Here is a 57,373-nt window from a genome sequence, read left to right as displayed (position 1 = left end):
CTGACATTCAGCAGCGTGCGCGATACGCATGTTATTAAACATTAGTAGCGTTATGAATAAACTGAAGACTTTTTTAATAGCGACATTTTCCTTGTGCATGTTTTTTTTCTGTACGGTGACAGACGCTCAGAACACTTTAGCGCTTACTGAAAAGCAAAAGGCAATAGTCCTTATCTCATCATTCACCGCTAAAGGTGATTTAGTGAAACTCAAGCAAGCACTCAACACAGGTCTCGATGCCGGGCTTACCATCAATGAGTGTAAAGAAGTACTGGTTCACTTATACGCGTACTGCGGGTTTCCCAGAAGCATTCAAGGCCTCAATACATTAATGACTGTGCTTGACGAGCGAAAAGCAAAAGGCATACAAGACAATATCGGCAGAGAAGCCACTGCCGTAAATGACACGAATAAGTATGAAACCGGCTGGAAGAATCTTGCCAAACTGGGTGGTCGCTCGACAGATGGTCCGATAGAGAAACCCACCAGTGGCTATGGTGCATTCAGTCCGGAGATAGATCGGTTTTTAAAAGAGCATTTGTTTGCGGATCTATTTTCAAGAGATGTGCTCACATTTGCCGAGCGCGAGCTTATTACGGTATCCGTGCTCATCGCATTAGGTAGTGGCGTGGAGCCAATGCTGGCCTCGCATCTGGGATTAACCATGCGACAAGGAATCACCAAAAATCAAATTGAAGAGGTCTTCGCAGTGGTTGAAAAATCAGTAAGTAAGGCAGATGCGGACGCTGCACGAAAAGTATTCGCTGAAATGTCATCCCGAAACTAACATTCAAATGAAAAAGATATCTGTTGTAATTGCGTTTCTCCTCTTCGCATGGAATTCACATGCACAGCAACCTTCAGGCCCAGTAGTGAAAACTGCTTCAGGCGATGTACGCGGCACAGTCAAAGAAGGTGTCGCGTCTTTTAAAGGCATTCCTTATGCTGCACCACCGGTAGGTGAATTTCGCTGGCGACCACCGCAGCCGGTAACGCCATGGAAAGATGTTCGTGATGCAACCAAAGACTGTGCTGATTGCCCACAGCGAGCCTGGCCCGGTTCGACTGCTATTCAATCCGAAGATTGTCTTTTTCTGAATGTGTGGACACCGGCTACCGCTACGAAGAAATCAAAATTGCCAGTGATGGTTTGGATCCACGGAGGCGGTTTCACCGGAGGTAGCGGCTCTGGCCCTGGTTCGGCAGGAGATGCATTTGCCAAACATGGTGTCATACTGGTAACGATCAATTACCGGCTTGGTCGCCTCGGTCATTTTGCGCACCCCGCATTGAGCAAAGAACATCCGGAAGAATTTAAAGGCAGTTACGCTTACATGGATCAGATTGCCGCGCTTAAGTGGATCAAGGAAAACATTGCTGTCTTTGGGGGTGATCCGAACAACGTAACGATTTTTGGTTTTTCTGCCGGTGGAGTTTCCGTTCATTCGCTTTTAACGATCCCGGCCGCCAAAGGTCTTTTTCATAAGGCGATCAGTCACTCAGGTGGTGGCCGTGATGGAGTTCTTACAGGCAGACCGATTAATAAAGAAAATGCTGATCCATTATATACTGTTTCTGCGGAGATAATCGGGGTAAACTTTGCGCGTAAACATAGAATCGCGAGCACGGATGATGATGCACTCGCAAAACTTCGTTCCCTAAGTGCAGAAGAAATTGTAGATGGTGGCCAGGAAACCGATAGCACAGGTGCCCGAACCTACTCAGGCCCGATCCTCGATGGCAACCTGGTAGTGGAAACAGCAGAGAGCGCCTACAAAGCAGGCAGGCAGGCGCGTGTTCCACTCATTATCGGAAATTGCAGTGCGGAAATAGGAGGAGCCTTTGTTAGTACGGCCACTTCAAAAGAACAACTCTTTTCACTTTTTGGTGAACTTGAAAGTGAAGCTAAAACTGCCTTCGATCCGGATGGGAACAAAGAATTTGCTGAGGTACTCACAAAGTTTAACACCGACTGGGTATGGGGTGAGCCGGCACGGATGACAGCAAGAGCTTTTGTAGCCAACCGTGCACCCGCTTACATGTATCAATTCGGCTACGTCCCTGCCGCAATGCGGGAACGGGCGCGCTATGGTGCCGGTCATGGCTCCGACATTTCGTTTGTATTCAACACCCTCCATGCCCGATGGGGAGTATCCGCTGAAGCAACACCTGACGAAATAGAGTTAGCGCGGATCATGAATACCTATTGGACAAACTTTGCTAAAACAGGTAACCCGAATGGAAAGGGTGTGCCGGTTTGGCCTGCTTATACTATTCAAAAAGAAGAAATCCTGGATGTTGATTTAGATGGGAAAGTGGCCGGTAAGCCCGATCCACGCAAAGCAAGACTGGATGTGATCGAAAAAGCATTTAAGCACAGGGAACATATTCAAACACGAGGTGGTATTTAAGTAATATCTTTAAATGCAAGACAATTAAAACTTACACCATCTTAATATTATGAAAATCAAACTATCTCTAATGTTGGCTTGCCTGTTTAGCTTAACCTACGGTTATGCGCAGCGCGACAGTACTTTCTTTTTCAGGGCCGATCTGAGTGTAACCAACAATGGATTTTCCATCATTCCGGCTTTTACGCTGGGCGATCCTGCGGTCTTTCTGGATATGCGCATGGGCAACAAACGCCTGAGCTTTGAGCCTCAGTTTCGTTATGCATTGGAAGGTCGCCCTTGGTCATTTATTTTTATCTATCGCTACAAAGCGATCATAAAACCCAAATTTCAGTTGTCATTTGGTGGGCACTTGCCTGGCTTGAATTATGTGACACGAACCGTTATGATAAACGGTATACAAGAGGAACTGTCGGTGGCCAGGCGCTTTCTTGCCTTGGAAGTTATTCCAACCTATAAGATTTCAGATCACGTTAATGTAGGTATATATTATTTGCGCGGTCATGGCTTTCAAAAACACGGGCCACAGAATTCTAATTTTCTCTCGCTGCAAGGAAACTTTACCAAAATCAAGTTGGCGGATAAAACATATGTTAGCTTCAGTCCACAACTATTTTATCTTAAGGTTGACGCGGACGATGGTTTTTATGCAAACGCAACTACCATGTTTGGTATCCGTGACTTCCCAATAACCATTTCGGGCATCGTAAATAAAGCAATGAAGTCAGATATACCGGCACAGGATTTTGACTGGAGCATCAATATGATTTATACATTAGATAAGCAATTTACGTTGAGGTAACATACTTACTTCCATTAACAGGAACCGTTTGTTGCTACTTCTTCACCAACACCGCCTCCTCAAGAATAAAATTCACATGCTCAATGTCGGAAGCATTGAGTTTGAGTTTACCCTTGATGGTAATAAGGTCATCTACCTGGAATTTAGGTACCGTCCCTTTAAAAGAGACTTCAGCAATAGACTCCGGACCTCCGCCACCACAAAAGAAGCACTGGCTCATGGGGTATTTTGAAAGAATGATGTAGTTGCCTTCTTCCGGTGCAAAGGGAACATAAAAACCCTCAACAGTAATTTCCTTTCCTTCAAGTGCTTTTAAGGTTTCTGGGAAGCTGGGGTAGAACAAATATTCGCCAAGCTTTTCATAGTACTTGGGCTCAAATTTGGTTTTGGCAAACTCATTCCACGCATCAAACTTGGGCTGCGCCAATGAAACTAATGCTACAAGCAAAAAAAGAGTTGTGTTAATATATTTTTTCATCATTTCTATTATTCAAAATTCAACGTTCAAGATTCAAAAATGCTTTCTAAATTTTGAATTTAGAATCTTGAATTAATTACCTGCCAATACTTTTGAAATATCTGTACGATAAGCCTGCCATGCCGGTATTAGCGCGCACAACACCCCTAACAACAAACTTCCCGCCAAAATTATCCATTCTTCATGGTAGAAAACAATACCGCTTATCCCGGCTTTCTGGGTTTCGGCCACAAAGGCCGTCATGATCATTAACACCCCATGCCCCAGCAACAACCCGATTATGCTGCCCAGCAAAGTAAGCAATACGCCTTCCGACAAAATAGTTACCACAAGCTTTAACCGCGTGGCGCCCATGGAGCGCATAATGGCCAAATCGTAACGCCTCTCTTTTAATGAATTGTAAAGCGCAATAAAGATGCTCAACGCAGAGATAAAAATTAATACATAGGCAAACGCCATCAGAATATCCACGCCTACCCCTAAAATGGAAAACAACCGTGCAGTTTCAAAAGCCGGTGAAGCGGCCTGTAAGCTGCTTTGTCCATTGACGAACCGTGGTAATTGAATAGCGCCCATGGCGGAACGATACTGTATCAATAACGATGTTATTTCCTTTGTGGAATCGCCAGCCGCGATAGAAGGCACCAACGGTGAAGCAACAAAAGAAGTATCCCGCTCGTGGTGCTGATGATCTTCTTCGGTATGAAGATCGTGCACATGCCAAACACTTTCTACGGAAGTAAGGATAAGATTATCCAACACCGTATTGGATCGCTTCAATATTCCTTTTACTACAAAATTGTGTTCATCGTGGGCATGACCACCGACCGTGAGCCCGTGCGCACTGGCGAATTCATCGTTTAATTTGAATTTGGTCATGGCTGCTACATTGGCGCCAAGCACAACTTCCAGTTCTTCCGTAAACCACTCGCCTTGTTCAACTTCCGCTTTATACAACTCTGCATAACGCTTGTCGGTACCGATAATACGATAGGCTTCATAACTATCACCCAACGCTAACGGAATGGCATTTTTCACCAACCGGTTTTTAGCAATGCGTTCCGCTTCCTTCAAGTTAATGTTACCTGTAGGAAAATCAATATGAAAAATATTGCACAGGATTAGTTGCAACGGACTACCCTTTGCCCCTACTACCAGGTCGATACCGCGGGCATTCTCAGAAATTTTTTCTTCCAATTGCTTATTAAACAACAACAGCACAACAATTACCGCAATGCCAAGCGAAAGCAAAACAATGTTCAACACCGTGTTCAGTGGTTTTGCTTTTAAATAATTCCAGACAAGTAGTACGATGTTCATCCGTGTAGGCTAATCTGTTTCTCGATTTTATCTTGCAAGCGCTGATCGTGTGTGGCAACCAGTAAGGTGGCCTGATGTTCATTAGCTACATGAATCAACAAATCAATTACCTGCGCACAGCTTTTGTCATCGAGCGCTGAGGTGGGTTCATCGGCCAAAATAACGGGAGGGTTATTAAACACCGCCCGTGCAATGGCCACGCGCTGCGCCTGCCCCTGGCTCAGTTCAGTTACTTTGCTGTGTTTCTTTTCCGCTATTCCCAGGCTTCCTAAAACGGCATCTACCTGCTGGTGTTGGATGGGAAGTTCAGCGAGATAGGGCGCCAGGATTAAATTCTTTTCCACCGTGAGTGCGCTGATCAGGTGATTTCGTTGAAACACAAAGCCCATATGCTTGCCGCGAAAATGATCGAGAGCTGTTTCTGAAAGAGAAGATAATTCCGTTCCTGCCACTTTAACTGATCCTGAATACCCACGCAACAAGCCGCCTAAGATGTGGAGCAATGTAGTTTTACCACTACCGGATTCACCCAACAACAAACAATGTTCTCCTTTATTAATGCTGAAATCCGGAAAGGCAATTCTCTTCTGATTCCCGTAGGCAAATGACAAATTCTTAGTGGTTACCATAATGCGGCTCAAAAATAAAAGTCTGGGGGATTAAACCCGCCAGACTAATATTTATTTATTGTTAAAGGTTAACGTTCAACGACAATGCGAGGAACTTCTATAATTATATTCAATTTCAAAAATCTTTATGTTCGCTCAAACGCTTTTCCTTAGAGCTCCCACCGTGGCCAGCAGGCGAGATGACACGAATTGATTTAATTTTTAAGTGGTTCGTAATCTTTAAACGGTGAAAGGGTTACTTTCTCCATCAATTCACGGTATTGCTTCCAGGTAGTGTCGTAAAAGTGATTTACCCTTTTCGTCAACTCGGCAATTTTATCTTCTGCATGTTTATACACGCGCCTGTCGGTTTCGCTTATCGGATCGCGTGACCGGCCAATATAACCTTGGGCCGTTTGAATATACGATACCGGAGTTGGGTCGGGTGACCGTACAATACCCTGGCGCGTATCAACCTTACCTAAAATAAAATCAAACAAGGCATTCACAGAATCTTTAACCGCTTTTGTTTTATCAGCAGCTTCTTTCAAATCGGTGCGTTTCGAATCTTTAATCTTTTTCTCATACTCCTCCACAATTTCCTTTGATTCGCGTAGCCTATCCGTAGCCGTAGTCGCTACAGCCCTCAGTTTCTGCAAGTCTTTAATCATGGCATAACGCTGCTCATACACCGAAGCCGGAACGTCCATACGGGGATCGGCTTTTACCAGTATTGATGTTGAATCTTTCTGATCACCGTAGGTCAGGCGCAACTTGTAGGTACCCGGAAGAACAGAAGTTCCGCCAAAGCCACCAAAACCTCCTCCACCACCCATACCACCACGGGGGCGTTCGCGCGATGGCTGACGGTCACTCTTTTCATTCAACATCCAACTCATTCTGTACACGCCATTGGTTTCAGGAGCTTTTTGACGCAACGTATTAATCAATTCACCCTTCGCATTATAGATTTCCAGCTTCACTGAGTCATACTTCACGTTCGACTTAGGCGCAGGTGCAGCAGGTTTAACTTCTTCCTTGCCCTTTTTAGCCTTCGGGTCGGCAACTGGTTGAGGTGTTGAGGGCGCAGATGGTTTATTTACTGAATAGGAAATCATTGCTCCTGCAGGACGGTTTTGCCCGTTAAAAACTGCATTCGCATCGAAGCGTGGGCCTGATGGTTGCTGTATGGATACCAAATAAGCATCCGGAGGTGTAAATATATGTGCTGCCTTTGTCGCCACTGTGGATGACTTAGCCATCTCGCGCAGCGGACGGATATCATCCAACACGTAAATGGCGCGGCCAAATGTACCAATAACCAAATCATGTTCGCGCGGATGGATTACCATATCAATGGTTGGTGTACCAGCCGGGTATTCGTTAGTCCATCGGGTCCAGTTCTTTGCGCCATCAATGCTTACAAACAATCCATTTTCCGTTCCCAGAAACATCAGTTTAGGCTCAACCGGGTCCTGTACAACCGACAGGGTGAAGTTGCTTTCACCAACCTGGGCCGGGGTAACCAGGGTTTCCCAGGTTGCACCAAAATCTTTCGTGCGGAACAGGTAGGGTTTGTAATCGAACATCCTGTAATTATTCACTACTACAAGGGCCTCACCTTCAGCATACGTTGAAGCTTGTATTTGTGCCACCCATGAATTTTTTGGCATGCCTGTAATACGCGAAGTAGTATTCGTCCAGGTTTTACCACCATCGCGTGTTACCTGCACTTGTCCATCATCGGTACCCACCCAAATCACACCTTGTTTAACCGGACTTGGTGCTATAGCAAGGATAGTACAGTGATTCTCCGCACCGGTTGCGTCCATGGTAAGTCCGCCACTTTCATGTTGCTTTTGTTTTGACGGATCGTTAGTGGTTAAATCCGGGGAGACAATTTCCCAGGTATCACCTTTATTGGTCGACTTATGCAAAAACTGGCTGCCATAATAAATGGTTGAATTGTTCAAGGGATCTTGTGCCAATGCTGCATTCCAGTTAAAACGCAATTTCATGCTTGCATCCGGATGTGTTGGCCTTAGGTTTTTAGTGAAGCCAGTTTTTAAATCATACCGTGCCAGGTTGCCGCCCTGAGACATCGCATAACCATAACGGTTGTCGTCCGGATCGGGAGATACATCGAAGCCATCACCAAAGTACATTTCCTGCCAATAGCTGTTGCGGATACCTGCGTTGCGCCATACATAGGCCGGACCAACCCACGAGCCATTGTCTTGCATACCGCCATATACATTATAAGGATGATCCATATCTACATTAATATGGTAGAATTGGCCCACCGGAATATTATCGGCAAACACCCAGGTTTTGCCCATGTCGCGGGAAATGTTCAATCCACCATCATTACCATCAATTATGAAACTTGGGTTTTCAGGATGGATCCACCAGGCGTGGTGATCGGGGTGAACCCCGTAATAAGGCAACAATTCTTTGAATGATTTTCCACCATCTTCACTCACACTAACCCTTGAGTAAATGGAGTATAAGCGGTTTTCATTTTTCGGGTCTACATAAATCTCGAAGTAATAGAACGGACGGTCACCAATTTCATTTTTATCATTTACCATAGTCCATTTCTCACCGCCATCATCCGAACGGTACAAAGCATTTTTCTTCGATTCAACGAGGGCATACACTACGTTTGGCTTGCTTCGGGCAATGGCCAATCCCATCCTTCCTAAATCTCCTTCGGGTAAGCCCTCTTTGCTGGTTAGTTTTTTCCAGGTTTTACCACCATCGTACGTTACGTGCAAACCCGATCCCGGGCCACCGGAGTTGAACGTCCACGGCATCCTTCGGTGCTCCCACATGTTAGCGAAAAGCTTGTTGGGGTTTGAAGGATCCATCACCAGTTCGGCACAACCGGTTTTATTATCAACAAAAAGGATTTTCTCCCACGTTGTGCCACCATCCGTAGTTTTGTAAACACCCCGCTCGGGATGCTCGCCCCACGGTGAACCGATGGCGCCCACATAAACGGTATTGGGGTTTTTCGGATCGATGATGATACGGTGTATGTGGCGGGTTTTTTCCAACCCAACCTTTTTCCAGGTTTTGCCTCCATCCAACGTTTTATACAAACCATCACCACCATTTAAACTGTTACGTGGGTTGCCCTCACCGGTACCCACCCAAACCACTGCTGGGTTATCTTGCTGAATGGCAATAGCTCCAATGGAGAGTGTTGTTTCCTTGTCGAAGATGGGCTCCCAGGTTACGCCTCCACTGGTAGAGAGCCATACCCCGCCCGATGCGGCACCGGCATAAATTACATCCGGGTTGTTAACGACCGCATCAATGGCTGTAATACGTCCACTCATACCGGCCGGGCCAATGGCCCGTGGGGTAAGGCCCTTAAGTTTGTCCATGTCAAGCTTTTGCGACCAGGCCGGCAGGGTCAGCATCGCACAAATGATTATCCGTAGAAATCGCATAGGTTGTATAATTTTTAGCTGGGCGAATATACCACTACACTTTATCTGGCTCTCAATTATTTAGGACAGATCGCCCAAGGGTTATGTAAACGGCTGCTAAGCTTTGCACAATTTAAGAATTGACATAGGGGTAACATGCCAATGGATTGTCTTACTACCAAAAACCGCCTAAAACCTTAACTTGCGATGAAACCACTTAGGGTAGTGCATTCATCAGGCATAGAAAGTTTTAGTGCGGTCCGATCGGGCGATAAAAATGCTTTTGAGATGATGTTCAAATCCTACTACCAACCGCTGTGCCGCTATGCCAACACCTTTGTAAACGATCCGGAGGAAGCGGAAGAAATTGTGCAGGGGTCGTTTATCAATATTTGGGAAAAACGCCTGGCCATTGACATCAACACATCTGTTAAAGCTTACCTCTATCGCGCCATCCGAAATGCTTGCCTGAATGCCCTCAAACACCAAAAGGTTAAACACTTGTATGCGCAAAATGAAGTACACACTGGCGAGCGCTATTTCGAAGCCTCTGATGAAAGTACACTGCGCGATGAGTTGGAGACCAGAATCCGAAAGGCTATACAGGTTTTACCCGAACAATGCAGGGTTATTTTCCAGCTTAGCCGTTTTGAAGAATTAAAGTACCAGGAAATAGCCGATCAGCTAAACCTTTCGGTGAAGACAGTAGAGAACCAAATGGGCAAAGCCCTCAAAATAATGCGCGAGCAGCTTCGCGATTACTTGCCGCTGATTGCCCTAATGATGAACGGACTGTTAGATCAATGAACCGCGCGGAATACGATATGGAGGATTTAGTCGGTAAATACATTACCGGTGAAGCAACAACTGAGGAAATGCAGTTGGTACTGGAGTGGTGTGCCCGCTCGACCGATAACCAAAAATATTTCGATCACGCCAAACTGATTTATGAAAAAGCGCAGGCCGATGATGGCTATCACTACAACACAAACGCAGCCTGGGAAAAAGTAAAATACAAAATCGGATCAGTAAAGGTTCGAAAATTACCGGCCGCTAACCTTTGGCGGATTGCCGCCAGCCTTTTCCTCATCAGTATGCTCTCCTATTTTTTATACTGGCAGTACTTCTCTACCGGGCAACTTTACCTGGCCACACATGCTGAAGTAATTACCCAGGCCCTAGCCGATAATACCGAGCTTTCGTTGAACAAGAACAGTGAAGTTCAGGTAGAATACAACGAACGTAAACGTAAAGGGGTAATTAAGCTTACTGGTGAAGCCACCGTTACCATAAAACCCGATAAAAAAGTGGATTGGGTGGTACAGACCGATGACCTGTTTATCCGCGATATTGGAACAACCTTTAACGTGAAAGCATACCCTAACGACCCGGTGGTGGAAGTTTCCGTTATTGAAGGCGAAGTCCAGTTCTACACCATCCAGGACAGCGGCATCCTGATCAAAGCCGGTGAGATGGGAGCGTATGATAAATCCGCCAAACAATTTTCAAAAGCTGAAGCCGACCCTAATGTAATCGCCTATAAAACCCTGTTGTTCATTTTCAATGATGTTGATTTAAAATCGGCAGTTGAACAATTAAGTGCAGTGTACAACCGAAGGATTATAGTTTCAGGAAATATTGAGAATTGCAGGCTTACCGTAAACTTTACCCATGAAGATCTTGACACGATTATATCAATCATTTCCGAAACACTTAACCTCACGGTTACTGACAACGGAAACGAAATTTTACTTAGCGGTGGGGGTTGTCCGTAAGAAACTTTATTCCTTATGCTTCGTTAGCCTGAGCACGCCCTGTTTTGTATGAGGTATTTACCAGCGCTATTTATTGTTTTAAGCATTTTTCATGCCTCGGCCCAGCATGTACCGGTATTGGAACGATCCGTAACACTTACTGCACAAAATGAACGGCTTGACTCATTTTTAAAACGGTTATCGCATGAAGCCGGCTGTGTGTTTTCATACAGTGCTTCTTCGTTGGATGTTAACCGGGATGTTAACAACCAATTCAACAACCAAACAACCCGCGAAATCCTGGAAATTGTTTTTGAAGGCCAGGTGAAAATGAAACAAAAAGGTGTTTACATTATTTTAACACCATTGCCAAAATCATCGAAGGAAGTAACTATCAGCGGGTATGTAGTAGATGAGGCTTCAGGTGAGAAAGTAGAATCAGCCACGGTATATAACCCGGTAACCCTTCGGTCAGTAACTACCGACCAGTATGGCTACTTTGAATACAGTGTTAAAAAACCCACACCCGATGATTACAAACTCATCATTAAAAAACTTGACTACACGAATACCGTAGTGGTTGCGCCACAAAAGCGTTCATCGTTTCAAAAGGTTTCCATAAGTATTGATAAAGATAAGTTGAATAATGTAGGCGAAAGTATTTCCAAGCCTGCAGTAAAAGTGTGGACATGGACAAAAAATTCGATAGCCAGCATTAACCTGGGCAACGTGCAGGATACCATCCATCGCACCTGGCAGATGTCCTTCGTTCCTTTTGTGGGTACCAATCGAAAGTTAAGCGGCAGCGTTACCAACGATTGGTCATTCAACATTATCGGTGGCTATTCAGCAGGCACAAACAAAGCCGAGTTTGGCGGGGTATTTAACATCAACACCGGTAATGTAAAATCATTTCAGGCTGCAGGCATGTTTAATCTGAATGGCGGTGAAACAAAAGGTGTTCAACTGGCCGGAACATTAAACCTCAACCCACAAGCCACGCAAGGTGTTCAGGCTTCAGGTTTTGCCAACCTTGCTTTGCAGAATATGCATGGGGCCCAACTGGCAGGTTTCCTAAACCTGACCGCTAAGCATACTGAGGGCGCACAGGTTTCTGGTTTCGCCAACTTCAGTAAAACCATTAACGGAACACAGGTAGCTGGTTTTGCAAACGTGGCACAGCATGTCAACGGATCGCAAATCGGTTTCATTAACCTAGCAGATAGCATACGCGGTGTTCCGGTAGGCTTCTTAAGCTTTGTTGCAAAAGGGTATCACACCCTTGAACTTGGGGCAGATGATGTAATGCCTGTTAATGTTTCGTTCCGCACCGGTGTGCGTGCATTCTATAATATCATCTCCGTTGGCATGCGCCCTGAACAGGCTGATTCCGTTACCTGGTCCTTCGGTTATGGTGTGGGCACTTCACCCCGAATCGTTAAAAAAATGTACCTGAATATTGAAGCAACTGCAAACCAGGTTAATAAAGGAAATGTAGAGGCACTGAACCTTGTAAACAGGATTTACACTGGCCTGGATCTTCAAGTAGCTCGTAAGTTTGGTATTTATGCAGGGCCAACCGTTTCCATCAGGGTTTACGATACAACGTTCAACCGACATCCTGAACTATTTACTTACTACACACCTTCCGTCCAATATGAACGTACCTACCCCCGACATGACCTGGCTATGCAGATATGGTGGGGTTTCAGGGCAGGTATACGATTCTTCTGAAAAAAAATAACGCGGCATAGGGGTTAACCGCTATTCGGTTGTCATGGATCAAACTGAATTACAAATCCATGAAAACCCTGCAAATCATTATTGTGGCTTTCATTATCAGCACAACTGCTTTAGCCGCCCAAAGCTTAACCCAAACCCTTCGGGGCAAAATCATCGACCAGGTAAGTCAAACCCCGCTGCCCGGGGCTACCATTATGGTGTTGAATACTGATCCGTTGGTTGGTGCCACTACCGATGTTGATGGTGAATTCAAGATTCAGAAATTACCCATCGGCACATACACCATCCGGGTAAGTTTTATCGGTTATAAAGATTTTATCCTCCCCAATGTGGTTGTCAATTCCGGTAAAGAGGTGGTGTTGAACATTCCTATTGAAGAGGATATCATTCAGATGCAGGAAATTGTAGTTACTGCTGTTGAAAAGGACCGCACCATGAACGACATGGTGCTGGTAAGCGGAAGGACTTTTTCCGTTGAAGAAACAAGAAAATTTGCCGCAGCCATAAACGACCCTGCCCGAATGGCGGCATCATTTTCCGGGGTGGTAAGCACAGATGACGGAAACAACAACATTTCCGTTCGGGGAAATAACCCCAACGGGTTATTGTGGCGCATGGAGGGTATTGACATACCTAATCCAAACCATTTTGTTTCGCCCGGTGCATCGGGTGGCGGAATCTCCATCCTGAGTTCACAATTGCTCACGAACTCAGATTTTCTGACAGGGGCATTCTCGGCAGAATATGGCAACGCACTGTCTGGTGTGTTTGATTTAAGTTTACGAAAAGGAAACAATGAAAAAAGAGAGCTAACGTTTCAGGCAGGTTTTTTGGGAAGTGCTCTTGCCGTGGAAGGCCCCCTTGCCAAAAACTACAAAGGCTCTTACTTGATAAATTACCGCTATTCAACACTATCCTTGCTCTCAAAGATTGGCGTTCCGTTGGGTGACTACATTACCAACTTTCAGGATCTTTCGTTAAATATCCATTTACCCACAGGAAAGAAAAGCGCTGTAACCATTTTTGGTTTTGGAGGCTTAAGTGACCAAAGAAATGAAGCTAAAAAAGATTCATTGGCGTGGGCGTATGACTATGAACGCTACAGTTCAAACTACTTCTCCAACACCGGTGCATTGGGCATTAAGCATGCTTACCTGATCAATAAAAATAATTTTCTTCAAACAACAATATTGGCCTCGGGCAATGAACTTGGTGATGTTATGTACAGGCTGGATGACGAGTATACCAACCAACGTTGGTATGATGGAAACTTTAAAAACTCAAAGCTTACTTTCAGCTCAGTGCTCAATACAAAATTATCAGCGCGGTACAGTTTGCGCAGCGGTGTGTACCTGAACCAACTCCATTACAGTTTAAGGCAGCAATCATTCCATACCGATGGAAATCATTTTCTAACAGATATCAACGCAAAAGGCAATACACAAAGCATTCAGGCTTTTTCACAAATAAACATTAAAGCATCCGAACAGTTGACCATCAATGGCGGAGTTCATTACCTGCAATTGCTTTTAAATAATTCCATCTCGGTAGAACCGCGGATCAGTGCCTCCTATGCATTAGATGAAGCACAACGAATCAATTTCGGCTATGGGCTCCACAGCCAGGTTCAACCCTTGGGAACGTATTTTGGAGAGCATGAGGAAAACGGAGAAATTATTAAAGCGAACAGAAACCTGGATTTGAGCAAATCGCACCATTTTGTTGTAGGGTACGACCGCTCATTGAATCCCTATTTGCGCTTGAAAGTTGAAACCTACTATCAACACCTGTTCGATATTCCCATAAAAGCAGGTGCAACTGAAACATACTCCATCCTAAACCAGGAATGGTCGTACGAAACCGATCCATTGGTTAACGAAGGGTACGGCAAAAATTACGGGGTTGAGTTTACGCTGGAGCAGTTCACGCACAATAACCTCTATTTCCTCTTTTCCACTTCGGTATACAACTCATTATACAAGACTCATGAAGACAAATGGCGCAACACACGCTTCAACGGAAACGCCAACATGACTTTTACCGGTGGCAAAGAATTTATGTTAAAGAAAGAGCGTGTGTTAGGCGTTAACCTTCGCAGCATTTATAGCGGTGGCTTACGCACCACACCCATTAACCTGGAAGAATCGGTTGCACGGGGTGAAACGGTACGTTATGAAGAACGTGCCTTTGAAGAACAAAATCCGGCCTACTTCAGGACAGATTTGCGGATCAGTTTAAAACGTAACAAACCCAAATCAACGCACACCGTTGCGTTGGATATTCAAAATGTAACTAACCGAAAAAATATTTTTGGAAAGTATTTCGAACCGTTAAGCGGGCAAGTTACTACCGCATATCAAACACCGTTAATTCCCGTGTTGAGTTATAAGATTGAATTCTGAATGTAAAATTTATGAACCCTAAAAAGAAAAACAATGATGTTCTGTTCAGTAAGCATAACTGATTTCTTTAAATGCAAAATAGTGAAGTTCATCTTCTATCAATACTTTTAACTTACCTTCATCAGTAACCCCTTTTATGATGCCCGCTTTCGTTTGTTGGTCAACGGTAAACTCGCGCAGCACATTCAGTCCGTATAGTTTATGTTCATACATGATTTTAATATTTCCATACTCGTTGGCTTTAAGCTGCAAATACCTTGCTTCTATGCTCTCCAATAACATTGATAGTACTTCGTTCAACTCATAAAGCCTTGCGGTTTCTAAACTAATAGAGGTTGCGTGCGGCCAGGCAAAAAATTGTTGGTTTACGTTCAGCCCAATCCCCACCACCGAACGTTCAATGCGCTGGCCAACAAGTTGGTTTTCGATGAGTATACCACAAACCTTTTTATCATTAACCATAAAATCGTTAGGCCACTTGATATGAAGGGCCGCCCCAGGTACTAAACGGGTAAGGCAATCATGCAGCCCTAAGGAAACAACCATGCTGAGATAGAACTGGAAGTTGGGAGTTAAGAAATTTGGTTTAAGCCCGATCGATAGAGTTAAATTCTTGCCGGGCTCGGTTATCCACGCACTACCTCGTTGACCCCGCCCTGCCGTTTGATTGGCTGTAATAACTACCATACCCTCGGCCGAACCCTTTTGTTGCATCAGGCGTTGTACCTCATCGTTGGTGGAGTGACATTCTGGCACATAAACCAGTTGCTTGCCCATGAAAAGCGTATTGGCAGGGATTTTATACAAGGAAATATTGTTAGTTTTACACGAAAATCGAAGATAGCTTAATGGCGAAAAAAAGAAAGGGTGTCAGTTCCGAAAAACTTTGTGACGCCATCGTAAAAGGAATGCAGGAAAAAAAAGCCCTCGACATCCTGGTCTTAGATCTCCGTAAAATAAAAAATGCCGTAGCCGATTTTTTTGTGATCTGCTCTGGTGGGTCAGACAAGCAGTTGGATGCCATCGCAGATTCTATAGATGAAGAGGTGTACAAAGCACTGGAAGAAAATCCATGGCATGTTGAAGGTAAAAACAATAAAGAATGGGTGTTGCTCGACTACTTTGATGTAGTGGCCCACATTTTCAGAAAGGACAAAAGGGAATTTTTTGCCCTGGAGAAACTATGGGGCGATGCCGAAATTATTGAAATTGAAGAACCGGCAATAACCAAATAAACCGGGTCGCGTTATTGGAAGTGTAATTTTTTGAAACAGGATAAAAATGGCGGATAAGCGAGACAATAAGATCATACCACCCAAAGTACCTAAAGGGGGAAATTACCAGTTATGGGTCATACTGGCCACGGTGGCCATTATCATGGCGGTAATGTACTTTAATACCAGCAATACCCTCAAGGAAAAAGACCTGCGGGAACTAAAAACCATGATTGAAAGTCGTGATGTGCGCAGCATCATACTTATTAAAGATAAAGAGATTGTTGAAGTTACCTTGTCATCCAGTGCCCTGCAAAACGCCAAGTATAAAGAAGACATACAAGGTCCCATGGGCCAAAACAATGCAGGGCCACATTATAAAGTCAAAATCATTTCAGTCGATAATTTCGATCGCTGGTACAACGAACTGGTAAGTAAAATCCCGGAATCAGAACGCCCCGAATACAAAGCCGAAACGCGCGTTGATTACTTCAACATGTTTTTCAGTTGGGGATTCCTCTTTTTGTTGCTGTTCGGTTTCTGGATGCTGATGCGCAGGATGACTGGTGGCGGTGGCCCGGGTGGACAGATTTTTAATATCGGGAAATCGAAAGCTGCGTTGTTCGATGCTGAGAACAAAGTTAAGATAACGTTTGAAGATGTAGCCGGTTTGGAAGAAGCAAAAGAAGAAATCCGCGAAATCGTTGAGTTTTTAAAGAGTCCGTCAAAGTTCACCAAGCTTGGTGGTAAAATCCCAAAAGGTGCGCTGTTGGTTGGCCCTCCGGGTACCGGTAAAACTTTATTGGCAAAAGCTGTTGCAGGTGAAGCTGCGGTACCTTTCTTTTCCCTTTCCGGTTCCGACTTTGTAGAAATGTTTGTGGGTGTGGGAGCTGCACGAGTTCGCGACTTATTTAAACAAGCCAAAGAAAAAGCACCGTGTATTGTTTTTATAGATGAAATTGATGCGATCGGTCGTTCACGCGGCCGCGGACAAATGCCGGGTGCCAACGATGAACGCGAAAACACCCTTAACTCACTTTTGGTTGAGATGGATGGCTTTGCTACCGATTCGGGTGTGATTATTCTGGCGGCCACCAACAGGCCAGACGTATTAGACTCAGCGCTTTTGCGCCCCGGTCGCTTCGACAGGCAAATCAGTATAGATAAACCCGATGTGGTTGGCCGTGAGGCAATATTTAAGGTGCATCTTAAACCCATTAAAACCGATGCTTCGGTTGATATTAAAAAACTATCGGCACAAACCCCTGGATTTGCCGGTGCCGAAATTGCCAACGTATGTAACGAAGCGGCTTTGATTGCTGCGCGAAGAGATAAGAAGGCCGTGGATATGCAGGATTTTCAAGACGCTATCGACCGGGTTATTGGTGGCCTGGAAAAGAAAACAAAAATTATCTCACCGGAAGAGAAAAGAATTGTTGCCTACCACGAAGCCGGACATGCCGTTGCCGGTTGGTTCCTTGAACATGCCGATCCTTTGGTGAAAGTAAGTATCGTACCGCGTGGGGTTGCTGCACTGGGTTATGCGCAATACTTGCCAAAGGAGCAGTTCCTTTACCAAACCGAACAATTGATGGATGAAATGTGCATGGCTTTTGGTGGTCGGGCTGCAGAAGATATTGTGTTCGGAAAAATTTCAACCGGGGCCCTGAGCGACCTTGAACGCATTACTAAAATGGCGTACAGTATGGTTACCATTTATGGTATGAATCCGGAAATCGGAAACCTGTCGTACTACGATTCAAAAGCTTCCGATTATGCCTTCCAAAAACCCTACTCCGACAGTACAGCCCAACGTATTGATGAAGAGGTGAAGAAAATCATCGATGAATGTTACAAGCGCACAAAAGATTTATTGAGCCACCATCGCGAACACCTGGAAGTAATTGCTAAGGAATTACTTGAAAAAGAAATCCTGTTCCAGGCGGACCTTGAACGGTTGATCGGTAAGCGGCCATTTGAAAAGCCAACAACCTATCAGCAATTTACCAACGGCAGCATGGATAAGAAAACGGCAGCAACCGAACCGGTATCGGAAGAGAAAGCACAAACAGAACCCAATGCGGCCGAAAAACTTTAATAAAAAATAGGATGACCAGAAAATACCCAGGCAACAAAAAGATGCCTGGGTTTTTTTATTTTTAATCCAGTTGTTTACAGCATACTATGATACAGGTAATCCTACCCGAAAACAAAAAGATCTTCTTCGCCTCCGATTTTCATTTGGGCGTACCTGATCATGCTTCCAGCATTGCCCGCGAAAAACGAATAATAACCTGGCTCGATCAAATCAAACCAGAAGCACACAGCATCTACCTGTTGGGCGATATTTTTGATTTCTGGTTTGAATACAAACACGCCATACCAAAGGGCTTCATTCGCCTGCAAGGCAAACTGGCCGAACTCCGCGATGCAGGCATCCCCATCATCTTCTTTACCGGCAACCACGACATGTGGATGTTTGATTACTTCAAGAAGGAGTTGGACATTCCCGTTTATCGCGAACCCCTGGTGTTGGAGTGCAACAGTCAAAAACTATTGATAGGGCATGGAGACGGCCTTGGGCCCGGGGATACATCGTATAAAATCCTGAAAAAGTTTTTCAACAGTAAATTTTGCCAGTGGCTGTTTGCCCGACTGCACCCTAACCTTGGCATAGGCATTGCTCAGTACTGGTCGAAAAAAAGCCGGATAAGCAATACCAAAAGGGAAGAAAAATTTGAAGGTGAAGAGAACGAGTTTCTGCTAACTTACTGCAAGCAGTTAGAACAAAAACGCCATCACGATTTTTATATTTTTGGTCACCGGCACTTACCACTCGACTTGAAAGTTGGGGAAAACAGTCGATACATTAACCTTGGCGAATGGGTTCATTTTAATACCTATGCAGTTTATGATGGAGCAACCGTCCAACTCAAAACATTTCAGCAATAGTTTATTGGCAATATGGCTTTGCGTGGCCTTGCCTTTTTATGTGGCCGGTCAGCAACGGGCAACTGTTCAGCTTAAAGGTGAGGTTACCGGGGCATCCGTTGACAGGCCAGGTGATTTGTACATTCAATTTGCAGATGGCACCATACAGAAATATGATGGTAACGGTAAGCTCTTGCAAGAGGTAAAGCCGAAAGTTCCCCTAACCGTGTTCGAACCGCGTGACGGATCGCGGGCATTTAGTTACGAACGCCCCGGTCAATGGTATAGTTTTGCCTGGTTTGGTTCGTTCAATCAAGTTAAAATCGCAGATGAGTTTGCCATTGAACCCTGGTTGGTTTGCTCCTCAGGCGATAATAACCTTTGGGTTGTAGATGCTGCTGATTTAAGCATTAAAAAAATCAATACCGGAAAGGGATCAATAGATGTTGAGGTTTTACTGTCGCGTGATGTGCATAAGCGTAAAGAAGACCTGATTAGCATTCGCGAATATCAAAACTTCCTGTTTATTCATAACAAAAATACAGGGATCGAAATTTTTAATGCCCTTGGGAAACAACTAAGGGTAATACCCGGAAAGGATATTTTGTATTTCAATTTTTTGGGTGAAGAACTTTATTACGTACAAAATAACAAGCTCATTTTTTACGACTTGTTTGATAGAACCATCCGCGAAAATACTTTAAATAACGCGATGTTGTTTTTTATCGCTACGGATGAATACGAGTATCATATCTACAACAAAAAGGTAGAGATTTATCCTGCTAAACCTTAACCAATAGTTCGATACCGGGCATAAAAAGTGTTCATTTATGAACATCTTTGTACATTGTAGAACACAAATTATGGGTTTTTTACCCTGAATCACACATAAAACGTTCTGGCACAACTTTTAAATATTAGGCACTACTTAAATCTATACTATGAACCCTGAAGGTGGAAAAATTTTGATGATCGATGACGATGAGGATGTTTTATTGGCAGCCAAGATGTTGCTGAAAAAGCAAAACCACCATGTAATCATAGAAAAGAACCCAAACAAAATCCCGTTCCTGCTCAACAACGATACCTATGACGTTATCCTGTTGGATATGAATTTCAGCAAGGACATTACCAGCGGTAAAGAAGGCTTCTATTGGCTTGAAAAAATACTGGAGAAAGACCCCAATGCCGTGGTGATACTCATTACAGCTTTTGGTGACGTGGAGATGGCCGTGAAGGCACTTAAACAAGGTGCAACGGATTTCATCCTGAAACCGTGGCAAAACGAAAAACTTATTGCAACCATATCAACGGCCATCCGGTTGAAACAATCTTACAACGAAGTGGACAAGCTTCGCAAAGCCAAGGAAATGCTGGAAGAACAGATCAGCAAACCGTTCGGTGAAATCATCGGGGAAAGCCCGGCCATTAAAGAAGTTTTCGGATTAATTGATAAGGTAGCCAAAACCGATGCCAATGTACTGATACTGGGTGAGAACGGCACCGGCAAAGAACTGATTGCACGCGCCATCCACCAGCGATCACTGCGCAGCGATAAAAGTTTTGTTTCGGTTGATATGGGCGCCATCACAGAAACCCTTTTTGAAAGCGAACTGTTCGGTCACAAAAAAGGAGCCTTTACAGATGCGCGGGAAGACCGGCCCGGACGGTTTGAACTGGCCAATGGTGGCACATTATTCCTGGATGAAATCGGTAACCTGAGCATGGCCCTGCAGAGTAAATTACTCAGTGCATTGCAATCGCGGCAGGTTACCCGTGTGGGTGCCAACCAACCTATGCCGGTTGATATTCGATTGATTTGTGCTACCAACATGCCCCTTCACCAAATGGTGGAACAAGGAACCTTCCGGCAGGATTTGTTATACCGCATCAACACCGTTGAAATAAAAGTACCGCCCCTCTCCGACCGCGTGGAAGATATTGCTTTGCTGGCACAACATTACCTGGAGTATTATTCACGTAAATACCACAAGCAGGTAACTACCATTTCCGCGAATGCCATGGATAAATTAAAGCGCTACGCATGGCCCGGGAACATCCGCGAATTACAACATGCTATCGAGCGGGCAGTAATCATGACCGACTCCGCTTCGCTGCAGGAAAGCGACTTCCTGTTCAGTCGCCCGGTTTCATCGCTATCAGCCGAAACCCTGAACCTGGACGAAGTTGAAAAAGCGGCCATTACCAAAGCGCTTAACCTGCATAGCGGAAACATTTCAAAAGCAGCCGATGAATTGGGCTTAACACGCGCCTCGCTTTACAGGAGAATGGAAAAGTATGGACTATAAGTTCAACTGGAAATCCCCGGTTGTTCCCCGGATAATCTTTCTGGCCATCAGCATCCTGGCCTTCGGTTATTTTATGTTCGATCGTGGAAGCTACATTGTGGCGCTTACGTTTTTGGCCATCACGTTGTTCCAAATCAAGCAACTCATTGACATGGTAGATCAGTCAAACAAAGACATCGCTTCATTTTTAGATTCCGTTAGCTTTGATGATTTTTCTGCCACTTTCAAAACCGACAGTAAAGATCCATATGTGCAGCGCTTTCATGATGAACTAAATGAAGCACTGGCCAAACTCAGGAATAAACGACAGGAAAAAGATACGGAATACCTATTCTATAAAAACATTGTCATGCATGTAGGTATTGGTTTGGTCATTTTCAATGAGCACACCGGAAAAATTGAAATCTGCAACAGTGCAGCACGCAAATTACTTAAAGTAACAAAAGCCGATGTACTGGATGACCTGAAAGAAATTGATGGTAACCTGGTGCATATTTTTCAAAAACTAAAAACAGGCGGGCGTGAATTAATACGACTAAAAATCGGTGAAGATATTTTTCAACTTTCCATTTATGCCATTGAGCTTACCCTGCGTGGCGAAAACATGAAACTTATTTCGCTTCAAAACATCCAAAGCGAGCTGGAAGAAAAAGAAATGGAGGCCTGGCAAAACCTGGTGCGTGTGCTTACACACGAAATCATGAATTCAGTTACACCCATTTCGTCATTGGCAGGCACGATGGAAGATGAAATCAGGGACCACGTTAATGCCACAGAAGATAAGCCTTTGCAAAGGGAACAACTTGCCGACATCCACCTTTCCCTGCAAACCATTAGCAAGCGAAGTGAAAACCTGATCCAGTTTGTAAAAGAGTTCAGAAGCCTGACCCATATACCCAAACCCCGCCTGCAGTCGTTTTTAGTATGCTCCTTGCTTGATGAAATAGCCATGCTGCACAAAAAAGAACTCACCGAAAAAAATATCCGGTTAACAATCGAACTTGATCCACCTGACTTAACCATATTGGCAGACCGGGGCTTGATTGAGCAGGTGCTCATAAACCTCGTTAAAAATGCCAGTCAGGCGTTTGAGGATCAGGAGGAGAAGAACATTACTATCCGCGGTTATTTCAACGACAAACTTAGGCCTGTTATTTCAGTAAAGGATAATGGTACGGGCATCGACCCGGAAGCCCTGGAAAAAATATTCATACCCTTTTTTACAACCAAGAAAACAGGCTCTGGAATTGGCCTGAGTCTATCGCGCCAGATCATGCGCCAGCACCAAGGATCATTAACAGTAAAATCAACGGTTGGCAAAGGCACTGAATTTTTTATGCGCTTTTAAAATGGCCAAGTTTAAAGAACACCTGTTTCTTTAAGTTAATTGGGTTTAATACATTTACGAAATTTTTTACACGCTATGTCTGACGTATCTGAAAAAGTTGCCCGCATACTTATTGATAAATTGGGAATTGCCGAGTCAGAAATAAACCCGGAGGCCAATTTGGTGAAAGACCTTGGCATCGATTCCCTTGATTATGCAGAGATTGTTATGGATTTTGAACAAACTTTCGACATCCGCATTCCAGATGACGATGCCGAAAAACTTGCCACCATTGGTGCCGCGGTGAACTATATTGAAGAAAAACTCAAAGCGAAAAAATAACGCGGCCTGGTAGCTATAGATGATTACCCTCCGATTCGAAGTAATTGCACAAACGCTTCATGGTAACGGCTATATCCTGTTTCAAAGGCTCAGGAGAATCACGGTCAGGATAAGTTAAGATATACCACCCATTGTTTTCTTCGGACCAGCGAACTAAAAATTTCTTATCCTGCCTTAGCAAAATATCCATTTCATAAATTTCCTCGTCATGTTTATCATGCAAACCGGTAAACTGAAGCAGAATGTGGTCTCTTTTATAAAGCTCGCCTTTCACACAATCAATGCTGCTCAGTTTAAGCAGCAACCTTGCCTCTTTGTTCCAGGCTTTAAACTTGAACGTACGGGGTTTAAATTCCTTCATTCACTTATTTTTAGTAATGTTGACACGCTATGAGCGAATTTAAGAAGCTATTATTCATTATCAATAAATATTCAGGCAAGGGCTTTCGACCCCAGGTCGAAGGGAAAATTTTAGATGCTTGTGAGAAAAACGATGTAGAATGCACAATTGAATTTACCAAAAGGCCAGGGCATGCTACCCAGTTGGCCAAAGAAAGTATGAATAACTATGATGCCGTTATTGCCGTGGGTGGTGATGGCACGGTTAACGAAGTAGCACAAGGGCTTGTTGATTCGAACATGCCAATGGGAATATTGCCGAAAGGATCAGGGAACGGATTGGCACGCCATCTTCAAATCCCTATGCACTTACCAAAATCATTGGAGATACTTTTCAAAAGCAGCGTACAAACTATGGACACTTTCCTGATGAATGATAAGCTCTCCATAAATGTTTCGGGTATTGGTTTTGACGGGCATGTGGCCAACCTGTTTGGCGAAAATAAAAAACGAGGATTTTGGGGATACGCTAAACTGGTAGTACGCGAATATGTTCGCTTTAAAACTTTCGACCTGGCCGTTGAAGAAAACGGAAAAATCCTTCAGTTAAAAAAGAAATTTATAGTGGCCATTGCAAATTCATCACAATACGGTAACAACGCACGCATCTCACCACAAGCCTCTGTTACCGATCACTTGCTTCACCTGGCTATCCTCAAAAAAGTCGCGTTGCATAAAGGTTTCAGGTTTGCCTACCTGATGTTTACGCGCAAGCTTCGAAACAACGATCTGTACGAATCCCTTACCCTGAAAGAAGGATCGATTAGTACACCGAAACCAGTATCGTACCATATTGATGGTGAGCCTTGTGGTGTTGATTCATTGTTCAGGATAAAACTTAAACCTGCATCGCTGCGCATTCTGGTACCGGTTAATCGTAAAAAGGATATCTAGAAATGAGGTACGAATAAATTTTCTATTTTAACCACTGCCCAAAAGCGAAAGCCCCTCGTCCAGGGGCTTTCTAAAATCCTAGCAGAAATATCATTAACCTAAACTTTATGAAGAGATTCTACCGATGTGTGTTGGATTCTGCTGCAAAGAAATGCTTCGTGTATTAAGTTAAGGTAATGGACAGTCTACCATAATAATAACTTTTCACCCCAATGTTACCGGGAGCCTTAACCGATCAGCGCTTTAACGTAACCGGGCCATCTGTTGGGTTGCCCATGTCCACTACGTAGCGCCAGTTTCCATCACTTTTCCGTTTCCAAACAGAAACATAGTTGCCATAATACACCGTATCAGTACCGGTTTTTGATTTTGTTCGCAATTCATAACCGCCAAAAGTGTAACCCAATGTTCCGCTACCCTCGGCACGCAGCGGGTACCAGGTAAGTTTTTCATCACCGGCAGGGTTTTCTTTATGCCATTGCATAAGCGCAAACTTGCCAACCACGGGTTGCCGGCCGTGAACGGGTTTAATCACTTTCTCATCGGCATAATAAAGAAAGGCTTCATCAATACCTTTTTCGGTTGCCATCGCACAAAAATCCCTATCAGCCTGAAGTAACTCTTCCCGTAAAGCAGATGGATCCACCCCACGCACGCATGAATCAAGGATGAATACCGAAAAAACCAATGAGGCGAAATAGCGCATGGGCTTGTGAACTAAAGGGAATCAATGTAGTGCATTATCGTGAAAATCAAAAATACCGCTTAACCTTCAGTTGTGACTTTCATAAAACCTTCGGATTATTAAGCAAAGATTACCCCTTGCTATCGGATGAAGAAATACGCCATGAGTATACCATCCTCGAAAAATCGAGAAAGGACCCGCAGGCGTTTGGCGAACTTTACGAAAAGTATTTCGACAAAATTTTCAATTTCATTTACCGGCAAACCGATGATGAAGAACTTACTGCCGACTTGTGTTCGCAGACTTTCCTTAATGCCCTGAACAATGTTAACCGGTTTGAATTCAGGGGTGTACCCGTATCGGCCTGGTTGTACCGTATCGCAGCCAACGAGGTAAACAAGCACTACCGGAAACAAAAAGCCACCCGTGTGTTCAGTATAGAAGAAATACGCGTAAAAGAATTGGTAGAGATTGGATCGGATGGGCCAGATGAAGAATTGGTGCAGCGCATGATCAGTTATTTAAAGGAACTACCTACCGAAATGCTGGAAGTGCTTGAACTTCGGTTTTTTGAAGACAAAGACTTTAAGGAAATTGCATACATTCTTAACATCACGGAAAGTGGTGCCAAGATGCGAACCTACCGGGCATTGGACCGGCTAAGAAAAAACTTTAAACTCAGCATCAAGTACGATGGGAAGAAATGAAATACGGCTAAGACGGAACCTGATGAGTACCGGGCGTATTGCACGACACCGCAATTACGCTGAGCTCATGCGCCAGCACGACCGTGATACACGGCTAAAGCGTATTGTACGCGTATTTACGTATTTCCTGGTTGTACTATTCTTGCTTATTATTCTGCTCATTGTTATGCGCTGGGAAGCCAAACAAACCGGGAAATCATCAAAAACAACAACTCCCGAAATTTTTCATTCACCTGCCAGTGACTTTACTGACGGCTGATGATTAGGAGGGTGTAACAAAACACCTGGCCTATGGAACCCAAGAAAAATCCTTCAAAAGACATTCATCGCTTTTCGAAACATTTCTTTTTACTCGGCATAGCCATCAGCACTGCGTTGATTATCATGGCCTTTGAATGGAGAAGTCGCGTAGGATCCTACACTCCCCCATCCGACCCTACAGGCGAAATGCTTTACACCTATACTGATGTGCCTTTAGTTGTTACAGAAGCACCGGAAATACCCAGGCAAAAAGAAGTAAAGATTTTTGATTTAACTAAGATTGAAGTTGCAGAAACAGAAACTGCTCCTGCTGATGACATTGTTGTTGAAACAAATAGTGAGGTTCCTGTTGGGACACTTCAGATTGAGATACCGATTGAAACCCCATCCGACACTTTTTTGATTGTGGAAAAAATGCCTGTGCCCGTTGGTGGGTTCAATACATTTTATAAACACCTGGCTAAATCCGTTAAATATCCATCGCTCGCCAAACGCACGGGTACCGAAGGTAAAGTTTTTGTAGAGTTTGTCATTAATGAATTTGGTGAGCCCGTAAACTTTAAAGTAGTGCAAGGAATTGGTGCGGGCTGCGATGAAGAAGCTATTCGTGTGCTTAAACTGGTGCGCTGGGAACCCGGCAAACAGCGCGGTAAACCGGTAGCCGTAAGAAAAATCCTTCCGGTTTATTTTAAACTAAACTAGAACCAACAATGCCCGTACCTTCTTCCAGGTTTACCGGATAGGTTTTCAGGTTAATGGAGAAGGCCTCATAATACTGCTGCGCAAGGAAATCAATAAGGTCATCAACTGTGCTTTCTTCCACAATATTAAGGGTACATCCCCCAAAGCCTCCGCCCATCATACGGGCGCCTAAAACCGATGGAATAACTTTTACCCGATCAACTAAAAAATCCAGTTCGCGGCAACTCACTTCATATTGTGTGCTCAGGCCTTCGTGCGTGGTAAACATCTTTTGCCCAAACGCTTGGATGTTGTTCTCGGTCAGGTCGTTGCATGCCAGGGGTACACGCATAATTTCATTCACCACAAAGCTTGCTCGCTTAAAAAGTATATCATCTATCGGTTTAATGCATTCATAAAGCATTTCGGGCGTTGCATCACGCAAACTTAAAACGATTGGGTACTTCTTCCGGATCAACTCCACGCTCATCTGGCATTCTTCGCGTCTTTTGTTGTAGGCAGAAGATGCAAGCGAATGCTTCACCTGCGAATCAACAAGCAGCAGCTTGTACCCCTTAAGTTTAAGGGGCACATACTCAAAATCCAACGAGCGGCAATCCAGTTTAATAACATGATCCTTCTTGCCAAACACACTGGCAAACTGATCCATTATGCCACACATCACTCCTGCAAATTCATGCTCTGCCTTCTGGGCAAGTTTTACCAAATCCAGACGGTTTAGCCTGAAATCAAAAATTTCATTGAGCGCAAATGCCACAGCGCACTCCACAGCAGCTGACGATGATAAGCCAGCACCGAGGGGCACATCACCCGTTATAGCCAAATCAAAACCGCGCACGTGGTATCCCCGTTTTTGAAATTGGTCAACTACACCGAGTATATAATTAGTCCAGGTCTTTTTAGCAGCGGGCACAATAGCCGATAAGGGTGTTTCAACAAAATCATTGTACGCAGAAGCAAATAGGCGAACAACTTCGCTGTTGTTCTTACCTATAGCCACATAAACGGCTTTATCGATGGCTGCTGGCAATACAAAACCATTGTTATAATCGGTGTGCTCGCCAATCAGGTTTATACGCCCGGGTGATCGCACAATTAACGGTTCGCCCGTGTACCGGCCAGAAAATACCTTGCGCAAACTTTCTACCATAAACGATTTTATTTTTTACAGGCCACTAACCAATCCCATGGATAAGGATCCTTTAACGAAGCGGGTGCACTGGCAAACTCGGTATTCCAATTGTATTCGATTTTTTCAATTGCCGTTACGGCAAAGCCGGCTTTGCGCATCAGTACCATTAATTCACTGTGGGTATAGTGCTTGGTGGGCACCTTGTTGATATGGATTATGCCCTGTATAAGATCAGGCTTACTGGCTTGAAAGTAATCAAACTCATGGGCAGGTATAGCTTTCAAATCAACACCCTCCTTTTTGTATAAACGGATCAGTTGCCACGAAGCATGTAAAACCGATTCAAGCGAGGGCAAAACAATCACTGCGGTTCCTCCTTTCTTCAGCGATTTCCAGATGTTCCTGAACATGATACTATTCTTCTCTACTTCGGGCAACATGATTACGTTGCAGCAAAAAGCAAACTCAGCAGGCGCAACTTTTAACCGTGGGTTCGATAAGTCAGCGTGTTTGAACACGATGTTTTTATAGGGCCGTTGGCGGGCATTGGCCAGGCACTCTTCAGAAATATCCAGTGCAAGTACTTGTTTAAACGCTGGAGCCAGGTAAGGAAATGCCTTACCTACACCACAACCGAAGTCGATAGCACGGTGGCTTTTGTTCGCGTGTTTCTTAAAATAACGGGAAAGTATTTTACGCTTATCGCTTTTGAATACATCAAAAATTTCGTCTTCATAGGTAGGGGCAATGGTGTTCCAATGCTTTTGTTGATCCATGTGTGGTTGGGTTAATTACACAGCGAACAAATTTATACTATTTCCACTTGATATGTCAGGATAAAGGATCATGTCAAAATCAAGAAATTAAAGCAACTCGAGTTTAAGAAATAAATAGCAGGATCACTATAATTTTTTTTTAACTGTATTATGAATTTTAGATAAAACATTTTTTTGTGAAAACTGGAATAAGTATTACCGTACCAAAGCCGTGTTCAGAAAGTTGGGAAAATTTCTCAATAGTGCCCGAAGGCGGGTTTTGCAAATCCTGCAATAAAGTAGTTATTGATTTCACAGGTATGAGCCAAACCGAACTATTGGCATTTTTTAAAACAAAACCGGTACATGCATGCGGACGTTTTCGACCTGATCAATTGAAAATGCATACATTTGAAGTGCCACTCCATATCAAACCGGGCTTTTCCTTATTTAAGGCGGGCTTTCTAAGCCTGTTAATGTTCTTGGTTAGTAAACCAATTACTACGGCTCGTGCAACCGAAAATAGTAAAACTGAGATAAACATACAGATTTATAACCCCCACACATTCACTTTTAACGATGAAATCATTGTCAAAGGCATAGTTGTTTCCTCAGAAGATCGATATCCATTACCGGGAGTTAATATTGTTTTAAAAGGATCAACTATTGGTATTGCAACCGATGCACAAGGTCGGTTTGAATTCCCACAAAAACTCAAAGAAGGAGATGTACTGGTTTTCAGTTTTATAGGACTTAGAACCTTGGAATACACGGTCAAAAAACATTCAGACGACAATGGTGAGATAAGAATGTTTAAAATGATTATGGAAATTATGGGCGAAGTTGCCGTGCACGATATTTATGAAACCAAGCAATCCGGGTTTCAAAAAATCTGGGCTAAAATGAGGGGCCTTTTCTAACATGTCACATGGGTTTCTCTACATTTAAAATTTCTTTAATTTTTGCATTTCCTTCAATTGTCTTTGGTCAGTTAAAGGATTTTAATGGAGTAGACTTTAAAAAAGCTGATAGTACCGCAAAGCAATATCAAGGTCATTCCTTGCAAGACATAAGGAGTTTGTCATTAAAATTGACGACTTCACTTTCCAGCGATGTTGAAAAGTTTAGGGCTATTTATCGGTGGACTTGCCTGAACATCGAAAATGATCCCGTGCTTTTCTTAAAAAACCAGCATAAACGCAAAAAATTAAAATCCACGGAAGCCAGGGATAAATGGAACAAACAACTGAATACAATTGTATTTGAAACGTTAGTGAAAAAGCATAAAACCGTATGCACAGGTTATGCTTACCTGGTTAAAGAATTGGCATATCATGCGGGGTTAAATTGCGAAATTGTAGATGGTTACGGACGCACGGCAGCAGCCAACATTGGAGGAACTGGAGTTATTAATCATTCATGGAATGCAGTGCAGCTTAATGGCAAGTGGTACTTGTGTGACCCCACATGGTCTAGTGGAGCAGTCGATATGGAAAAAAGAATATTTATAAAAAATTACAATGATGCATACTTTTTAGCTGAACCAAAATTATTTATTCGTAATCATTATCCATTGGACACCACCTGGATGTTAGTGACAGAAAAACCGTCTCTATACAAATTTCTAAACAGAACCCTTATTTATAGTAGCTTCTATGATTTTAATATTGAACAAGTCCTACCGGAAACATTTAATGTCATAATTGAGAGAGGGAAACCCCTATTTATTCAGTTTAGTCAGCCTAGTGATGGGCATACGATAAACTTAATTATTAACGGACCTAAAGGAGTTGTTACGCTTACTCCACAATTAAAAAAGGAACCTAACGGTTTGAACATGATAGAACATTCATTCTCATCAAAGGGTTTACACACCCTTCATGTCTTGTTGAACAGTAGCTATGTTTTTACTTATTCGGTGTTGGTAAAGTAAAACCAATCCATTTCGCTTCTTTTAGAAAAGGGCTATTTTTAAAAATTGAACTTTCAATCTCTTTCCAACCCACCAGCTATTTCACGTGTCTAAGTAATCAGATAAAAAATAAGTCTATGCTCCGTAACCTTGTTTATTCTGTTTGCCTGTTCGCCATCCTGTTTAGCTGTGACGAAAAGACCCCTGCCTATACCGGTGAGTGCATTGCCGTAAGCTATTTGCGCGGTATTTGCGGACAGGCTGTGTTAAAAATCCAGGATCCAAAGTATTTTCATTTAGGGGAAGATGCCGATGGCGACACCAATGTTTTTCTGGCTGGATTGGAGTGCTTTACCGACTCCAATGTGCTTCAGAAAAACACCTTTTATGTTGAATTAAACCCGAATGATTTCAATACGAATTGTGCGGTTTGCCTGGCGGCTGTAGCCTATTCCGGCTCAAAGCAATATGCCGTGCGGGTACATGAAACCTGTTCAACACCCGGGTTCTGAAAAAACCGGTTCTCCTGAAGGACAAGGGTTCGGAAAAAGCACCCGTTAACTGCTGTGTTTTTAGTAGATTTTGTTCCCTTGTGCTTTTGGGGCCGGAATAAAATGGCCACCGAAGGCACAAAAATTGAAATACCGGGTATGGAATAACCATTCCTGATGCATCATAGCCTTACTAAACCTAACGGCTATGAATAAAACCCTACAACTCTCCATTCCCACACCCTGCACCGAAAACTGGAGTTCCTTCACGCCCAGTGAGCACGGTGGGTTTTGCAAATTATGTAATAAGGAAGTGATAGACTTCACCACCTGGACAGACGAACAGGTAAAAGATTATTTCAAAACCTTTCCGCAAAATACATGCGGGCGGTTTCGCCAACAGCAACTTGGTGTTTACGCCCTTAACAATGCATCAACCAAAAGCCCTCGTATTACCTGGCTTTCAGCCATACTTTCGGCAGGGGTAATTTTCTTCTCATCACGTTATGCGTATGCACAAACACTACCCAAACCACCAATTGAGCAAGTTGGCACACAAATCAACATCAACCAAAAGCCTGCACAAACTTTTCCAACCCTGCGTTTAAGCGGTGTTGTTACTGCGGCAGAAGATGGCTCACCACTGCCAGGGGTAAATGTATTTTTAAAAGGAACGGCAAAGGGTACCACCACCGATGCAACCGGTGCATTTGAGTTACAGCTTGAAAAACTTACCGGCAGCGAAGTGCTGATTTTTTCCTTCATCGGGTTGAAAACTGTTGAATACCCCATTACCGCGAATGCACCTGAAAACATTGTTATAAAAATGGAAATGGATCAAACTGTGCTTGGTGAAGTAATAATGATGGGTGGTGTTTGTGCCCGGAAAATCAGTGTAAGAAGGTTGTGGTGGAGAATTAAGGGGTTGTTTTATTAGCTGACAATTATCAGTGCTTCAGGCGTGTTCAAATCATAGCATTCATGCAGCCGCATACATTTCTTTCGATCGCATTCCGGTATTTATGCTCAACATGGACAACTCCAAAAAATTGGTTGGTATTAAAATGCTCCATACCATCATTTGGCTTTTCTTTAACATCGTGATTTTTTACCTGCTGTATGCCGTGCTCACCAACCGCATCGACCAGTGGGTGTGGATTGGATTGGGTGCTTTTTACTGGAAGGTATTGTGCTTCTTATCTTCAAAAACTTCTGCCCGCTTACATTATTGGCAAGGCGGTACTCTACATCAACCGAATATAACTTTGATATTTACATTCCCAATTGGCTGGCGCGATATAATAAACCATTTACACCGGGCTGTTGGTGGTGGTTATAGTGATATTGGTGTTTCAACTGGTGGGGTAAAGTGATTAAGATAATAAAGCAGCTCCTTTTCTTCTATGCTAAATCCTCTTCCAGTACTCTTCGCGATTTGGGAAATCCGTTAAATGAAATAAGGTATGAAGTACTTAACTGATACACTATTTCTACAATTCCTTGTGTGCCTGCAGGAATTATAATGTCAGCATATTTCTTTTGAACATTAAGTATTACAGTGTCACCAACTTTAAATCTCATAATATCAAGTAGCTAGTTTTTAATATTGTCAAATTGGCTTTTGTGTGCATCAAAGGCATCTTTGGTTACTTTCAATGCTGCTGTCTTTTTTGTCCCTTCTTTTCCAAGTAAATCTTCTTGCTGTTGCAAAATTATGTAGGTCATTTGCAATAAGCTTTCATTGAACAATAGAGCATTTTCTTTGTACTCTGCTTTTGCTTTGTTCAGTAGTTCCAATTCAGGCAATAAAGATACCTCTAACTCGCCCTTTTTTACAGAAACACCTGAAGTCATTGCCAAAAAATTAATTGATTGGATCAATCCTTTGAAGGTGGCTTCAACTACCTTAGTGGCATCTAAGCGGACCCCCTTAACCGTAAAGTGACCCTTATTCTCCATGGTGATGGCAATATCAGAATTACCCATAAGTGTGCGTACGATCGTTTTAGAATACGCTGATTTCCTATTTGCTTTGGTATGTACTGTGGAGAAATCATTTTTAACCTTCATCCTATTCCAAAATCGCTGTGGTGACTGAACTACAGATGATGCAAGTAGGTCATTTAATAACTCATCAACACTTAAAGACAATTCCCTTTCCTTCTCGGCAAAAAATAAATCAAATCCCTCAATTGGATGCCCGATTTCCATTTCAATGTCATTTTTAAGCTGAAAAAATGGTTCAACGCTATCTTCCAATTTGTTCTTAATAAGCAGATAGTCAAGTGGCATATTATCGCTTTTATAAGCTAATGTGTATTTGGCGAGAGCAATATTCACCTCGGCAGTAACACTGCTCAAGGTTTTGTCTATTGCCCTGTCAATGTTAGTGATTATTTCCTGCGTATCAGATTTAGCAATCACGTTATCAATTTCTAGTTTAGAAATTCCAGCCCTTACCAGTTTTTTTAAATCCGAACGATAGTTATCAAAAATATTCCTATCCAGGGCAGTCTTTAGCTTAACATATAATTGTTCAGTTTCCAATCTGGCAAAATCAGGCAATTTTCGTAGTGCCTCGCGGTTCAAAACATCTACACGTATTTTAAGTACAGAGCTACACCCTGTAAATAAAAGAATGTTAATAAAAAGGTAAATTTTTCCCATGATGACTACCTGTTTATTAATGAATTTCTATTATCCATAAACCACTTCTGGGCAACCCCTAGGTCAGTAAAATTTTGTGGGTTACCAAAATATTCAGCCGTTGCGTTTAAATATGCAAGCAACTTAATCCTGATTGATTCGGGGGATTCAGAGACAGTAATTGAGTTTAGATAGTTTTCACCCAGAATTATCATTCTATTACGCCTCTTCATTTCAGCATTTTCGCTAACTTTCATTTCTTCAAGCTCTATAAGTTTATCACGATTAATAATTCTCGCCAAATACAATTGTGTTTCCTTACTTTCGACAAAATTTCCAAACGCTGTAGAAATTGCATCGCTATTTGTTGAAAGCATAAGAACAAATTTTTTTCCATCAGAACCTATTGGTTCAATTCCTTGATTGGGTTGCTTAGAATCAAGTTGCTTCGACTCAAATTTTACACTTTGTGGCTGTTCAATCTCCCCGAAATAATAGTTGACTGCCTCTTCATCGAAATTACCGGATAGGTATCGTGAACTAGTCAAGAATGCATGCCCCTTAATCTGCAACCTATAGTAGTTAGGCGGGTTACCCGCCTTATCTTTAAAATAATGCATCTCTCGAATAGATTGGCATCCTGCTACCATTATAACAATTGCAAGGCTAAGGATAAATAGTGGAATTTGTGACTTCATAAAATTCTTAGTTCAACACCAACAACTAACATTGAAATACCTGGCAAAAAACATCTTTACCAAACTCCCTCATCACCAAGCTATACTTATCTCTTTTTTCTGTAACCTTATCAAAATCACCTTTCAAAAAAGCCAATACACGTTGCTCATCAGGAAAATTTTGAAGTTTTTCAACGACAAGGTTATGGATATCTTCAACCGTGCTGGTTTGGTATTGAGCATTTACCCTATCAATAAAATTCGAATAATTTCTAAACCAATGAACCTCAATTTTAGAAAGTAATGGCTCCTCTATAAAATGACTAAAAGTTTTGATACCTACAGGAAACGTTTTGTCAGGCCCGATGGAAAAGCTAAAAATCTTTAGATCAAAAAAAGCCTTTGTAAAAATCCCGATCAAAATAGCTTGCATTAAATGGTTTTCACTTCCCGGCAAAAAGATCACGTTTCCGAAAACCTCATTCTGTACACTCCAAAGTATTCCAGTACCTAATAAACCAAAGAATGCAGCATAGCCATATAATGCAGGAGATGATACTATAAAAGCCGCAATTTTTCGATACTTAATGTTAATGATCTCAAGAATTGAAAAGGTTCCTGCAAGCAAAAAAGCAATTATATAATATACAATATTTTCCATGGCTTATTTCTTTAGTTTATCCCATGCGTTGAATTTTCCGCCCCGTTGAACAAGATTCAAAGAGTTTCCCTCAATTTTTATTAAACCCAATTCTTGAAGTTTGAACCCTTCTTCTAATACTTGAGTTATTGTAGATCCTGTTAGATAAGCCATATAATCGGCTTCAACTGCATCTTTCTTTTCATGCAATACTTTCATTATTAATTTTCCAACGTCTTGTGGGGGCATCATATCATTATATTGCGTTTTGCTTACCTACTCTTCTCCGGATTTTCGGCTTACTCCGTTTTTTTTGTACACGTATCTATTCCTTAAAATTATCGGTAATCACAATAGGACATACCCGGCAAGCATTACCACCCCGCTGATGATACCATCTGCAATCTTGACGTATACCGCAATTCGGCAGGGCTTTCATTAAATTTTTCTCCATGTTTTGCAAAACATCTTCGATAATTCCGCAACCTGATCCAGTCCATTGGTGACATCCCTTTTCTAAGCAGCGGTTGGCAAACCGAAAACGTTTTTCAGCACTTCTACCTTGTCGCACTATTTCAACAAATTCATGGAAAACGGGGAGCGGCTGGCCAAGAAAATTTATCTGTCCTTGTTCGTTTACGAGACCGATGACTTCGGCACCCTCCTCGCAAACGGAACTAGGACAGGTTTTTGAATTTGAACCCAACCCTGTCACTTTCTCAGCGGTTTAAATGTGAGGGAGTTCTTAAGCTTTGCAAGGGAATCAAATCGTTTGATCCAGATTCCATACCATTCCCGCTTGGGAATTTTGGGGATTTGCTTCTCACCAAGAATTGCACTCAGATCAAGTCGGGCAACATGCTTTGCTATCACCGACTTGATCTCTTTGTCAATCGCACTCTTTTGGGCGCTGGTTAGTGGAATATCCAATACCACGTTGAATTTTGTAACTGCCATCTTCCTATAGTTATTTGCCTACTCTTCTTCGGATTTTCGGCTTACTCCGTTTATGTTAATTCAATGCGCTTCAGGACGGGGTTACCTTGTGCTTACTGATAAACCCTTCTATAAAATCCGTGCCCGCATACCCTGCGGTTAAAAATGCCAGCAGGGTTGATTTGTCGATCGTTTCAAGGTCTGTCATGTTAATAGCGGCCAGCACGCCTGCCACACCACCTACTGCAAAGGCTAACACCAGGCTAAGGGTAGTGCGCTTATAGTCAGGTGCCTCGCCCGAATCGGCTGCTTTTTTCAAGCCAATAATTACACGAAGTAGTTGGCCGACTGTGCCAACAATTCCGCCAAGCATTATCAATATCAGGTATTCCATAGGTTGTAATGGTTTTGCAATTGAAGTACGTGCGATAACAGGCGGTGGCGAAGAAGAAAAAACCAGTCGCTCCTCTCCTGCATCGGTATTGACGCGAGCATTTGTGTGCAGGTACTCTTCGGTAATGTCTTCAAAGCCGGTAACCGGGTGAATTTCCCAACAAGTGTGACGGTTATAACCTGGTACATCCCCACATTTTTCGGGATTGTAACTGCACGCATCCTTCTCATGTTCCGTATCATAAAAAAGCCAGCCGCTTATTCTTACTTTTTTACCCACGTAGTTTTGTATTTCACCATGTGTCCAGTCGATGCCCTGCTGGCGCATCAATTCGCGCAGGCGTGGTGTAATCTCTACGGTAATGGTTTTACCATCTTTAGGCTCATCGGGTGTAAGTGCAATCTCAATGTGCTGGTCGGTAAAGTATGTACTGGTGCTTTTGCAATTGCAGGTTTCCTTCGATCCCTTTTTTGCGGCATAAACAATAAATCCTTCTATGGTTGCCGCCTGGTTAACATTGAACTTATTTCGGTCGGGCTTACCCTCATTGGCCAACATAGCCTCTAAGGTGACGCTGTTATTGTAATCGGCTGCTGTTGGAAACGTGTAACGATTTTTGAGACGGTTTAATGCTTCAAGTTGCTGGATTCTTGCCGGTGAATTATTCTGACTTACCTCGCCTTCCATCGGGCAACCATTGTATATATCCAAGTTTTGCGCAGCAACACAGTAGGTCAAAAGCACTAGCAACAAGACGAGTCTTACTCTCATAGGTGGTTCAGTATCGCCTACTCTTCTTCGGATTTTCGGCTTCCTCAGTTTTATTGTTAAAGTTCAGCTCTCAATGTTTTGTAATCTTCCCAACAAAAACATTCTAAAAATTCAATTGCCTTTTGCGCACCCAGCACAAACAGTTTCTCTTTTTCCTTTTCACTCATTTCAAAATCCAGCCAGTTAAATTCCTGGTCTGCATCTATGCGGCAAATAAGTTTGCGGTACTCCGGGTTCTTCATCAGAAAGTCGTAGTCGTGGATCTGGCGCATGGTGCTGATCATTGCCCCGCTAAAGCTGAACAGGTTGTTAACCTTGCTATAGTTTTCGCGGTAAGCACTTAAGCGTACACCAAATGTTGGACGCGTAGGCAGTTTGCCATCGGTACGGTGAAACACATTGATGGGAAAGTTGCTGAGCATGCCCCCATCTACAAATTTTACAGCAGGGGGTATGGGGCCTGTGTAACGGGCATATTCATCCCACCATTTCGCTTGTTCGGGATGGTTGGGTATGTTATTGACCTGGTATGGCTCAAAGAAAAACGGTATAGACATAGAAGCGCGCACCAGTAGTGCCGGTGAAACGTTGCCAGGGTTGGCCCAGTACAAGTTGGCCATGCGTGGAAACTCCACCTTGGTATGGGTGGTGATGTCGGAGGTGATGATGACTAGTTTAGCCACGGCATTGCTTAAATCTTCTCCGCTCCGGTGGGTAAGCCCGGCAGGTAATATTTTTCTTCGGGCTTCCAGGTCGTCAAGTGTGGTAACGCCCGCCTGACGCAGGGCTTCGATAAGCCACCGTTCGAACAGGTTGCCGGGGTTGAGGCCCAGTTTGGTTTTGAGTATCCGCAACAGCTTCAACGCATTCAACGCGAGGGTTACTATTTTAAACGGAGCATTACGAATAAATTGCTGTACGAGTTTGCGTACGGAAGCATCACCATCCACAAATTCAATCAGGTTTTGGTTAGCCAGCAATTCCAGTATGCGCTCGGATTTGGCATCACTTATTTTTCCCAGCGAGGCCAACAGCAACGTGTTGATGGCTCCTGCCGAGGTACCGGCCAGGCTAAAGAAACGAATACCGGCTTGCTCCAACACATAGGTGTAACCCACCAAGGCAATGCCCAGCACGCCACCACCTTCCTGCACCAGATCGACATACTGAAAGCCTTCCCGATCAGTAACGTCACTGAAGTGCCTTCCTTTCAAACGTAGGAGACGTTCATATATATCGGTTTGTTGTAAAGCGGTTAGGTAGGGATTCATGTGCGAAGGGAATTACTATTGCACATGTCTTCATCTTCCCCCTCCGGGCCCCGGACGTTATGTCCGGGTTCGGGGGAAAGGAGCCAACTATTCCTATCGCGGAAAGTCTTGAAATACCATGAGAGGGTCCTGTAGTATAGCATGTAAGGCTTTGGCGTTTCGTTTCATCAACTTCACCTGCCAGCCCTTCTAAATTCTCTCAGTTCATAGACAGGCCTTGCACCAGGGCCAGCTTGTCTTCATGTTTAATCCGGTTAAGTGCCTCTTCTACCAGCGCTGCCAGCGACCGGCTGATTTCGCTGATCATCAGTAAACCACTAACACCCAGTGCGTGGCCGAGTCGTTCAACCTTGTGGTCAATTTCATCGGCCAGCATTACCAACGGAATGTCAGGATTGCGCGAATTCATACGCAGGGCGCGTGCCATTTCAAAACCGGTGATCACAGGCAGATCGGTACCACATATCACCATGTCGTAATGCGTCATCCGGGCTGCGAGGAGGCCATCCAAACCACTTTCGAAAAACCGGATATACGGATCGCGCTCACGGAGAACCCACTTGATACCTTTAAGCAGGCTTTTCTGCCTGTGAACCACCAGAATTTTCATAGAGAAATCCACTTGTAACCTAAAACTGTCGAGAAGTTCGGCAAAGCCGGAAACTTTAAAAACGGCCGAAAAAGGGCCTTTAGTGGTGGTAAAACCTAAGGTTAAGAAAACCGCTTAAAAAAATGCGGGTTGGGGGTAAGTAGTAAAAAGTCCGGCAGGACACTAGTAAAATTTGCGGGTAAAATTAGTATAAAGTGTCATCGGGCGGGTCAGGTCATCAGGCCGCTTTCGTAAGCAAATTTTACCAGCCCTACCAGGGTATGCACGCCTGCCTTCTCCATAACATTGGCGCGGTGGTTGCGTACAGTGTGCTCGCTAAGGCTGAGCTTCTCGGCAATCTGATGCAGGGTTAGCTCACGACAGGTAAGCCGCACAATTTCCTTTTCGCGCTCACTCAATTCAACCTTGGTGAACTCAGGCCGGTGGGAGGCCAGTTTGTTTTGCACACGCTTGCGCAGGATGGACACCACAAAGGCATTGTGGTAGAAGTCGTTATCGTAAACAGCGTAGATGGCTTTCTCCAGTTCATCAGGCTCTGTGTTCTTGAGCAGGAAAGCATGCGCGCCAATTTCAATCATGTGCAACACATAGCGTTCGCTGTCGTGCATGGTAAGCACAATAATTTTCACATCTGGGAATTTTGCCACGATTTTTTCACAGGTCTCCACCCCATCCATTACAGGCATTTGCAAATCCACCACCACCACATCAGGCGTTTCGTGCTTCATCAGCGTAAGCAATTCTTTTCCATTCTCAGCATCTTTCACCGTGCCTACGCGCACAAAGGATTGTATCAGACTCATCATGGCCTTACGGAAAAGCGTGTGATCGTCAGCCAGGTATACTTTAAGTTTTTTCATAGTTCCAACTCAATTCAACACGCGTGCCGTTGGGCACGGCAGTGGCATAGGTTAAGGTTGCACCCAACACACGTGCACGGTTTTCCAGGTTAAACAACCCTAACCCTCCCTGTTGTTTTTTCTTCTCTTCTACTGAAAAGCCACAACCGTTATCTTGTACGAATAATTTCAGTTCCGGTTTTCTCCAGGCCAGTGAAATGGTAATGGTGCTCGCGCCCGAATGCTTTATGGCATTGTTCACCAACTCTTGTGTGATGCGAAACACTGTTGAAGATTCGCGCAATGCAAGCGGTGAAGCTTCGCCTTCTTCCATAAAGGAAAAAGTTATTTCTGAGGCTTGTTGCAGGCGTTCGCAGAATTCGCGCAAAGCTGCACTTAAACCGTAATGCTCCAGCGTACTGGGCATTAAATCGCGGCTGATTTTACGAACAGATGAAATGGTTTCGTCCAGTACACTGCGGGTAAAATCCTGGTCTTCCGCTTTTCCTGAACGCAGCATATTGCCCATGCCCAGTTTAACGGTAGCCAGCATGGCACCCACGCTGTCGTGCAGGTCGGCTGCAATGCGCCTGCGCTCGTTTTCCTGCGATTCCAGCGCGGCTTCCAACATTTTTTGCTGATAGTCGGCCTCCAGTTGCTGCTTCTCCAATTGGGCACGCAGCACGCGTTTTTGGTATACAATCACAAACAAAACAATGGCCACCACCAGCACCAGCATGCCGGCTGTGCCCAACACGATCAGGAAGGCGACTTGATATTCCGGAGATCGATCCATAGCCCAATGAGTACCACCAGGTGTACCACAATGTTCAAGATGTTATGAAAACCCCAATAAACCAACAGGTTATTGTTTAAAACATTTACCAGGTAATCGGTAAATACAAACAGAAACAAGGCGCCCGAATGAAACAACAGGAAAGCCGTGTTAAACCAGAACATCGGTAATTGGTGCAGGTTGAGTGTAGGTAAATCGATCATTAACCGGTAGAAATAATGTATCGAATAGATAATGATAATGATGGCCGATAGGATGCTGGTGTAAGAGTTGATCTGCATTTTTTGAATGAAAAGCAGATTGATTACGGCAAAAACCGAAAAGGATACACAAAAAAAGTTGTAGACCAGCTTGTTCCTTTTACCAGTGGCGTAATAATAAATTAACCCAATAATGCAGAAGTAGACTATTTTATAAATTGACTGTGGCAGGTTGGGGTTTAGTTTAAAAATAAGGTTCATCACCATGGCCAGTAAATTGGAAATGAACCCCACCAGGAACGCCAAGCCAACAAGTTTGACAACCGTACTTCTAAAAGTAAATTTCCAAAAGGCTAAACCAGCAATAACAGCCGAAAGAGCTGTTTGAACATAAACCAGTGCTATATAAAGTTCGGTTGTCATTAACGCACTTATTCTTCATCGTCTGGAGGACACATTGGAGGACAAGGCCACGCCTGATCACCAATCTCCCCTCCGCCATTGCCTCCATCCCTCAATGCACTACTCTCCGGCCAGATGTTGGAGCCATCTTTGCGCACTCCGATCAAAAACATCTGAAGTTTGTCCTTGTCGTTTTCGTTGTTGCCCAGGTACACGCGCAGGCCCACGGCTTCAGGGTGGCGCATTATTTTTTCAACGATGTCGGTACCAAAGAAATAGGCGCGTATAGCATCCTTACCATGTATAGCGCGGTAGCGGGCCATCCATTTTTTTGCGGTAGCGGAATCGATAGGGCCGCCATCGGTTTTCTTATACTCTTGCTTGCTCATAAGGTGTGGGGGTTTGGTTAAACATGGTTTTAAGATAGGGAAAAGTTAAGAATACGCTTTGGCATGGGTACTCAATAAATGTACCTCTCGTGTCATGACCTCAACCCCAGGCATAGACACCGGTGCCGCACCTGCCCCCAACGGGAGGAATGCCGTTACACCCTAACTAAACTCAGATGTATTGTTTAAAGACCTTTTCTACATCGGCATAAAAGAGTTTCTCGTTTTTTTCGGCCAGGGAAGCCGAATTTGTTTCCCGAAGTTGAATGATCAGGTCGTTGTAATGCTTTAAATCTACTGGGTGGATGAGCATCTCTTTCAAATCGCGCTTGATGAACTCAATTTTCACATTTGTGAGCTCTTTGCGGTTGTACACTTCAGAAAAGTAGGAAATCAGAAAACGTTCGTCCAAAAAATCCTTGATCAGGTTGTTGCGCAGGGTGCGGATGTGGTCCAGAATGGCCTCGTCCGTCAGTCGCACCCCGGTGGTGTTTGCTTGTTGCATCGTTTAAAAAATTAAGTATTCAATACTACCCTAAAAATCCATTATTGTGAAGTAAAGGTTGTGAAGATTGCTGACAGCTTATGTCCTGAAAATGAACAATCGGGTTTGTATCACAACAAAAAAAGCAAACCTAAAGCTTGCAATTTCCGTTTAGTCCAATAACTTTGAAAATAAAAGTACTTTTAAATGAAAGAAATCCACGATTACCAAAGCGACATTGCTTCCATTCGTTCCGTTATGGAGCGGTCTGTTAAGTTTCTTTCGCTCAGTGGGCTTTCCGGGGTAATGGCCGGAATATACGCGCTGGTAGGTGCTACTCTGGTTTATTACCTCATCTATTACCCCTACTCCCCGTTTGGTTTCCGGTTTTACTATGTTAACGAGCAAGCCATCGTGGTAAAACTCATGCTGATTGCAGCAACGGTATTAATCCTTTCGGTTGTTACCGCATTTGTGATGAGCCAGCGCAAAGCCAAGCGCATGGGCACAAGCATCTGGAATAAGACCAGCAAAGAACTTCTACTTCAACTTAGTATTCCACTAGCCACCGGAGGGTTGTTGATCCTCATCCTGGTTTCACGCGGTTACTTTGGCATTGTGGCACCAGCTTGTTTGATTTTTTATGGCTTAGCCCTGATCAATGCCAGCGCCTTCACCGTAAGGGAAATACGTTACCTGGGTTTTTCTGAAATTTTAATAGGATTAATTGCCGCCCTGTTGCCGGGCTATGGCCTGATTTTCTGGGCATTGGGATTTGGTGCGCTGCACATTGTGTATGGATCGGTCATGCATTATCGTTACGATTCGTGAAAAATCCGTTTGAACAGTTGGATCGGGTATTGGAGCACCGTGTGCGGCTACAGATCATGTCGGTACTGGTAGCGAATGATTCGTATGACTTCAATTCATTGAAAGAAATACTGAATGTGACCGATGGCAACCTCGCCTCAAACCTCAAAGCGTTGGAGAAAGAAAAATACTTATCCGTTTCCAAGTCGTTTGTTGACCGAAAACCCAACACCAAATACAAGGCTACCGAAAAAGGAAGAAATGCATTTAAGAAACACCTTGACGCCCTGGAAGCCTTACTGAAAACACAACGCTAATTTTTTTCACTATATGCTTTGAATTTAAAAGTACTTTTAAAAAACAAACTATGGAACCAATTAAATCAACAAACCTCCTCGATCGCTTTAATCAGTGGCTGAAAGAATCGATCACCGTAAAACTAGTCTCCATCGGATTTCTAATTCTCATACTGTTGATACCAGCCGCCTGGATTGAGAACATGATGGAAGAACGCCAGCAACGCGCTGAATCAGTAATTGCTGAAGTGTCTAATAAATGGTCTGGTAATCAAACGTTGTCCGGACCAATTTTAGTAGTGCCCTACAAGCACCGCGAAACTATTAAAATCGATAAAGACCAGTTTGAAATAAAAGAGAGTACACGAAAAGCTTTCTTTCTTCCGGAAACGCTGGACATCAACGGCACAGTTAATCCCGAAAAACTTCACCGCGGAATTTTTGATGCCGTTGTGTACGAGTCATCCCTTACGATGAAAGCTTCCTTCAACAAACCCGATTTCAAACGCCTTGAAATCGCTGAAGACATGATTCTTTGGCCTGAAGCTCATCTGATCATGGCCATCAGCGATCTCCGTGGTATCAGTAAAAATCCACCGGTAATAAAATCCGGTAACCAAAACCTAACCTCCGAGCCTGCACAAAACATTGGTGTTTCTACCCACAAGTTTGAACGCCAGGTTCAACCACGGGCTTATGATGATGATAGCTCCTACTCCATTAAATCAGCAACCGGCATAGTTGCCCCACTAAACTGGAATAATGAAACTGATTTTATTTCATTGACTGAAATCAATTTTAATTTAAAAGGAAGCAGTCAGTTAAATTTTGTTCCCTCCGGAAAAACAACTTCAGTAAAACTCGGAGGTCCCTGGCCAGATCCAAGTTTTGATGGCGAATTTTTACCCGCCACACGCGAAGTTTCCGATACAGATTTTTCAGCCACCTGGAATATCCTCCACTTCAATAGACCGTTTGCGCAACAATGGAAAGACAGTCACCAGGATTTGGTTGGTTCTGAGTTTGGTTTAAAACTTTTAGTTCCTGTTGATCAGTACCAGAAAAGCATACGCACCGCCAAGTATGGCATCCTTATCATCATGCTCACTTTCGTTGCATTATTTCTGGTGGAGATCACACAAAAGATCAGGATACATCCGTTTCAATATATACTTATCGGGGCAGCACTCATTATCTATTACACCCTTCTGCTGAGTTTTTCGGAACAAGTTGGCTACAACGTAGCCTATTGGATTTCCTCAATGGCTACGGTGGCGCTGATCGCAGCATACTCAACATCCTTCCTGAGAAACAGGAGACTTAGTTTTATGTTTACCACACTGTTGGTCATATTCTACTCCTTCATCTTCATCATCATTCTTCAACAAGATTTCTCTTTACTGATCGGCAGTGTTGGCTTATTCCTGATTGTGGCTACGCTGATGTACTTCAGCAGGAAGGTGGATTGGTATAAAGGCAACCACTAGTGAGTGAACGAAACAGTAGAATATCTGAAACTACATACCTGCCTGCTGCACCATCCGGCAGGCAGGTAAACATAGGGCACATAGTTAATGGTTGAAAAAATCTATGTGTTCTATGTGCCTATATGATTGATTTAAAACTGTCAGGCTGAGCTTGTCGAAGACTGATAACTCCACATCATATTTCGACAAGCTCAATATGACATTGTTTTACTCCTTATCCAAAAACGGATATCGATAATCCACAGGCGGAACGAATGTCTCTTTTATTGTGCGCATCGACACCCAACGTAGTAGGTTTACTTTTGCCCCTGCCTTATCGTTAGTGCCCGAACCCCTGGCACCACCAAACGGCTGCTGACCCACTACGGCCCCGGTAGGCTTATCGTTGATATAAAAGTTACCGGCTGAATTGCTCAACTTCTTCGTGGCTAACTCAACAGCATAGCGATCTTTCGCAAAGATAGACCCCGTTAAGGCATAAGGTGAAGTACTGTCGACAAGTTCAAGCGTTTGTTCGAAATTCTCCTCGTGGTACACATACACTGTCAGCACCGGCCCGAAAATTTCTTCACACATGGTAATGGATGATGGATCCTTAGTTTCAATGATCGTGGGTTCAATGAAGTAGCCTTTCGATTTATCGTACTTGCCCCCGGCAATAATTTCGTTCATCAGATTTTTGCGGGCGGTTTCAATATAACCTGTAATGGAATCAAACGCTTTTTCATCAATTACCGCATTGATGAAGTTTCCGAAATCTTCGGTGCCGCCCATCTTAAAGGTTTTCAAATCTTCGAGCACATATTTTTTTACCTCACTCCACAAGTTTGAAGGAATGTAACAACGTGAAGCTGCCGAACACTTTTGCCCCTGGTACTCAAACGCTCCACGCGACATGGCCGTAGCCACTTCTTTGGCGTTTGCACTTTTGTGCACCATGATAAAATCCTTTCCGCCCGTCTCCCCCACAATGCGTGGGTACGACTTATACTTTTGAATGTTATTGCCAATCGTTTTCCACATGCCTTGAAACACTCCGGTGCTTCCGGTAAAGTGAATACCGGCAAAATCCTTGTGATTAAATATTACATCACCGGCATCAGGTCCACTTACATAAACCAGGTTAATTACACCATCGGGCAATCCGGCTTCTTTCAACACCTGCATGATTACATTGGCAGCGTAGATCTGTGTATTGGCAGGTTTCCATACTACGGTATTGCCCATCAGAGCAGCGCTCGTAGGCAAATTACCTGCAATGGCAGTGAAGTTGAATGGTGTTAGCGCAAAAACAAATCCTTCCAGCGGACGGTATTCCATCCGGTTCCAAATACCGGCAGACGACTCCGGTTGATCATGATAGATCTGACTCATGAAGTACACATTGTAACGCAAGAAGTCTATCAGTTCACAAGCCGAATCAATTTCTGCCTGAAATGCATTTTTCGATTGCCCCAACATGGTAGCCGCATTGATCTTATAGCGGTAAGGACCTGCGAGCAATTCAGCAGCTTTTAAAAAGATGCTGGCGCGGTGCTCCCAACCCAAATTTGCCCACAGTTCCTTCGCACCCAAAGCTGCATTGATAGCCTGCTCAACATGTTGTTTGTCACCAAAATGAAAATGACCGAGTATATGTTTATGGTCGTGCGGAGGGCTTAATGGTTTTTTATTGTCCGTACGAACTTCTTCTCCTCCAATGTACATGGGTATATCAAGCACCTGGCTGCGTGCTTCCTGAAGCGCTTTCTTTAGTAACTCACGCTCCTTGCTTCCGGGGGCATACGATAAAACAGGTTCATTTTTGGGTATGGGAACATTGAAAAATCCTTTTGGCATAACACGTAAAATTTGAAGTGGAAAATGTGTTCTAAACAGGCGCCAAAGTTAATCAAAGCAGCGTACAAAGCTCCTTTAAACTTCTGATTTCATGGTTTACCTCAGCCTCATGCTCAACTCCGTCCGGGTTAAACAATACCGCATCAATAGAGGCGTTTTTTGCCCCGGCAATATCGGTTAGCAGGTTATCGCCAATCATAATACAGGCGGTGGAATCAATACCATTCATATTCATGGCATACTGAAAAATTTCAGGGGCGGGCTTTTTGAAGCCCGCTTTCTGCGAGGTAACAATATGATCGAAGTAGGATTCAATTTTGGAGGTCAAAATTTTAATGCGCTGAATATCCTCAAAACCATTGGTGATTACCGTAAGTGCATACCGGTCGCTTAAATAATCCAATGTTTCCTGTGCATGCGGTATCAGGTGGCCTTTTCGTGGACATTCATTCAGGTATTGTTCCGAAAGAGTAAGTGAAAGTTCGTTATTCTTAATCCCTGATTTTTCTAAAATCTGTTTGAACCGTTCGCTGCGGATAACTTCACTGGTAATCTTACCGTGGTCATACAAATGCCAGAGCTGCCGGTTCACTTCCTTAAAATGCTTTAGAAATTCATCAAACGTAACAACACCTAAATTGTGCAACTGGTGTTGATTATATAATTCTATGAGTGTTTCGCGGGCATTGGTTTCATAATCCCAAAGGGTGTGATCCAAATCAAAAAAAATGGTAGTGTAGGAAGCAGTCATTAAACCAGATAACGATGGTGGTGTGTTGAAAAACTATTTAAGCCATTGCTCAGCCTGAATCTGGATTTTAGTAATGGCCAGTTCACGATTCGAGAACAGGGTTTTATAAAGTGTTTGATCATGCTGAAGCTGTTGGTCCTTATGCAGGAACTGAAAAATCTGGTTTACAATTTCATACACCTCATCTTTAACCTGATAAAACACCCAATGGTTATACCTGCGAAAGGAAAGTATGCCGGCATTTTTTAAATAGATAAGATGACGGGATGTTTTTGCCTGCGTAAATCCCAGAATATGCTCCAGATCGGAGATGCACATTTCGCCATTCTTAAAAATTAAATGCAGGATGCGCAGCCGCGATTCATCGGCACAGGCCTTAAAAATCTGTGAACCCAGCGTAAGATTAAAATTTTTTAACCGCATAGCAGAACTAAGCTAAACCGCTTATCATCTCAAAGGTATTGAAATTAGGCTGTTATACCTTGAATACCTATTTTTGAGGCCGGGGTTGATTCAAAACTTGAGCAATGGTGAAGTATCGTTTCGTTTTTCTTATTTCGGCATTCTTCATGCTGTGTTTGTACGCTTTCCCATCGTTTTCGCAAAGCCAGCGCAGGATTATTCAGCTCTCCGGTGTAGTGCTGGCCGAAGAAGATAATGGACGTGTTGTACAACTACCCGGAACGCACATTTATGTGCCCAAGGCAGGGCGCGGAACGATAACCAATTCGCTTGGCTTTTTTTCCATGCCCGTATTGGCAGGTGACAGTGTTATCATCAGTTCGGTAGGGTATGAACGACAACATTATATCGTTCCCGATCACACCAGCGAATACCTGACCATTGTTATTGAAATGGTGCAGGATGTTACATTTTTAAAGGAGGTTCAGGTAATGGCCTTCCCTACGGAAGAAGTTTTCAAAGAAGCGATACTGGCACTAAACATTCCTACCGATAACAGTAAAATCGATCAGAAGAATTTAAACCAGGAGTTACTGGCGCTCATGCTCAAGACCACCCCTATGGATGGCCCCATGAACCAGCGTTACTACCTCGACCAATGGGCGGCCTCACAAAACAACCGGTTCGGGCCGGTGATGAATCCGTTTTTGAACGTGTTTAACTGGGCCAAATTTTTCCAGTCGCTGAAACAGGACGGGAAGAAAAAATAAAACCGGAAGTTTTAACGCTACCCTAATCTCTCTATCCAGCGTACTGTTTCTGTAGCCAGCAGTGGCAATGCATCTGATTTAGGAATATAAAAAGCATGGTTCGCGCGTTCCATCGGAACAAGAATTGCATCAGGCAATTGTGCGCAAACTTCGGTGATCAACGACCAGGTGGCTAACTCATCACGTGTGCCCTGCAGAAACAACATGGGTACCATTACTTTTCTAAGATGATCGGCTCTTTCAATACCCGGCTTACCGGCAGGATGTAATGGAAAACCAAAAAAGACCAGGCCCCTTACAAAATTAAACTGCTTTGTGGCCAATAATTGTGAAGACATACGACCACCAAATGATTTTCCTGAAGCAAAAACCGGCACATCCGGAAACAATTTATGTACTTCATGAAGGGCGGCTTCAACCGTTGCATGCGCTACAGCCGCAACATCAGGTCGTCTCTTCTTTTTCTCCATATATGGAAAATTAAAACGCAACGTTCCGATTCTCTCATTAGCCAACGCTTTCGCCAATCCAACCATAAACGTATGGTTCATACCAGCACCCGCACCATGTGCCAATGTGAATATGTGGTTCATTTTATCGGGCACCTGCAATTCAGCCGAAACCGATCCGATGGATTCAGAGACGTGAAGTAAAAGCGAACGGGTTTTCATCTGTTCAACTCTTCTAAAAGGTCATTCAGATTCAATGGCTTTGTAAACATCTCAATTGAACCATCAGTTTTCTGTGGCCACTGTTCACGGGGTTTATCCCAATATAGCTCTACCCCATTTCCATCGGGGTCATCCAAATAGAGTGCTTCCGATACTCCATGGTCGGACGCACCGGTAAGCGGATATTTATGTTCCCGTAAACGATTCAAGATTACCGCAAGGTCTTTACGAGTCGGATAAAGTATGGCTGTATGAAACAAGCCTACTCCATAGGGTGATGCGGGTGGCGCCCCCTCGCTTTGCCACGTATTAAGGCCAATATGATGATGATAACCACCTGCAGAAATAAAGGCAGCCTGATGGCCATACATAGTGATCAATTCAAAACCCAACAAATCACGATAGAATTCAAGTGCACGGTTTAAGTCGGACACTTTAAGATGAACATGGCCAATGCGGGCTTGCGAGGGAATACTGTATTTATTCATATCTCAGATTTAATTTAATAGGATAAGTTAAATCCATTTCATTGATCCGGAACCATAGACTTTAATAATTCGTAACCGGCAGGCCTATAAAAATCTCAATCTTTTAACTTTGGGAGTTCACACCATACTTAGTAATATTGCAGCCCATTTTGGGAGTTCGAGGTGTAGCGCAGCCCGGTTAGCGCACCACGTTAGGGACGTGGGGGTCGGAAGTTCGAATCTTCTCACCTCGACATTCGTAGGTTCAGTTTTAATGCTGAACCTTTTTACGTTTGAACCACCGCGTTACATTTCAGGACCTTAAGCGAATGGACAGGTGGTGACTACGAACCCTTCGGAAGTTCCCTGCCTGCCGAAGCGGCAGCGCAGGCAGGGAATCTTCTCACCTCGACATTCGTAAGGTTCAGTTTTAATGCTGAACCTTTTTACGTTTGAACCACCGCGTTACATTTCAGGACCTTAAGCGAATGGACAGGTGGTGACTACGAACCCTTCGGAAGTTCCCTGCCTGCCGAAGCGGCAGCGCAGGCAGGGAATCTTCTCACCTCGACATTCGTAAGGTTCAGTTTTAATGCTGAACCTTTTTACGTTTGAACCACCGCGTTACATTTCAGGACCTTAAGCGAATGGACAGGTGGTGACTACGAACCCTTCGGAAGTTCCCTGCCTGCCGAAGCGGCAGCGCAGGCAGGGAATCTTCTCACCTCGACATTCGTAAGGTTCAGTTTTAATGCTGAACCTTTTTACGTTTGAACCACCGCGTTACATTTCAGGACCTTAAGCGAATGGACAGGTGGTGACTACGAACCCTTCGGAAGTTCCCTGCCTGCCGAAGCGGCAGCGCAGGCAGGGAATCTTCTCACCTCGACATTCGTAAGGTTCAGTTTTAATGCTGAACCTTTTTACGTTTGAACCACCGCGTTACATTTCAGGACCTTAAGCGAATGGACAGGTGGTGACTACGAACCCTTCGGAAGTTCCCTGCCTGCCGAAGCGGCAGCGCAGGCAGGGAATCTTCTCACCTCGACATTCGTAAGGTTCAGTTTTAATGCTGAACCTTTTTACGTTTGAACCACCGCGTTACATTTCAGGACCTTAAGCGAATGGACAGGTGGTGACTACGAACCCTTCGGAAGTTCCCTGCCTGCCGAAGCGGCAGCGCAGGCAGGGAATCTTCTCACCTCGACATTCGTAAGGTTCAGTTTTAATGCTGAACCTTTTTACGTTTGAACCACCGCGTTACATTTCAGGACCTTAAGCGAATGGACAGGTGGTGACTACGAACCCTTCGGAAGTTCCCTGCCTGCCGAAGCGGCAGCGCAGGCAGGGAATCTTCTCACCTCGACATTCGTAAGGTTCAGTTTTAATGCTGAACCTTTTTACGTTTGAACCACCGCGTTACATTTCAGGACCTTAAGCGAATGGACAGGTGGTGACTACGAACCCTTCGGAAGTTCCCTGCCTGCCGAAGCGGCAGCGCAGGCAGGGAATCTTCTCACCTCGACATTCGTAAGGTTCAGTTTTAATGCTGAACCTTTTTACGTTTGAACCACCGCGTTACATTTCAGGACCTTAAGCGAATGGACAGGTGGTGACTACGAACCCTTCGGAAGTTCCCTGCCTGCCGAAGCGGCAGCGCAGGCAGGGAATCTTCTCACCTCGACATTAATCAAAAGCCTCAGGTTTCTTCCTGGGCTTTTCTATTATAGGGGTGCTATTAATGAAACACAAGGTATATTTACTTCATGGAAGTCCCTATTCATACCATTCATCTCTTTCCAAAACTCAATGAAAAACTCATCGAACTGCTTCGCTCGCTAACACCAGAAGAATGGAGTAAGCCAACATTAGCGAAGCAATGGACGGTAAAAGACATCGCTACCCATTTGTTGGATATTAATCTTAGGGTGATCTCACAAATGCGCGATCACTATGTTGGTGAACCCCCCAAAAAAATTGAATCGTATCGGGATTTAGTCGATTATTTGAACAGGCTCAATGCCGATTGGGTTAAAGCCACCAAAAGGTTAAGCCCGGGTGTACTTATAGAACTATTGGAGATTACCGGAAAGGAGCACCATGAGCAATTGAACAAACTTGATCCATTTAAGCCAGCCCTGTTTGCCGTGACCTGGGCTGGCCAAACCGAATCACCCAACTGGTTTCACGTTGCCCGCGAGTACACCGAAAAGTGGCACCACCAACAACAAATCCGGGAAGCCGTTGGTAAACCCGGTATCATGACAAAAGAATTTTATTCACCACTTATTGAAACATTCATGCAGGCATTGCCTTACACTTATCGGAATACAAAAGCGGAAAACGGAACATGTATCCGCGTATCGATAACATCAGAAATTGGCGGTACCTGGTATCTGCAAAAAGAAACAGCCGGCTGGCGCATGACTAATGAGGGTTGTGAAGTAAATACTGAAATTTTCATCGACCCCGATACGGCCTGGAAACTATTTACCAAGGGACTTTCGCCTGCCGATGCCGAAAAAAGAATTCAATTTGGGGGTGATTTTTCCCTTGGCAAGCCAGTATTATCCATGTTGGCTGTAATGGCATGATCCTATCAAAAGTTTGGGTATTGTTTGAGCAGCCGTTGACCGCTAAAACAAAAAAGCCATTTCGTGCATCAATTGCATGAAATGGCTTCAAAAAATTAAAAGGTTGTGGAGCATATCGGAGTCGAACCGATGACCTCTACAATGCCATTGTAGCGCTCTAGCCAGCTGAGCTAATGCCCCTTTAATGAGTGGGCAAATATATTTCAATTTATGAACCGTGCAAAAACATCCTTATTGCATGTGGTTTTTATCCACATACTCCCGGAAAGCCTTTTTATAGCTATCGCTTATGGGTATCATGGCCTGCCCTATTTGCACATCGCTTTTATGTACGGCATCAATGGCCTTAAACGCTATAATGTACGAATGGTGCACCCTTATAAATTTATCGGCAGGTAATTGTTCTTCAAGGACCTTCATCCGCTGCAGGGTGGTTATCTTTTTTTCGCGGGTATGAATGGTCACATAGTCCTTCATACCCTCTACATACAATATATCGTCTAATTGCACCTTCACCATTTTTGTACCGTCCTTGACAAAAACAAAGTCAGGTTTCTCTGGGCCGGGTTGCGAAATCAAGGGTATAGTAGATTGATGTGCAAGTTGATGGCGTTGCATGGCCTTATCCACCGCTTTTAAAAAACGTTCAAGGGTAATGGGCTTAAGCAGGTAATCTACCACGTCCAGTTCGTACCCTTCAAGGGCATATTGCGAATAGGCGGTTGTAAAAATTACCAATGGTCGTTTCTGTAAAATTTTCAAAAAGGTAATTCCGGTGATTTCCGGCATTTGTATATCCAGGAAAAGCAAATCTACTTGTTGCTTGCGTAGGATTTCCATGGCATCCATCGCGTTGGAACAAGCTTCCACTAACTTCAGTGAGGGCACCTTCTTCACATAATCCACCAGCAGGTTGCGGGCCAGCGGTTCATCTTCAACAATTAAACAGGTTAGGTTCACGAAAGTGTTATATCCAGTTGTACAGCGTAACGGTCGGGCTCATCTTTGGTCAACAGGGTATACAGGCCGGGGTAACTCAACTCTAACCTGCGCTGAACGTTCTGGAGCCCTATCCCTGACTTTCCCTCTTTCGAATCGGCAGAAACAGGGGCCTTACTGTTTTCAACCCTGTAAGTACATTGCTTACCTTTCATGACTATGGAAATGTTTACCCAAGCCCCGGTGCTTTTGTTGTTCACACCGTGTTTAAAAGCATTCTCCAGAAAGGTAATAAAAATGAGCGGGGCAACCATAATATTTTCGGTTACCCCCTCAATGGTAAACTTGATGGGCACCTGGTTATTCAGGCGCAACTGCTCCAGGCTTATATAATTTTGCATGTATTCGATTTCCTTGCTCAGCAGCACCTTCTCATGGTTCGATTCATAAATCATATACCGCATCATCTGCGATAGCTTGGAAATAACTTCGGTGGTGTTGTCGGATTTAGAATAAGCCAGGTAATACAAGTTGTTTAAGGTATTGAAAAGGAAATGCGGGTTTATCTGGGCCCTTAAAAAATTAAGCTCGGCATAAAGCTTTTCATTTTCTACTTCTTTCTTCCGCGCTTCCAACTCAAACCATTCGGCAGCAAACCGCAACATACTCACAAATATGGTAATGAATAAAGCTATTGCGGCCACCTGAATAACATACATGTGCGAACTGAAAAACTCAGCGCGGGGTGAACCCCCCATTAACATGCGCTGCACATAAACACGAAACGCAACCAGTAAGGCAAACGGGATAACAAACTCCAATAAATAGCGCCAGATTTTCTTATGTTGCAAGAAGCGCGGAAGAAAAAGGAAGTAATTGAGATAGGCTATGGCAAACGTAAAAACAAACTGGATGCCTGTAAACAAAAGCCCCCGGCTCCAATCGTAACCCCGCACTTGCGAATAGAAGCTTGCCGAATAAATATTAAATGACAGGTATACACACCAAAATAACAGGTGCAACACAAATATCCGGTTACGCTGAAAGTACGTTTGCATGGATAACAAATTAATAATATGCTGCTGACTCAAACAGCAACCAAAAACAAAAGTAGCCGCCTTGCCGTGTTGATTATACCGATCAGCGTCAATTTTATACCGTTTGGCACGATCAATCGACACATTCAAGCCTGATACCCACCATCTCGATCAGTCGTAAAAGCACCGGTTTTATCGATAGAAAAACAGTAACGGTCTAATAACCAAACGGTAGCGGAAACTTTATCCTTCTTTTGCAGTTTAAAATGTGCTGGCAGCGTTGCCGAATTACTTCAATCCCGAAAATGAACCGTTAAATCATGAGAAAACTCACTTTTTTACTGCTTGTTCTCGCCCATGCGACCTTCGCCCAACAACCGGCCGAACCAAAAGGCAACGGTAAAATAACCGGAACGATTACAGATGCCTCCACGAAGGAAGCCGTGGAGTTTGCCACCGTTGCCCTGGTAACTGCCGATGGCAAAACCATCGATGGCACTGTGGCTGACTTAAAAGGAAAGTTCACCCTTAACAAGGTTCCATCAGGAAAGCACACGCTGGTTATTTCTTTTGTAGGGTTTGAATCAAAAAGTATTGCGGTTGAAATCAGCGATAGGAGGAACACCATTGATATTGGTACCATTGCACTGACGGCTGAAACGAAGATGCTAAATGAAGTAGTGGTTGAAGGCCAACGTTCAATGGTTGAAGAGCGTGTAGACCGTACCATCTACAATGCCGAAAATGATAACACTACCCAGGGTGGCGATGCTACCGATGTATTGAAGCGCGTACCCATGCTTACGGTTGACTTTGAAGGAAACGTATCGTTGCGCGGGAGTCAAAATGTGATGGTGCTGATCAATAACAAACCTTCTACCATTATGGCAAGCAGCGTAGCGGATGCCTTAAAACAAATTCCAGCTGAGCAAATCAAATCCGTTGAAGTGATTACATCTCCTGCTGCAAAATATGATGCTGAAGGTACCGGTGGGATCATCAACATCATCACCAAGAAAACCACCCTGGAAGGTGCCACCATGAACATTAACAGCAGTGTTGGCTTCAGGGGTTCTAACCTAGGGCTAAACGGCAACTACCGGACAAAAAAACTCGGGCTGACATTAGGTGGCTGGAGCCGATCCAATTACAATATCAAAGGCGCCTTCTCAAACGAACAAACCACAGGCAACGTATTAAACCTGCAACGTGCCGATACACGCAACCAGAATCTTTTTGGAAACGTAAACCTTGGCTTTGATTATGATATCAATAAATACAATTCGTTAACAGGATCGGTACGTTTAGGTGCCCGCAATGGAAGAAACTATCAAGACGGACTTTTAACACAGCGTTTCACCAACAACATTCTTGGGCCTTCAAGTTTACGTAACGTAAGCACTGAAGACCTTTCCAATAATTTAGACCTCAATCTTACCTACACCAAAACATTTGATAAGCCGCAACAAGAATTAAGCGTGCTTGGTTTGTATAGCCGCAATAACCGTAACAATAATTTTTCTAACTTTTTTGTGGAAGAGAACGAACTCCCCTCTTCCATTGCCTTCAAAAACCTGAACGACAGCTACAACCAGGAAGCAACGGTTCAGGTAGATTATCAAACACCGATTGGTGAAAAGCAGATTGTTGAAGTGGGCGGCAAAAACATCTGGCGCCAGGTGTACAGCAACTTTCTTACGTTTGCTGACCTTGACGGAGATGGCGTTTTCACTGAGTCTAACAGCAGCGAGCTCAACAACAACCTCAACTACGACCAGAACATTACAGCCGGTTATCTTTCATACACACTTAATACAAAAAGCGGTTACGGGTTTAAAACCGGTGCGCGCTATGAATACACAACCATCAATGCCTTCACACGGACTGAAGCAAACATCAATATACCCTCATACGGTTTGTTCGTACCCAGTGTAAACGTCTCGAAAAGGTTCAAGGCCAGTACCGTTAAAGCGGCATACAACAGGCGTATTCAACGTCCGTCATTACAATTTTTAAACCCGAATATCCAGGCTGCCAACCCGCTTAACGTTACCATCGGTAACCCTGAGCTGGAACCGGAGTTCACCGACAATTTTGAATTGTCCATCAGCAAACCTATCAAGTCTACATCACTATCGGTTTCCACCTTTGCCCGAAACACAAACAACTCGATCCAGCGTATCCGTGAAATCAAAGGCGATACCATCTTAACAACTTTTAAAAATATTGGTAAAGAGAATGCTTATGGATTAAGCCTGAATGTGAACGTGATGGCCGGAAAACTTACTTTGGGCGGTGGGGGCGATGTTTACTATGCCACGCTTAGCAACAACGACCCGAACCCAGAATATTCAGCATCCAATGATGGGGTTGTTTATAGTGGCCGATTGTTTGGCGGGTACCAATTAAAAAATAACTGGGCCCTTCAGGCTTTTGGATTTTACCGTGGCCGCCAGGTACAGTTACAAGGTTTTCAGGGAGGGTTTGGCGTATACAGCCTATCGCTTAATAAAACCTTTAAAAATAAGAAAGGCAACATCGGCTTTGGTATTGAAAACTTCCTGCAATCGTCCATGAAAATTCGCAGCGAATTGAATACCGTTACCATTAACCAGCGAAGTGTAAACGAACTCTACAACTTCAATGCAAAAATCAACTTCAGTTACCGCATTGGAAAGATGAGCTTTGAGCAACAGCAACGCGGCAGGCGATCCACCAGGCGCTCCATTAATAATGACGACATGAAAGACGGTGGCGGCATGGATATGGGCGGTGGCATGAACGAAGGCATGCAACAACAAAATGGTGGCGGCCTGCGTATGGGCGGTGGCATGCCAGCGGCATCAACAGCCAAGCCTGTACTGCCAGAGGCTGCCACGGATACTGTTTACCAGGCCGAAGGGAATTGGGTGTATACCGTAGAAGGTGGCCAACCCGGTGGTGGTGGCAAAATCACCATCATAAAAGATGGTGATGCTTACAGCGGTACCATTAAGAGCGATCGTATGCCACAGGAAGTAAAACTTTCAAAAGTAACGGTAGAAGGGAACAAAGTTTACTTTGCCTACACCATGAACTTTGGCGGTAACGAAGTAACCATTGATTGCACAGCCGTGATCAATGAAAATGAAATGACCGGTAACATGAACATCGGCACTTTCAGGAGTTTCCCGATCAAGGCAACACGCGAATAATAAATCAGGCAATAGTTAAAGGCAGTAGGCAACAGAATACCTACT

General features: G+C 43.8%; 60 protein-coding genes, 2 tRNA genes and 1 pseudogene (1 of these 63 running past the window's edge). 31 read left to right on the top strand and 32 right to left on the bottom strand.

Annotated features, from left to right (window positions below):
* The 4 genes from KIT51_05670 to KIT51_05655 all read left to right on the top strand — a co-directional run.
* Positions 1-45, top strand: partial view of a nuclear transport factor 2 family protein gene (locus KIT51_05670; protein ID UYN87744.1) — the final stretch only. 426 nt of this gene lie to the left of the window's left edge; the window shows 45 of its 471 coding nt (coding positions 427-471); its start codon lies off the left edge, out of view; it ends in the stop codon at positions 43-45.
* Between the two features lie 157 nt (positions 46-202).
* Positions 203-787 (top strand): carboxymuconolactone decarboxylase family protein, encoded by a 585-nt coding sequence (locus tag KIT51_05665; GenBank protein UYN87743.1) that lies wholly within the window; start codon positions 203-205, stop codon positions 785-787.
* Between the two features lie 7 nt (positions 788-794).
* The gene (locus tag KIT51_05660; GenBank protein ID UYN87742.1) at positions 795-2,411 is read left to right on the top strand and encodes a carboxylesterase family protein; all 1,617 of its coding nucleotides are present in this window, start codon (positions 795-797) and stop codon (positions 2,409-2,411) included.
* 49 nt (positions 2,412-2,460) lie between these two features.
* Positions 2,461-3,213, top strand: a complete 753-nt coding sequence (locus KIT51_05655; GenBank protein UYN87741.1) for a hypothetical protein — start codon at positions 2,461-2,463, stop codon at positions 3,211-3,213.
* Between the two features lie 34 nt (positions 3,214-3,247).
* On the opposite strand, the gene KIT51_05650 is transcribed toward KIT51_05655, so the two are convergent.
* The 4 genes from KIT51_05650 to KIT51_05635 all read right to left on the bottom strand — a co-directional run bounded on the left by KIT51_05650 (position 3,248) and on the right by KIT51_05635 (position 9,011).
* Entirely contained in the window at positions 3,248-3,694 is a 447-nt protein-coding gene (locus KIT51_05650) for a hypothetical protein (GenBank protein UYN87740.1), read from the bottom strand.
* A gap of 69 nt (positions 3,695-3,763) precedes the next feature.
* The gene (locus KIT51_05645) at positions 3,764-5,011 is read right to left on the bottom strand and encodes an ABC transporter permease (GenBank protein ID UYN87739.1); all 1,248 of its coding nucleotides are present in this window, start codon (positions 5,009-5,011) and stop codon (positions 3,764-3,766) included.
* On the bottom strand, positions 5,008-5,640 hold the full coding sequence (locus KIT51_05640; protein ID UYN87738.1) for an ABC transporter ATP-binding protein: 633 nt from the start codon (positions 5,638-5,640) through the stop codon (positions 5,008-5,010). Before KIT51_05640 ends, KIT51_05645 begins: the two co-directional genes overlap by 4 nt.
* A gap of 194 nt (positions 5,641-5,834) precedes the next feature.
* A complete protein-coding gene (locus KIT51_05635; protein ID UYN88505.1) occupies positions 5,835-9,011 on the bottom strand; it encodes a hypothetical protein in 3,177 nt (1,058 codons plus the stop codon).
* 252 nt (positions 9,012-9,263) lie between these two features.
* Here KIT51_05635 and KIT51_05630 point away from each other — a divergent pair, with 252 nt between their 5' ends.
* The 4 genes from KIT51_05630 (at position 9,264) to KIT51_05615 (ending at position 14,955) form a co-directional block, all read left to right on the top strand.
* Complete coding sequence (locus KIT51_05630; GenBank protein UYN87737.1) at positions 9,264-9,863, top strand: RNA polymerase sigma-70 factor; 600 nt, start codon at positions 9,264-9,266, stop codon at positions 9,861-9,863.
* Positions 9,860-10,831: a FecR domain-containing protein gene (locus KIT51_05625; protein ID UYN87736.1), complete on the top strand. Its 972-nt coding sequence runs from the start codon at positions 9,860-9,862 to the stop codon at positions 10,829-10,831. The genes KIT51_05630 and KIT51_05625 overlap by 4 nt, the downstream gene beginning before the upstream one ends.
* Before the next feature lie 48 nt (positions 10,832-10,879).
* On the top strand, positions 10,880-12,544 hold the full coding sequence (locus KIT51_05620; protein ID UYN87735.1) for a hypothetical protein: 1,665 nt from the start codon (positions 10,880-10,882) through the stop codon (positions 12,542-12,544).
* A gap of 68 nt (positions 12,545-12,612) precedes the next feature.
* On the top strand, positions 12,613-14,955 hold the full coding sequence (locus tag KIT51_05615; GenBank protein UYN87734.1) for a TonB-dependent receptor: 2,343 nt from the start codon (positions 12,613-12,615) through the stop codon (positions 14,953-14,955).
* Positions 14,956-15,000: 45 nt separating this feature from the next.
* Here KIT51_05615 and KIT51_05610 read toward each other — a convergent pair whose 3' ends face one another.
* Positions 15,001-15,762 carry a biotin--[acetyl-CoA-carboxylase] ligase gene (locus KIT51_05610; protein ID UYN87733.1) on the bottom strand — a complete coding sequence of 254 codons (762 nt, stop codon included), beginning with the start codon at positions 15,760-15,762 and terminating at the stop codon, positions 15,001-15,003.
* 41 nt (positions 15,763-15,803) lie between these two features.
* On the opposite strand from KIT51_05610, the gene rsfS reads away from it, so the two are divergent.
* From rsfS to KIT51_05575, 7 genes are all read left to right on the top strand, one after another.
* Positions 15,804-16,190 carry a ribosome silencing factor gene (gene rsfS / locus KIT51_05605; GenBank protein UYN87732.1) on the top strand — a complete coding sequence of 129 codons (387 nt, stop codon included), beginning with the start codon at positions 15,804-15,806 and terminating at the stop codon, positions 16,188-16,190.
* Positions 16,191-16,236: 46 nt separating this feature from the next.
* On the top strand, positions 16,237-18,267 hold the full coding sequence (gene ftsH, locus KIT51_05600) for an ATP-dependent zinc metalloprotease FtsH (protein UYN87731.1): 2,031 nt from the start codon (positions 16,237-16,239) through the stop codon (positions 18,265-18,267).
* Between the two features lie 86 nt (positions 18,268-18,353).
* On the top strand, positions 18,354-19,121 hold the full coding sequence (locus tag KIT51_05595) for a UDP-2,3-diacylglucosamine diphosphatase (protein UYN87730.1): 768 nt from the start codon (positions 18,354-18,356) through the stop codon (positions 19,119-19,121).
* Positions 19,081-19,893 carry a hypothetical protein gene (locus tag KIT51_05590; protein ID UYN87729.1) on the top strand — a complete coding sequence of 271 codons (813 nt, stop codon included), beginning with the start codon at positions 19,081-19,083 and terminating at the stop codon, positions 19,891-19,893. Before KIT51_05595 ends, KIT51_05590 begins: the two co-directional genes overlap by 41 nt.
* A gap of 175 nt (positions 19,894-20,068) precedes the next feature.
* Complete coding sequence (locus KIT51_05585; GenBank protein ID UYN88504.1) at positions 20,069-21,409, top strand: sigma-54-dependent Fis family transcriptional regulator; 1,341 nt, start codon at positions 20,069-20,071, stop codon at positions 21,407-21,409.
* On the top strand, positions 21,399-22,757 hold the full coding sequence (locus tag KIT51_05580) for a HAMP domain-containing histidine kinase (protein ID UYN87728.1): 1,359 nt from the start codon (positions 21,399-21,401) through the stop codon (positions 22,755-22,757). Before KIT51_05585 ends, KIT51_05580 begins: the two co-directional genes overlap by 11 nt.
* Positions 22,758-22,832: 75 nt before the next feature.
* Positions 22,833-23,078, top strand: coding sequence for an acyl carrier protein (locus KIT51_05575; protein ID UYN87727.1), 246 nt, complete (start codon positions 22,833-22,835; stop codon positions 23,076-23,078).
* Positions 23,079-23,091: 13 nt separating this feature from the next.
* On the opposite strand, the gene KIT51_05570 is transcribed toward KIT51_05575, so the two are convergent.
* Positions 23,092-23,439 (bottom strand): hypothetical protein, encoded by a 348-nt coding sequence (locus KIT51_05570; GenBank protein UYN87726.1) that lies wholly within the window; start codon positions 23,437-23,439, stop codon positions 23,092-23,094.
* Between the two features lie 29 nt (positions 23,440-23,468).
* Here KIT51_05570 and KIT51_05565 point away from each other — a divergent pair, with 29 nt between their 5' ends.
* Positions 23,469-24,371, top strand: a complete 903-nt coding sequence (locus KIT51_05565) for a YegS/Rv2252/BmrU family lipid kinase (protein UYN87725.1) — start codon at positions 23,469-23,471, stop codon at positions 24,369-24,371.
* 235 nt (positions 24,372-24,606) lie between these two features.
* On the opposite strand, the gene KIT51_05560 is transcribed toward KIT51_05565, so the two are convergent.
* Positions 24,607-25,077: a hypothetical protein gene (locus KIT51_05560; protein UYN87724.1), complete on the bottom strand. Its 471-nt coding sequence runs from the start codon at positions 25,075-25,077 to the stop codon at positions 24,607-24,609.
* Between KIT51_05560 and KIT51_05555 the strand changes: the two genes are divergently transcribed.
* From KIT51_05555 to KIT51_05545, 3 genes are read left to right on the top strand one after another with little or no spacing between them, the layout of a single operon-like run.
* Positions 25,059-25,763 (top strand): sigma-70 family RNA polymerase sigma factor, encoded by a 705-nt coding sequence (locus tag KIT51_05555; protein UYN87723.1) that lies wholly within the window; start codon positions 25,059-25,061, stop codon positions 25,761-25,763. The two genes, KIT51_05560 and KIT51_05555, sit on opposite strands and share 19 nt — an antisense overlap.
* Entirely contained in the window at positions 25,750-26,022 is a 273-nt protein-coding gene (locus tag KIT51_05550; protein ID UYN87722.1) for a hypothetical protein, read from the top strand. Before KIT51_05555 ends, KIT51_05550 begins: the two co-directional genes overlap by 14 nt.
* Before the next feature lie 32 nt (positions 26,023-26,054).
* The gene (locus tag KIT51_05545; GenBank protein ID UYN87721.1) at positions 26,055-26,726 is read left to right on the top strand and encodes a TonB family protein; all 672 of its coding nucleotides are present in this window, start codon (positions 26,055-26,057) and stop codon (positions 26,724-26,726) included.
* Here the strand turns inward: KIT51_05545 and galK are convergent.
* A complete protein-coding gene (galK, locus tag KIT51_05540) occupies positions 26,713-27,876 on the bottom strand; it encodes a galactokinase (protein ID UYN87720.1) in 1,164 nt (387 codons plus the stop codon). The two genes, KIT51_05545 and galK, sit on opposite strands and share 14 nt — an antisense overlap.
* A gap of 8 nt (positions 27,877-27,884) precedes the next feature.
* Entirely contained in the window at positions 27,885-28,634 is a 750-nt protein-coding gene (locus KIT51_05535) for a methyltransferase domain-containing protein (GenBank protein ID UYN87719.1), read from the bottom strand.
* A 455-nt stretch (positions 28,635-29,089) separates the two neighbouring features.
* Here KIT51_05535 and KIT51_05530 point away from each other — a divergent pair, with 455 nt between their 5' ends.
* The 5 genes and pseudogenes from KIT51_05530 to KIT51_05510 all read left to right on the top strand — a co-directional run bounded on the left by KIT51_05530 (position 29,090) and on the right by KIT51_05510 (position 32,384).
* On the top strand, positions 29,090-29,533 hold the full coding sequence (locus KIT51_05530) for a carboxypeptidase-like regulatory domain-containing protein (protein ID UYN88503.1): 444 nt from the start codon (positions 29,090-29,092) through the stop codon (positions 29,531-29,533).
* An 8-nt stretch (positions 29,534-29,541) separates the two neighbouring features.
* Entirely contained in the window at positions 29,542-30,546 is a 1,005-nt protein-coding gene (locus tag KIT51_05525) for a hypothetical protein (protein UYN87718.1), read from the top strand.
* Between the two features lie 116 nt (positions 30,547-30,662).
* The gene (locus KIT51_05520; GenBank protein ID UYN87717.1) at positions 30,663-31,037 is read left to right on the top strand and encodes a hypothetical protein; all 375 of its coding nucleotides are present in this window, start codon (positions 30,663-30,665) and stop codon (positions 31,035-31,037) included.
* A gap of 187 nt (positions 31,038-31,224) precedes the next feature.
* Entirely contained in the window at positions 31,225-31,953 is a 729-nt protein-coding gene (locus KIT51_05515; GenBank protein UYN87716.1) for a carboxypeptidase-like regulatory domain-containing protein, read from the top strand.
* Between the two features lie 94 nt (positions 31,954-32,047).
* A pseudogene (locus KIT51_05510) lies at positions 32,048-32,384 on the top strand (hypothetical protein).
* A 33-nt stretch (positions 32,385-32,417) separates the two neighbouring features.
* On the opposite strand, the gene KIT51_05505 reads toward KIT51_05510, so the two are convergent.
* The 15 genes from KIT51_05505 to KIT51_05435 all read right to left on the bottom strand — a co-directional run bounded on the left by KIT51_05505 (position 32,418) and on the right by KIT51_05435 (position 42,092).
* Complete coding sequence (locus KIT51_05505; protein UYN87715.1) at positions 32,418-32,597, bottom strand: hypothetical protein; 180 nt, start codon at positions 32,595-32,597, stop codon at positions 32,418-32,420.
* A gap of 12 nt (positions 32,598-32,609) precedes the next feature.
* Positions 32,610-33,683: a hypothetical protein gene (locus KIT51_05500; GenBank protein UYN87714.1), complete on the bottom strand. Its 1,074-nt coding sequence runs from the start codon at positions 33,681-33,683 to the stop codon at positions 32,610-32,612.
* Positions 33,684-33,688: 5 nt separating this feature from the next.
* On the bottom strand, positions 33,689-34,360 hold the full coding sequence (locus KIT51_05495; GenBank protein ID UYN87713.1) for a hypothetical protein: 672 nt from the start codon (positions 34,358-34,360) through the stop codon (positions 33,689-33,691).
* Positions 34,361-34,385: 25 nt separating this feature from the next.
* A complete protein-coding gene (locus KIT51_05490) occupies positions 34,386-35,000 on the bottom strand; it encodes a hypothetical protein (protein ID UYN87712.1) in 615 nt (204 codons plus the stop codon).
* A gap of 3 nt (positions 35,001-35,003) precedes the next feature.
* Positions 35,004-35,231 (bottom strand): hypothetical protein, encoded by a 228-nt coding sequence (locus KIT51_05485; protein UYN87711.1) that lies wholly within the window; start codon positions 35,229-35,231, stop codon positions 35,004-35,006.
* Between the two features lie 73 nt (positions 35,232-35,304).
* A complete protein-coding gene (locus tag KIT51_05480) occupies positions 35,305-35,694 on the bottom strand; it encodes a hypothetical protein (protein ID UYN87710.1) in 390 nt (129 codons plus the stop codon).
* On the bottom strand, positions 35,691-35,936 hold the full coding sequence (locus KIT51_05475) for a hypothetical protein (protein UYN87709.1): 246 nt from the start codon (positions 35,934-35,936) through the stop codon (positions 35,691-35,693). Before KIT51_05475 ends, KIT51_05480 begins: the two co-directional genes overlap by 4 nt.
* Before the next feature lie 70 nt (positions 35,937-36,006).
* Complete coding sequence (locus KIT51_05470) at positions 36,007-37,080, bottom strand: hypothetical protein (protein ID UYN87708.1); 1,074 nt, start codon at positions 37,078-37,080, stop codon at positions 36,007-36,009.
* Between the two features lie 56 nt (positions 37,081-37,136).
* Positions 37,137-38,351, bottom strand: coding sequence for a patatin-like phospholipase family protein (locus tag KIT51_05465; protein ID UYN87707.1), 1,215 nt, complete (start codon positions 38,349-38,351; stop codon positions 37,137-37,139).
* 199 nt (positions 38,352-38,550) lie between these two features.
* On the bottom strand, positions 38,551-38,961 hold the full coding sequence (locus KIT51_05460; protein ID UYN87706.1) for a response regulator: 411 nt from the start codon (positions 38,959-38,961) through the stop codon (positions 38,551-38,553).
* Positions 38,962-39,170: 209 nt separating this feature from the next.
* Positions 39,171-39,821 carry a response regulator transcription factor gene (locus tag KIT51_05455; protein UYN87705.1) on the bottom strand — a complete coding sequence of 217 codons (651 nt, stop codon included), beginning with the start codon at positions 39,819-39,821 and terminating at the stop codon, positions 39,171-39,173.
* Entirely contained in the window at positions 39,808-40,596 is a 789-nt protein-coding gene (locus tag KIT51_05450) for a sensor histidine kinase (protein ID UYN87704.1), read from the bottom strand. Before KIT51_05450 ends, KIT51_05455 begins: the two co-directional genes overlap by 14 nt.
* Entirely contained in the window at positions 40,560-41,219 is a 660-nt protein-coding gene (locus KIT51_05445; protein ID UYN87703.1) for a hypothetical protein, read from the bottom strand. Before KIT51_05445 ends, KIT51_05450 begins: the two co-directional genes overlap by 37 nt.
* 8 nt (positions 41,220-41,227) lie before the next feature.
* Complete coding sequence (locus KIT51_05440; GenBank protein ID UYN87702.1) at positions 41,228-41,587, bottom strand: hypothetical protein; 360 nt, start codon at positions 41,585-41,587, stop codon at positions 41,228-41,230.
* A 172-nt stretch (positions 41,588-41,759) separates the two neighbouring features.
* The gene (locus KIT51_05435; GenBank protein ID UYN87701.1) at positions 41,760-42,092 is read right to left on the bottom strand and encodes a hypothetical protein; all 333 of its coding nucleotides are present in this window, start codon (positions 42,090-42,092) and stop codon (positions 41,760-41,762) included.
* A 186-nt stretch (positions 42,093-42,278) separates the two neighbouring features.
* Here KIT51_05435 and KIT51_05430 point away from each other — a divergent pair, with 186 nt between their 5' ends.
* The 3 genes from KIT51_05430 to creD are packed head-to-tail and all read left to right on the top strand — an operon-like array spanning position 42,279 to position 44,664.
* Positions 42,279-42,902, top strand: a complete 624-nt coding sequence (locus KIT51_05430) for a hypothetical protein (protein ID UYN87700.1) — start codon at positions 42,279-42,281, stop codon at positions 42,900-42,902.
* A gap of 56 nt (positions 42,903-42,958) precedes the next feature.
* Entirely contained in the window at positions 42,959-43,198 is a 240-nt protein-coding gene (locus tag KIT51_05425; GenBank protein UYN88502.1) for a transcriptional regulator, read from the top strand.
* A gap of 50 nt (positions 43,199-43,248) precedes the next feature.
* Entirely contained in the window at positions 43,249-44,664 is a 1,416-nt protein-coding gene (gene creD / locus KIT51_05420) for a cell envelope integrity protein CreD (GenBank protein UYN87699.1), read from the top strand.
* A gap of 207 nt (positions 44,665-44,871) precedes the next feature.
* Here creD and pruA read toward each other — a convergent pair whose 3' ends face one another.
* The 3 genes from pruA to KIT51_05405 are packed head-to-tail and all read right to left on the bottom strand — an operon-like array spanning position 44,872 to position 47,677.
* Complete coding sequence (gene pruA / locus KIT51_05415) at positions 44,872-46,503, bottom strand: L-glutamate gamma-semialdehyde dehydrogenase (protein UYN87698.1); 1,632 nt, start codon at positions 46,501-46,503, stop codon at positions 44,872-44,874.
* A gap of 52 nt (positions 46,504-46,555) precedes the next feature.
* On the bottom strand, positions 46,556-47,254 hold the full coding sequence (locus KIT51_05410; GenBank protein UYN87697.1) for a YjjG family noncanonical pyrimidine nucleotidase: 699 nt from the start codon (positions 47,252-47,254) through the stop codon (positions 46,556-46,558).
* Positions 47,255-47,287: 33 nt separating this feature from the next.
* Positions 47,288-47,677, bottom strand: a complete 390-nt coding sequence (locus KIT51_05405) for a metalloregulator ArsR/SmtB family transcription factor (GenBank protein UYN87696.1) — start codon at positions 47,675-47,677, stop codon at positions 47,288-47,290.
* Between the two features lie 104 nt (positions 47,678-47,781).
* On the opposite strand from KIT51_05405, the gene KIT51_05400 reads away from it, so the two are divergent.
* Complete coding sequence (locus KIT51_05400) at positions 47,782-48,426, top strand: carboxypeptidase-like regulatory domain-containing protein (protein UYN87695.1); 645 nt, start codon at positions 47,782-47,784, stop codon at positions 48,424-48,426.
* Between the two features lie 17 nt (positions 48,427-48,443).
* Here the strand turns inward: KIT51_05400 and KIT51_05395 are convergent, their stop codons facing one another.
* Both KIT51_05395 and KIT51_05390 read right to left on the bottom strand, forming a co-directional pair.
* Complete coding sequence (locus tag KIT51_05395) at positions 48,444-49,097, bottom strand: alpha/beta hydrolase (protein UYN87694.1); 654 nt, start codon at positions 49,095-49,097, stop codon at positions 48,444-48,446.
* Positions 49,094-49,585, bottom strand: coding sequence for a VOC family protein (locus KIT51_05390; protein ID UYN87693.1), 492 nt, complete (start codon positions 49,583-49,585; stop codon positions 49,094-49,096). Before KIT51_05390 ends, KIT51_05395 begins: the two co-directional genes overlap by 4 nt.
* A 158-nt stretch (positions 49,586-49,743) precedes the next feature.
* Here KIT51_05390 and KIT51_05385 point away from each other — a divergent pair.
* Positions 49,744-49,818: transfer RNA gene (locus tag KIT51_05385), tRNA-Pro, on the top strand.
* Positions 49,819-51,330: 1,512 nt separating this feature from the next.
* Positions 51,331-52,158 (top strand): maleylpyruvate isomerase N-terminal domain-containing protein, encoded by an 828-nt coding sequence (locus tag KIT51_05380; GenBank protein UYN87692.1) that lies wholly within the window; start codon positions 51,331-51,333, stop codon positions 52,156-52,158.
* A 106-nt stretch (positions 52,159-52,264) separates the two neighbouring features.
* Here KIT51_05380 and KIT51_05375 read toward each other — a convergent pair.
* The 3 genes from KIT51_05375 to KIT51_05365 form a co-directional block, all read right to left on the bottom strand.
* Positions 52,265-52,338, bottom strand: a tRNA-Ala gene (locus KIT51_05375).
* Between the two features lie 51 nt (positions 52,339-52,389).
* Entirely contained in the window at positions 52,390-53,118 is a 729-nt protein-coding gene (locus KIT51_05370; GenBank protein UYN87691.1) for a response regulator transcription factor, read from the bottom strand.
* Entirely contained in the window at positions 53,115-54,155 is a 1,041-nt protein-coding gene (locus KIT51_05365; GenBank protein ID UYN87690.1) for a histidine kinase, read from the bottom strand. The genes KIT51_05370 and KIT51_05365 overlap by 4 nt, the downstream gene beginning before the upstream one ends.
* Positions 54,156-54,454: 299 nt before the next feature.
* Here KIT51_05365 and KIT51_05360 point away from each other — a divergent pair, with 299 nt between their 5' ends.
* A complete protein-coding gene (locus tag KIT51_05360; protein UYN87689.1) occupies positions 54,455-57,328 on the top strand; it encodes a TonB-dependent receptor in 2,874 nt (957 codons plus the stop codon).
* Positions 57,329-57,373 lie beyond the last annotated feature (45 nt).

The sequence above is a fragment of the Cyclobacteriaceae bacterium genome (assembly GCA_025808415.1).
Lineage (GTDB): Bacteria > Bacteroidota > Bacteroidia > Cytophagales > Cyclobacteriaceae > UBA2336.
This window is presented reverse-complemented; position numbering and strand designations above follow the sequence as displayed.

What these genes read in the sequence shown, in the direction of transcription:
- KIT51_05660 (UYN87742.1), top strand. Translation starts at nt 795, where the DNA reads ATGAAAAAGATATCTGTTGTAATTGCGTTTCTCCTCTTCGCATGGAAT.
- KIT51_05655 (UYN87741.1), top strand. Translation starts at nt 2,461, where the DNA reads ATGAAAATCAAACTATCTCTAATGTTGGCTTGCCTGTTTAGCTTAACC.
- KIT51_05650 (UYN87740.1), bottom strand. Translation starts at nt 3,694, where the DNA reads ATGATGAAAAAATATATTAACACAACTCTTTTTTTGCTTGTAGCATTA.
- KIT51_05645 (UYN87739.1), bottom strand. Translation starts at nt 5,011, where the DNA reads ATGAACATCGTACTACTTGTCTGGAATTATTTAAAAGCAAAACCACTG.
- KIT51_05640 (UYN87738.1), bottom strand. Translation starts at nt 5,640, where the DNA reads ATGGTAACCACTAAGAATTTGTCATTTGCCTACGGGAATCAGAAGAGA.
- KIT51_05635 (UYN88505.1), bottom strand. Translation starts at nt 9,011, where the DNA reads ATGGACAAACTTAAGGGCCTTACCCCACGGGCCATTGGCCCGGCCGGT.
- KIT51_05630 (UYN87737.1), top strand. Translation starts at nt 9,264, where the DNA reads ATGAAACCACTTAGGGTAGTGCATTCATCAGGCATAGAAAGTTTTAGT.
- KIT51_05625 (UYN87736.1), top strand. Translation starts at nt 9,860, where the DNA reads ATGAACCGCGCGGAATACGATATGGAGGATTTAGTCGGTAAATACATT.
- KIT51_05620 (UYN87735.1), top strand. Translation starts at nt 10,880, where the DNA reads ATGAGGTATTTACCAGCGCTATTTATTGTTTTAAGCATTTTTCATGCC.
- KIT51_05615 (UYN87734.1), top strand. Translation starts at nt 12,613, where the DNA reads ATGAAAACCCTGCAAATCATTATTGTGGCTTTCATTATCAGCACAACT.
- rsfS (UYN87732.1), top strand. Translation starts at nt 15,804, where the DNA reads ATGGCGAAAAAAAGAAAGGGTGTCAGTTCCGAAAAACTTTGTGACGCC.
- ftsH (UYN87731.1), top strand. Translation starts at nt 16,237, where the DNA reads ATGGCGGATAAGCGAGACAATAAGATCATACCACCCAAAGTACCTAAA.
- KIT51_05595 (UYN87730.1), top strand. Translation starts at nt 18,354, where the DNA reads ATGATACAGGTAATCCTACCCGAAAACAAAAAGATCTTCTTCGCCTCC.
- KIT51_05590 (UYN87729.1), top strand. Translation starts at nt 19,081, where the DNA reads ATGATGGAGCAACCGTCCAACTCAAAACATTTCAGCAATAGTTTATTG.
- KIT51_05585 (UYN88504.1), top strand. Translation starts at nt 20,069, where the DNA reads ATGATCGATGACGATGAGGATGTTTTATTGGCAGCCAAGATGTTGCTG.
- KIT51_05580 (UYN87728.1), top strand. Translation starts at nt 21,399, where the DNA reads ATGGACTATAAGTTCAACTGGAAATCCCCGGTTGTTCCCCGGATAATC.
- KIT51_05575 (UYN87727.1), top strand. Translation starts at nt 22,833, where the DNA reads ATGTCTGACGTATCTGAAAAAGTTGCCCGCATACTTATTGATAAATTG.
- KIT51_05570 (UYN87726.1), bottom strand. Translation starts at nt 23,439, where the DNA reads ATGAAGGAATTTAAACCCCGTACGTTCAAGTTTAAAGCCTGGAACAAA.
- KIT51_05565 (UYN87725.1), top strand. Translation starts at nt 23,469, where the DNA reads ATGAGCGAATTTAAGAAGCTATTATTCATTATCAATAAATATTCAGGC.
- KIT51_05555 (UYN87723.1), top strand. Translation starts at nt 25,059, where the DNA reads ATGAGGCGAAATAGCGCATGGGCTTGTGAACTAAAGGGAATCAATGTA.
- KIT51_05560 (UYN87724.1), bottom strand. Translation starts at nt 25,077, where the DNA reads ATGCGCTATTTCGCCTCATTGGTTTTTTCGGTATTCATCCTTGATTCA.
- KIT51_05550 (UYN87722.1), top strand. Translation starts at nt 25,750, where the DNA reads ATGGGAAGAAATGAAATACGGCTAAGACGGAACCTGATGAGTACCGGG.
- KIT51_05545 (UYN87721.1), top strand. Translation starts at nt 26,055, where the DNA reads ATGGAACCCAAGAAAAATCCTTCAAAAGACATTCATCGCTTTTCGAAA.
- galK (UYN87720.1), bottom strand. Translation starts at nt 27,876, where the DNA reads ATGGTAGAAAGTTTGCGCAAGGTATTTTCTGGCCGGTACACGGGCGAA.
- KIT51_05535 (UYN87719.1), bottom strand. Translation starts at nt 28,634, where the DNA reads ATGGATCAACAAAAGCATTGGAACACCATTGCCCCTACCTATGAAGAC.
- KIT51_05530 (UYN88503.1), top strand. Translation starts at nt 29,090, where the DNA reads ATGTTCTTGGTTAGTAAACCAATTACTACGGCTCGTGCAACCGAAAAT.
- KIT51_05525 (UYN87718.1), top strand. Translation starts at nt 29,542, where the DNA reads ATGGGTTTCTCTACATTTAAAATTTCTTTAATTTTTGCATTTCCTTCA.
- KIT51_05520 (UYN87717.1), top strand. Translation starts at nt 30,663, where the DNA reads ATGCTCCGTAACCTTGTTTATTCTGTTTGCCTGTTCGCCATCCTGTTT.
- KIT51_05515 (UYN87716.1), top strand. Translation starts at nt 31,225, where the DNA reads ATGAATAAAACCCTACAACTCTCCATTCCCACACCCTGCACCGAAAAC.
- KIT51_05505 (UYN87715.1), bottom strand. Translation starts at nt 32,597, where the DNA reads ATGAGATTTAAAGTTGGTGACACTGTAATACTTAATGTTCAAAAGAAA.
- KIT51_05500 (UYN87714.1), bottom strand. Translation starts at nt 33,683, where the DNA reads ATGGGAAAAATTTACCTTTTTATTAACATTCTTTTATTTACAGGGTGT.
- KIT51_05495 (UYN87713.1), bottom strand. Translation starts at nt 34,360, where the DNA reads ATGAAGTCACAAATTCCACTATTTATCCTTAGCCTTGCAATTGTTATA.
- KIT51_05490 (UYN87712.1), bottom strand. Translation starts at nt 35,000, where the DNA reads ATGGAAAATATTGTATATTATATAATTGCTTTTTTGCTTGCAGGAACC.
- KIT51_05485 (UYN87711.1), bottom strand. Translation starts at nt 35,231, where the DNA reads ATGATGCCCCCACAAGACGTTGGAAAATTAATAATGAAAGTATTGCAT.
- KIT51_05475 (UYN87709.1), bottom strand. Translation starts at nt 35,936, where the DNA reads ATGGCAGTTACAAAATTCAACGTGGTATTGGATATTCCACTAACCAGC.
- KIT51_05470 (UYN87708.1), bottom strand. Translation starts at nt 37,080, where the DNA reads ATGAGAGTAAGACTCGTCTTGTTGCTAGTGCTTTTGACCTACTGTGTT.
- KIT51_05465 (UYN87707.1), bottom strand. Translation starts at nt 38,351, where the DNA reads ATGAATCCCTACCTAACCGCTTTACAACAAACCGATATATATGAACGT.
- KIT51_05460 (UYN87706.1), bottom strand. Translation starts at nt 38,961, where the DNA reads ATGAAAATTCTGGTGGTTCACAGGCAGAAAAGCCTGCTTAAAGGTATC.
- KIT51_05455 (UYN87705.1), bottom strand. Translation starts at nt 39,821, where the DNA reads ATGAAAAAACTTAAAGTATACCTGGCTGACGATCACACGCTTTTCCGT.
- KIT51_05450 (UYN87704.1), bottom strand. Translation starts at nt 40,596, where the DNA reads ATGGATCGATCTCCGGAATATCAAGTCGCCTTCCTGATCGTGTTGGGC.
- KIT51_05445 (UYN87703.1), bottom strand. Translation starts at nt 41,219, where the DNA reads ATGACAACCGAACTTTATATAGCACTGGTTTATGTTCAAACAGCTCTT.
- KIT51_05440 (UYN87702.1), bottom strand. Translation starts at nt 41,587, where the DNA reads ATGAGCAAGCAAGAGTATAAGAAAACCGATGGCGGCCCTATCGATTCC.
- KIT51_05435 (UYN87701.1), bottom strand. Translation starts at nt 42,092, where the DNA reads ATGCAACAAGCAAACACCACCGGGGTGCGACTGACGGACGAGGCCATT.
- KIT51_05430 (UYN87700.1), top strand. Translation starts at nt 42,279, where the DNA reads ATGAAAGAAATCCACGATTACCAAAGCGACATTGCTTCCATTCGTTCC.
- KIT51_05425 (UYN88502.1), top strand. Translation starts at nt 42,959, where the DNA reads ATGTCGGTACTGGTAGCGAATGATTCGTATGACTTCAATTCATTGAAA.
- creD (UYN87699.1), top strand. Translation starts at nt 43,249, where the DNA reads ATGGAACCAATTAAATCAACAAACCTCCTCGATCGCTTTAATCAGTGG.
- pruA (UYN87698.1), bottom strand. Translation starts at nt 46,503, where the DNA reads ATGCCAAAAGGATTTTTCAATGTTCCCATACCCAAAAATGAACCTGTT.
- KIT51_05410 (UYN87697.1), bottom strand. Translation starts at nt 47,254, where the DNA reads ATGACTGCTTCCTACACTACCATTTTTTTTGATTTGGATCACACCCTT.
- KIT51_05405 (UYN87696.1), bottom strand. Translation starts at nt 47,677, where the DNA reads ATGCGGTTAAAAAATTTTAATCTTACGCTGGGTTCACAGATTTTTAAG.
- KIT51_05400 (UYN87695.1), top strand. Translation starts at nt 47,782, where the DNA reads ATGGTGAAGTATCGTTTCGTTTTTCTTATTTCGGCATTCTTCATGCTG.
- KIT51_05395 (UYN87694.1), bottom strand. Translation starts at nt 49,097, where the DNA reads ATGAAAACCCGTTCGCTTTTACTTCACGTCTCTGAATCCATCGGATCG.
- KIT51_05390 (UYN87693.1), bottom strand. Translation starts at nt 49,585, where the DNA reads ATGAATAAATACAGTATTCCCTCGCAAGCCCGCATTGGCCATGTTCAT.
- KIT51_05380 (UYN87692.1), top strand. Translation starts at nt 51,331, where the DNA reads ATGGAAGTCCCTATTCATACCATTCATCTCTTTCCAAAACTCAATGAA.
- KIT51_05365 (UYN87690.1), bottom strand. Translation starts at nt 54,155, where the DNA reads ATGCAAACGTACTTTCAGCGTAACCGGATATTTGTGTTGCACCTGTTA.
- KIT51_05360 (UYN87689.1), top strand. Translation starts at nt 54,455, where the DNA reads ATGAGAAAACTCACTTTTTTACTGCTTGTTCTCGCCCATGCGACCTTC.